General features: G+C 64.0%; 72 protein-coding genes, 1 pseudogene and 1 riboswitch (1 of these 74 only partly in view). Of the genes and pseudogenes, 34 read left to right on the plus strand and 39 right to left on the minus strand.

Annotation, left to right across the window (positions count from 1 at the left end):
• Window positions 1–649, minus strand: a 649-nt coding sequence (locus tag KVT37_RS25460; RefSeq protein WP_217577775.1) for a cation transporter, incomplete at its 3' end; no start/stop codon positions are given.
• A gap of 168 nt (window positions 650–817) precedes the next feature.
• Here KVT37_RS25460 and KVT37_RS25465 point away from each other — a divergent pair.
• The 3 genes from KVT37_RS25465 (at window position 818) to KVT37_RS25475 (ending at window position 3258) form a co-directional block, all read left to right on the plus strand.
• On the plus strand, window positions 818–1252 hold the full coding sequence (locus KVT37_RS25465; RefSeq protein WP_217577776.1) for a helix-turn-helix domain-containing protein: 435 nt from the start codon (window positions 818–820) through the stop codon (window positions 1250–1252).
• Between the two features lie 282 nt (window positions 1253–1534).
• Entirely contained in the window at window positions 1535–1828 is a 294-nt protein-coding gene (locus KVT37_RS25470; RefSeq protein WP_217577777.1) for a GYD domain-containing protein, read from the plus strand.
• Window positions 1829–2259: 431 nt separating this feature from the next.
• The gene (locus tag KVT37_RS25475) at window positions 2260–3258 is read left to right on the plus strand and encodes a L,D-transpeptidase (protein ID WP_217577778.1); all 999 of its coding nucleotides are present in this window, start codon (window positions 2260–2262) and stop codon (window positions 3256–3258) included.
• Between the two features lie 36 nt (window positions 3259–3294).
• Here KVT37_RS25475 and KVT37_RS25480 read toward each other — a convergent pair whose 3' ends face one another.
• Together KVT37_RS25480 and KVT37_RS25485 are read right to left on the minus strand one after the other, a co-directional pair.
• Complete coding sequence (locus KVT37_RS25480) at window positions 3295–4296, minus strand: NADP-dependent oxidoreductase (protein ID WP_217577884.1); 1002 nt, start codon at window positions 4294–4296, stop codon at window positions 3295–3297.
• Between the two features lie 86 nt (window positions 4297–4382).
• A complete protein-coding gene (locus KVT37_RS25485) occupies window positions 4383–5198 on the minus strand; it encodes an oxidoreductase (protein WP_217577779.1) in 816 nt (271 codons plus the stop codon).
• 98 nt (window positions 5199–5296) lie between these two features.
• Here KVT37_RS25485 and KVT37_RS25490 point away from each other — a divergent pair, with 98 nt between their 5' ends.
• From KVT37_RS25490 to KVT37_RS25505, 4 genes are all read left to right on the plus strand, one after another.
• The gene (locus KVT37_RS25490; protein WP_217577780.1) at window positions 5297–5863 is read left to right on the plus strand and encodes a TetR/AcrR family transcriptional regulator; all 567 of its coding nucleotides are present in this window, start codon (window positions 5297–5299) and stop codon (window positions 5861–5863) included.
• A gap of 258 nt (window positions 5864–6121) precedes the next feature.
• The gene (locus KVT37_RS25495) at window positions 6122–8560 is read left to right on the plus strand and encodes an FAD-dependent oxidoreductase (RefSeq protein ID WP_217577781.1); all 2439 of its coding nucleotides are present in this window, start codon (window positions 6122–6124) and stop codon (window positions 8558–8560) included.
• A 55-nt stretch (window positions 8561–8615) separates the two neighbouring features.
• The gene (locus KVT37_RS25500; RefSeq protein WP_217577782.1) at window positions 8616–9725 is read left to right on the plus strand and encodes a mandelate racemase/muconate lactonizing enzyme family protein; all 1110 of its coding nucleotides are present in this window, start codon (window positions 8616–8618) and stop codon (window positions 9723–9725) included.
• Between the two features lie 91 nt (window positions 9726–9816).
• Window positions 9817–10137, plus strand: coding sequence for a DUF2934 domain-containing protein (locus KVT37_RS25505; RefSeq protein WP_217577783.1), 321 nt, complete (start codon window positions 9817–9819; stop codon window positions 10135–10137).
• Between the two features lie 101 nt (window positions 10138–10238).
• Here KVT37_RS25505 and KVT37_RS33520 read toward each other — a convergent pair.
• Window positions 10239–10961, minus strand: a pseudogene (locus KVT37_RS33520) (phosphodiester glycosidase family protein); the annotation flags it as partial.
• 340 nt (window positions 10962–11301) lie between these two features.
• Here KVT37_RS33520 and KVT37_RS25515 point away from each other — a divergent pair.
• From KVT37_RS25515 to KVT37_RS25535, 5 genes are all read left to right on the plus strand, one after another.
• Window positions 11302–11616: a helix-turn-helix transcriptional regulator gene (locus KVT37_RS25515; protein WP_217577784.1), complete on the plus strand. Its 315-nt coding sequence runs from the start codon at window positions 11302–11304 to the stop codon at window positions 11614–11616.
• The gene (locus KVT37_RS25520; protein WP_217577785.1) at window positions 11613–12098 is read left to right on the plus strand and encodes an SRPBCC family protein; all 486 of its coding nucleotides are present in this window, start codon (window positions 11613–11615) and stop codon (window positions 12096–12098) included. Before KVT37_RS25515 ends, KVT37_RS25520 begins: the two co-directional genes overlap by 4 nt.
• Before the next feature lie 59 nt (window positions 12099–12157).
• A complete protein-coding gene (locus KVT37_RS25525; RefSeq protein ID WP_217577786.1) occupies window positions 12158–12508 on the plus strand; it encodes an MAPEG family protein in 351 nt (116 codons plus the stop codon).
• Window positions 12509–12652: 144 nt separating this feature from the next.
• A complete protein-coding gene (locus tag KVT37_RS25530) occupies window positions 12653–12937 on the plus strand; it encodes a PRC-barrel domain containing protein (protein WP_217577787.1) in 285 nt (94 codons plus the stop codon).
• Between the two features lie 199 nt (window positions 12938–13136).
• Complete coding sequence (locus KVT37_RS25535) at window positions 13137–14087, plus strand: S1/P1 nuclease (RefSeq protein ID WP_217577788.1); 951 nt, start codon at window positions 13137–13139, stop codon at window positions 14085–14087.
• 104 nt (window positions 14088–14191) lie between these two features.
• Here the strand turns inward: KVT37_RS25535 and KVT37_RS25540 are convergent, their stop codons facing one another.
• A complete protein-coding gene (locus KVT37_RS25540) occupies window positions 14192–14416 on the minus strand; it encodes a hypothetical protein (protein ID WP_217577789.1) in 225 nt (74 codons plus the stop codon).
• A gap of 171 nt (window positions 14417–14587) precedes the next feature.
• Entirely contained in the window at window positions 14588–15781 is a 1194-nt protein-coding gene (locus KVT37_RS25545) for an MFS transporter (RefSeq protein WP_308642761.1), read from the minus strand.
• A 46-nt stretch (window positions 15782–15827) separates the two neighbouring features.
• On the opposite strand from KVT37_RS25545, the gene KVT37_RS25550 reads away from it, so the two are divergent.
• Window positions 15828–16346 carry a GNAT family N-acetyltransferase gene (locus KVT37_RS25550; protein WP_217577791.1) on the plus strand — a complete coding sequence of 173 codons (519 nt, stop codon included), beginning with the start codon at window positions 15828–15830 and terminating at the stop codon, window positions 16344–16346.
• Here KVT37_RS25550 and arsC read toward each other — a convergent pair.
• From arsC to KVT37_RS25565, 3 genes are read right to left on the minus strand one after another with little or no spacing between them, the layout of a single operon-like run.
• A complete protein-coding gene (arsC, locus tag KVT37_RS25555) occupies window positions 16343–16747 on the minus strand; it encodes an arsenate reductase (glutaredoxin) (RefSeq protein WP_217577792.1) in 405 nt (134 codons plus the stop codon). The two genes, KVT37_RS25550 and arsC, sit on opposite strands and share 4 nt — an antisense overlap.
• Window positions 16744–17436 carry an MIP/aquaporin family protein gene (locus KVT37_RS25560; protein WP_217577793.1) on the minus strand — a complete coding sequence of 231 codons (693 nt, stop codon included), beginning with the start codon at window positions 17434–17436 and terminating at the stop codon, window positions 16744–16746. The genes arsC and KVT37_RS25560 overlap by 4 nt, the downstream gene beginning before the upstream one ends.
• Entirely contained in the window at window positions 17433–17783 is a 351-nt protein-coding gene (locus KVT37_RS25565) for a helix-turn-helix transcriptional regulator (RefSeq protein WP_217577794.1), read from the minus strand. Before KVT37_RS25565 ends, KVT37_RS25560 begins: the two co-directional genes overlap by 4 nt.
• A gap of 42 nt (window positions 17784–17825) precedes the next feature.
• Between KVT37_RS25565 and KVT37_RS25570 the strand changes: the two genes are divergently transcribed.
• Window positions 17826–18347, plus strand: coding sequence for a DUF6428 family protein (locus tag KVT37_RS25570; protein WP_217577795.1), 522 nt, complete (start codon window positions 17826–17828; stop codon window positions 18345–18347).
• Window positions 18348–18594: 247 nt separating this feature from the next.
• Here KVT37_RS25570 and KVT37_RS25575 read toward each other — a convergent pair whose 3' ends face one another.
• Both KVT37_RS25575 and KVT37_RS25580 read right to left on the minus strand, forming a co-directional pair.
• Window positions 18595–18867, minus strand: a complete 273-nt coding sequence (locus KVT37_RS25575) for a PilZ domain-containing protein (RefSeq protein WP_217577796.1) — start codon at window positions 18865–18867, stop codon at window positions 18595–18597.
• A 130-nt stretch (window positions 18868–18997) separates the two neighbouring features.
• Window positions 18998–19570, minus strand: coding sequence for a histidine phosphatase family protein (locus tag KVT37_RS25580; RefSeq protein WP_217577797.1), 573 nt, complete (start codon window positions 19568–19570; stop codon window positions 18998–19000).
• 85 nt (window positions 19571–19655) lie between these two features.
• Window positions 19656–19799: riboswitch (adenosylcobalamin (AdoCbl) riboswitch) on the plus strand.
• Between KVT37_RS25580 and KVT37_RS25585 the strand changes: the two genes are divergently transcribed.
• The 3 genes from KVT37_RS25585 (at window position 19800) to KVT37_RS25595 (ending at window position 21490) form a co-directional block, all read left to right on the plus strand.
• A complete protein-coding gene (locus tag KVT37_RS25585) occupies window positions 19800–20009 on the plus strand; it encodes a CbtB domain-containing protein (protein WP_217577798.1) in 210 nt (69 codons plus the stop codon).
• A 101-nt stretch (window positions 20010–20110) separates the two neighbouring features.
• Entirely contained in the window at window positions 20111–20851 is a 741-nt protein-coding gene (locus KVT37_RS25590) for a CbtA family protein (RefSeq protein WP_217577799.1), read from the plus strand.
• A 6-nt stretch (window positions 20852–20857) separates the two neighbouring features.
• On the plus strand, window positions 20858–21490 hold the full coding sequence (locus tag KVT37_RS25595; RefSeq protein ID WP_217577800.1) for a hypothetical protein: 633 nt from the start codon (window positions 20858–20860) through the stop codon (window positions 21488–21490).
• 116 nt (window positions 21491–21606) lie between these two features.
• Here the strand turns inward: KVT37_RS25595 and KVT37_RS25600 are convergent, their stop codons facing one another.
• The 3 genes from KVT37_RS25600 to KVT37_RS25610 form a co-directional block, all read right to left on the minus strand.
• Window positions 21607–21918 (minus strand): hypothetical protein, encoded by a 312-nt coding sequence (locus KVT37_RS25600; protein WP_217577801.1) that lies wholly within the window; start codon window positions 21916–21918, stop codon window positions 21607–21609.
• 31 nt (window positions 21919–21949) lie between these two features.
• Window positions 21950–22969 (minus strand): hypothetical protein, encoded by a 1020-nt coding sequence (locus tag KVT37_RS25605; protein ID WP_217577802.1) that lies wholly within the window; start codon window positions 22967–22969, stop codon window positions 21950–21952.
• A 467-nt stretch (window positions 22970–23436) separates the two neighbouring features.
• A complete protein-coding gene (locus KVT37_RS25610) occupies window positions 23437–24069 on the minus strand; it encodes a TetR/AcrR family transcriptional regulator (RefSeq protein WP_217577803.1) in 633 nt (210 codons plus the stop codon).
• Window positions 24070–24171: 102 nt separating this feature from the next.
• Between KVT37_RS25610 and KVT37_RS25615 the strand changes: the two genes are divergently transcribed.
• The gene (locus KVT37_RS25615; protein ID WP_217577804.1) at window positions 24172–24576 is read left to right on the plus strand and encodes a VOC family protein; all 405 of its coding nucleotides are present in this window, start codon (window positions 24172–24174) and stop codon (window positions 24574–24576) included.
• Between the two features lie 334 nt (window positions 24577–24910).
• Window positions 24911–25858, plus strand: a complete 948-nt coding sequence (locus KVT37_RS25620; RefSeq protein WP_217577805.1) for a DMT family transporter — start codon at window positions 24911–24913, stop codon at window positions 25856–25858.
• 11 nt (window positions 25859–25869) lie between these two features.
• Here the strand turns inward: KVT37_RS25620 and KVT37_RS25625 are convergent, their stop codons facing one another.
• The 4 genes from KVT37_RS25625 to KVT37_RS25640 are packed head-to-tail and all read right to left on the minus strand — an operon-like array spanning window position 25870 to window position 29143.
• A complete protein-coding gene (locus KVT37_RS25625; protein WP_217577806.1) occupies window positions 25870–26583 on the minus strand; it encodes an ABC transporter permease in 714 nt (237 codons plus the stop codon).
• Window positions 26580–27920, minus strand: coding sequence for a cation diffusion facilitator family transporter (locus KVT37_RS25630; protein ID WP_217577807.1), 1341 nt, complete (start codon window positions 27918–27920; stop codon window positions 26580–26582). Before KVT37_RS25630 ends, KVT37_RS25625 begins: the two co-directional genes overlap by 4 nt.
• A gap of 8 nt (window positions 27921–27928) precedes the next feature.
• Window positions 27929–28186, minus strand: a complete 258-nt coding sequence (locus KVT37_RS25635; protein ID WP_128260789.1) for a metal-sensing transcriptional repressor — start codon at window positions 28184–28186, stop codon at window positions 27929–27931.
• 54 nt (window positions 28187–28240) lie between these two features.
• Entirely contained in the window at window positions 28241–29143 is a 903-nt protein-coding gene (locus KVT37_RS25640; protein WP_217577808.1) for an AraC family transcriptional regulator, read from the minus strand.
• Window positions 29144–29246: 103 nt separating this feature from the next.
• On the opposite strand from KVT37_RS25640, the gene KVT37_RS25645 reads away from it, so the two are divergent.
• From KVT37_RS25645 to KVT37_RS25655, 4 genes are all read left to right on the plus strand, one after another.
• Entirely contained in the window at window positions 29247–30002 is a 756-nt protein-coding gene (locus KVT37_RS25645) for an SDR family oxidoreductase (protein ID WP_217577809.1), read from the plus strand.
• A gap of 28 nt (window positions 30003–30030) precedes the next feature.
• On the plus strand, window positions 30031–30588 hold the full coding sequence (locus KVT37_RS33525) for a GNAT family N-acetyltransferase (protein WP_254634252.1): 558 nt from the start codon (window positions 30031–30033) through the stop codon (window positions 30586–30588).
• Window positions 30588–31040 (plus strand): hypothetical protein, encoded by a 453-nt coding sequence (locus KVT37_RS33530; RefSeq protein WP_254634253.1) that lies wholly within the window; start codon window positions 30588–30590, stop codon window positions 31038–31040. Before KVT37_RS33525 ends, KVT37_RS33530 begins: the two co-directional genes overlap by 1 nt.
• A gap of 152 nt (window positions 31041–31192) precedes the next feature.
• Window positions 31193–31528: a hypothetical protein gene (locus tag KVT37_RS25655; RefSeq protein ID WP_217577810.1), complete on the plus strand. Its 336-nt coding sequence runs from the start codon at window positions 31193–31195 to the stop codon at window positions 31526–31528.
• Between the two features lie 113 nt (window positions 31529–31641).
• Here KVT37_RS25655 and KVT37_RS25660 read toward each other — a convergent pair whose 3' ends face one another.
• Window positions 31642–31908: a hypothetical protein gene (locus KVT37_RS25660; protein WP_217577888.1), complete on the minus strand. Its 267-nt coding sequence runs from the start codon at window positions 31906–31908 to the stop codon at window positions 31642–31644.
• Between the two features lie 127 nt (window positions 31909–32035).
• Between KVT37_RS25660 and KVT37_RS25665 the strand changes: the two genes are divergently transcribed.
• Both KVT37_RS25665 and KVT37_RS25670 read left to right on the plus strand, forming a co-directional pair.
• The gene (locus tag KVT37_RS25665; protein WP_036258067.1) at window positions 32036–32218 is read left to right on the plus strand and encodes a hypothetical protein; all 183 of its coding nucleotides are present in this window, start codon (window positions 32036–32038) and stop codon (window positions 32216–32218) included.
• Window positions 32219–32355: 137 nt separating this feature from the next.
• Window positions 32356–32499, plus strand: coding sequence for a hypothetical protein (locus KVT37_RS25670; protein WP_217577811.1), 144 nt, complete (start codon window positions 32356–32358; stop codon window positions 32497–32499).
• Window positions 32500–32507: 8 nt separating this feature from the next.
• Here KVT37_RS25670 and KVT37_RS25675 read toward each other — a convergent pair whose 3' ends face one another.
• Window positions 32508–32669 (minus strand): hypothetical protein, encoded by a 162-nt coding sequence (locus KVT37_RS25675; protein WP_217577889.1) that lies wholly within the window; start codon window positions 32667–32669, stop codon window positions 32508–32510.
• Window positions 32670–32789: 120 nt separating this feature from the next.
• Here KVT37_RS25675 and KVT37_RS25680 point away from each other — a divergent pair, with 120 nt between their 5' ends.
• Window positions 32790–33116, plus strand: coding sequence for an excalibur calcium-binding domain-containing protein (locus KVT37_RS25680; protein WP_217577812.1), 327 nt, complete (start codon window positions 32790–32792; stop codon window positions 33114–33116).
• A gap of 9 nt (window positions 33117–33125) precedes the next feature.
• Here the strand turns inward: KVT37_RS25680 and KVT37_RS25685 are convergent, their stop codons facing one another.
• Window positions 33126–33506: a YkvA family protein gene (locus KVT37_RS25685; protein WP_217577813.1), complete on the minus strand. Its 381-nt coding sequence runs from the start codon at window positions 33504–33506 to the stop codon at window positions 33126–33128.
• 401 nt (window positions 33507–33907) lie between these two features.
• On the minus strand, window positions 33908–34093 hold the full coding sequence (locus KVT37_RS25690) for a hypothetical protein (RefSeq protein WP_217577814.1): 186 nt from the start codon (window positions 34091–34093) through the stop codon (window positions 33908–33910).
• A 568-nt stretch (window positions 34094–34661) separates the two neighbouring features.
• Here KVT37_RS25690 and KVT37_RS25695 point away from each other — a divergent pair.
• Window positions 34662–36059, plus strand: coding sequence for a sensor histidine kinase (locus tag KVT37_RS25695; protein ID WP_217577815.1), 1398 nt, complete (start codon window positions 34662–34664; stop codon window positions 36057–36059).
• Window positions 36056–36700: a response regulator transcription factor gene (locus KVT37_RS25700; RefSeq protein WP_217577816.1), complete on the plus strand. Its 645-nt coding sequence runs from the start codon at window positions 36056–36058 to the stop codon at window positions 36698–36700. The genes KVT37_RS25695 and KVT37_RS25700 overlap by 4 nt, the downstream gene beginning before the upstream one ends.
• A gap of 160 nt (window positions 36701–36860) precedes the next feature.
• On the opposite strand, the gene KVT37_RS25705 is transcribed toward KVT37_RS25700, so the two are convergent.
• From KVT37_RS25705 to minC, 6 genes are all read right to left on the minus strand, one after another.
• The gene (locus KVT37_RS25705; RefSeq protein ID WP_217577817.1) at window positions 36861–37376 is read right to left on the minus strand and encodes a hypothetical protein; all 516 of its coding nucleotides are present in this window, start codon (window positions 37374–37376) and stop codon (window positions 36861–36863) included.
• Between the two features lie 372 nt (window positions 37377–37748).
• Complete coding sequence (locus KVT37_RS25710) at window positions 37749–38348, minus strand: hypothetical protein (protein WP_217577818.1); 600 nt, start codon at window positions 38346–38348, stop codon at window positions 37749–37751.
• 261 nt (window positions 38349–38609) lie between these two features.
• On the minus strand, window positions 38610–39497 hold the full coding sequence (locus KVT37_RS25715; protein WP_254634254.1) for a DMT family transporter: 888 nt from the start codon (window positions 39495–39497) through the stop codon (window positions 38610–38612).
• Window positions 39498–39928: 431 nt separating this feature from the next.
• Window positions 39929–40201 carry a cell division topological specificity factor MinE gene (gene minE / locus KVT37_RS25720; RefSeq protein WP_042638296.1) on the minus strand — a complete coding sequence of 91 codons (273 nt, stop codon included), beginning with the start codon at window positions 40199–40201 and terminating at the stop codon, window positions 39929–39931.
• Entirely contained in the window at window positions 40198–41013 is an 816-nt protein-coding gene (gene minD, locus KVT37_RS25725; RefSeq protein WP_217577819.1) for a septum site-determining protein MinD, read from the minus strand. Before minD ends, minE begins: the two co-directional genes overlap by 4 nt.
• Window positions 41014–41121: 108 nt before the next feature.
• Complete coding sequence (gene minC, locus KVT37_RS25730; protein WP_217577820.1) at window positions 41122–41997, minus strand: septum site-determining protein MinC; 876 nt, start codon at window positions 41995–41997, stop codon at window positions 41122–41124.
• Window positions 41998–42183: 186 nt separating this feature from the next.
• On the opposite strand from minC, the gene KVT37_RS25735 reads away from it, so the two are divergent.
• Window positions 42184–42615 carry an SgcJ/EcaC family oxidoreductase gene (locus tag KVT37_RS25735; protein ID WP_217577821.1) on the plus strand — a complete coding sequence of 144 codons (432 nt, stop codon included), beginning with the start codon at window positions 42184–42186 and terminating at the stop codon, window positions 42613–42615.
• A 113-nt stretch (window positions 42616–42728) separates the two neighbouring features.
• Window positions 42729–43163: a hypothetical protein gene (locus KVT37_RS25740; protein WP_217577822.1), complete on the plus strand. Its 435-nt coding sequence runs from the start codon at window positions 42729–42731 to the stop codon at window positions 43161–43163.
• Between the two features lie 160 nt (window positions 43164–43323).
• Here the strand turns inward: KVT37_RS25740 and KVT37_RS25745 are convergent, their stop codons facing one another.
• Window positions 43324–43488 (minus strand): hypothetical protein, encoded by a 165-nt coding sequence (locus tag KVT37_RS25745; protein ID WP_217577823.1) that lies wholly within the window; start codon window positions 43486–43488, stop codon window positions 43324–43326.
• 66 nt (window positions 43489–43554) lie between these two features.
• Between KVT37_RS25745 and KVT37_RS25750 the strand changes: the two genes are divergently transcribed.
• Window positions 43555–44040 (plus strand): DUF982 domain-containing protein, encoded by a 486-nt coding sequence (locus KVT37_RS25750; protein ID WP_217577824.1) that lies wholly within the window; start codon window positions 43555–43557, stop codon window positions 44038–44040.
• Between the two features lie 294 nt (window positions 44041–44334).
• On the opposite strand, the gene KVT37_RS25755 is transcribed toward KVT37_RS25750, so the two are convergent.
• The 7 genes from KVT37_RS25755 to KVT37_RS25785 all read right to left on the minus strand — a co-directional run bounded on the left by KVT37_RS25755 (window position 44335) and on the right by KVT37_RS25785 (window position 46405).
• Complete coding sequence (locus KVT37_RS25755) at window positions 44335–44505, minus strand: hypothetical protein (RefSeq protein WP_217577825.1); 171 nt, start codon at window positions 44503–44505, stop codon at window positions 44335–44337.
• Between the two features lie 86 nt (window positions 44506–44591).
• On the minus strand, window positions 44592–44771 hold the full coding sequence (locus KVT37_RS25760) for a hypothetical protein (RefSeq protein ID WP_217577826.1): 180 nt from the start codon (window positions 44769–44771) through the stop codon (window positions 44592–44594).
• Between the two features lie 89 nt (window positions 44772–44860).
• The gene (locus tag KVT37_RS25765; RefSeq protein WP_217577827.1) at window positions 44861–45136 is read right to left on the minus strand and encodes a DUF1488 domain-containing protein; all 276 of its coding nucleotides are present in this window, start codon (window positions 45134–45136) and stop codon (window positions 44861–44863) included.
• Window positions 45133–45459 carry a hypothetical protein gene (locus KVT37_RS25770; protein ID WP_217577828.1) on the minus strand — a complete coding sequence of 109 codons (327 nt, stop codon included), beginning with the start codon at window positions 45457–45459 and terminating at the stop codon, window positions 45133–45135. Before KVT37_RS25770 ends, KVT37_RS25765 begins: the two co-directional genes overlap by 4 nt.
• The gene (locus KVT37_RS25775) at window positions 45452–45691 is read right to left on the minus strand and encodes a hypothetical protein (RefSeq protein ID WP_217577886.1); all 240 of its coding nucleotides are present in this window, start codon (window positions 45689–45691) and stop codon (window positions 45452–45454) included. The genes KVT37_RS25770 and KVT37_RS25775 overlap by 8 nt, the downstream gene beginning before the upstream one ends.
• Before the next feature lie 91 nt (window positions 45692–45782).
• Window positions 45783–46145: a hypothetical protein gene (locus KVT37_RS25780; RefSeq protein ID WP_308642764.1), complete on the minus strand. Its 363-nt coding sequence runs from the start codon at window positions 46143–46145 to the stop codon at window positions 45783–45785.
• Window positions 46142–46405: a hypothetical protein gene (locus KVT37_RS25785; RefSeq protein WP_217577829.1), complete on the minus strand. Its 264-nt coding sequence runs from the start codon at window positions 46403–46405 to the stop codon at window positions 46142–46144. The genes KVT37_RS25780 and KVT37_RS25785 overlap by 4 nt, the downstream gene beginning before the upstream one ends.
• Before the next feature lie 571 nt (window positions 46406–46976).
• Between KVT37_RS25785 and KVT37_RS25790 the strand changes: the two genes are divergently transcribed.
• From KVT37_RS25790 to KVT37_RS25800, 3 genes are all read left to right on the plus strand, one after another.
• Window positions 46977–47192, plus strand: coding sequence for a hypothetical protein (locus KVT37_RS25790; protein WP_217577830.1), 216 nt, complete (start codon window positions 46977–46979; stop codon window positions 47190–47192).
• Window positions 47193–47239: 47 nt separating this feature from the next.
• Window positions 47240–47431: a hypothetical protein gene (locus KVT37_RS25795; RefSeq protein WP_217577831.1), complete on the plus strand. Its 192-nt coding sequence runs from the start codon at window positions 47240–47242 to the stop codon at window positions 47429–47431.
• Window positions 47432–47503: 72 nt separating this feature from the next.
• Window positions 47504–48895 carry an FAD-binding oxidoreductase gene (locus KVT37_RS25800; RefSeq protein WP_217577832.1) on the plus strand — a complete coding sequence of 464 codons (1392 nt, stop codon included), beginning with the start codon at window positions 47504–47506 and terminating at the stop codon, window positions 48893–48895.
• Window positions 48896–49130: 235 nt separating this feature from the next.
• On the opposite strand, the gene KVT37_RS25805 is transcribed toward KVT37_RS25800, so the two are convergent.
• The 3 genes from KVT37_RS25805 to KVT37_RS25815 all read right to left on the minus strand — a co-directional run.
• Entirely contained in the window at window positions 49131–49556 is a 426-nt protein-coding gene (locus KVT37_RS25805) for a globin family protein (protein WP_217577833.1), read from the minus strand.
• 384 nt (window positions 49557–49940) lie between these two features.
• On the minus strand, window positions 49941–50801 hold the full coding sequence (locus KVT37_RS25810) for a BA14K family protein (RefSeq protein ID WP_306797019.1): 861 nt from the start codon (window positions 50799–50801) through the stop codon (window positions 49941–49943).
• Between the two features lie 447 nt (window positions 50802–51248).
• On the minus strand, window positions 51249–51306 hold the 3' end of the coding sequence (locus KVT37_RS25815) for a KamA family radical SAM protein (protein WP_217577835.1). It continues 1067 nt past the right edge of the window; 58 of the gene's 1125 nt are visible here — the last part of the coding sequence; the start codon falls outside the window, past its right edge — the gene reads right to left on this strand; the stop codon is at window positions 51249–51251.

Genomic DNA, 51306 nt, shown 5'->3' on the forward strand with positions numbered 1-51306 from the left:
GCGGGCCCCCGCCCCCCCCCTCGGGGAGCCCCCCCACCCGGAAGAGGAAGACCGCCCCCCCGGCCCCCCCGGCCCCCCCCATGATGACGGCGCCGCCGGCCGCGATCGTCATCAGCGTCTCGAACGAGAACGGCGTGCCGGCGCGGGCAGCAGCGAGCGCGCGGTTGGCGATCGGCAAAAGGCCGACGGCAAGTGCTGCGACAAACGCCCACCATTCGATCGGCGGATAAAGCCGCCCGATGCCGTAGGCGAGGCCGAGCGCCAGCCCGCAGCCGATGGTGAGCATGCCCTTTTTCGTCCGCCACCAGGCCCCCTGCCCCTCGCTGCCATCATCCGCGTGCGCGTGGGTTCCGGCCTGTCCATGATCTTGGTCATGGTCGTGATCATGGTGGTCGTGATCGTGGACTGGATACGCGCCGGCCTCGTCGGCGTCCGCGGGAAGGACGCCGTAGCCAAGCTTGCCGAGCTGCGCCTTCATGGCCGGCAACAGCGCGGCTTCGTCCGCATGGCCGACCCGCATCATGCCGGCTGCCGCGGAGGCCGACACGCGCCCGACCCCCGGCAGTCGGCTCACCGCCGTCCCGATCTTGGCGGCGCAAGCGGCGCAATCCATGCCCGTGACGCGATAGCGGGTTTCCCTGACGTCCATAACATCTGCTCCTTGCGCGAAGCGGCTCAGACACAGAATAGCCTACCCGCTTCAAATGCTTGTTCTCACGCAATTCCGGATGGAAAACCGTTGGGCACTTTCCCTTGAATTGCTGCAACCTGAAACCGGTGCTACATCCTCTAGTGACTAGAGGAGCAAGCGAAAAAAATGCCGAAGGACGAATTCACCATCGGCGAGGCCGCGCGGCAGAGCGGCGTGAAGGTGCCGACGATCCGCTATTACGAGCAGATCGGCCTCTTGCCCGTCGCCTCGCGCAGCGAAGGAAACAGGCGGCTCTACGACCGCCCCGACCTCGGCCGCCTCGCCTTCATCCGCCCCGCGCGCGGACTCGGCTTCGCGGGCGGCGCCATCCGCACGCTGCTGTCGCTGCAGGATGATCCGGATCAGTCCTGCGCCGCCGCGGACGCAATCGCCAAGGCCCGCCTGGTCGAGGTCGACAAGCGCATCGCCAGCCTCAATGCGCTGCGCGACGAGCTCAAGCGCATGGTCAAGCAATGCGAGAGCGGCCGGATCGGCGACTGCCGCGTCATCGAGACGCTTGCCGACACGACCCATGTCCACGGGCGGCTGGCAGAAGCATAGGCATTCGAGGACAATCGCTGGCGTGAACTGAGTGCCATGTCTCGAAGGCCGCACCAGCCGGCCTGTGGCGAGGCCGGTGGAAACCAGCATGGTGCGACCGAGCACCACGCCTTCGCCCTGGACGGCGGCCGCTGCTCGGGTCGACGCCTTCGACGCCTCTTGCAGCAATCCAGCGCGCGTCGATATATTAGCAATTGCTTCTTTACAGAGTTGGCACGTGCTATTGTGGTCTTGGGATCGGCGGACGCGCCGGGGCGCCCGTCTCCCCAAGGGAGGAAACCAATGGCTCATTACGTATTACTGTCGAACTTCACCGATCAGGGTGTCAGGACCATAAAGGACACTCAGAAGCGTGCCGAGGCCTTCAAGGCGATGGCCAGCAAAAGCGGGGTCAAGGTTCACACCCTGCTGTGGACGCTGGGCAAGCATGATGTCGTCGTGGTCGCCGAAGCAGAAGACGACATTGCGGCGACCGCGCTAAGCCTATCGATCGCATCAATGGGCAACATCAGAACCGAGACCCTGAGGGCGTTCGACTCGGCGGACATGGCCAAGATATTGGCAAAGATGGCCTGACCGTTACTTTATCGACGCACGCGGGTGATCGAGCTGGCGCCATGCCGTGTGCTCGGCGCCTGCCGCTTCTGACCATGTAACGCCGAGGATGCGCGGCTTATTGCTCGTCGCGGCGCATCCGCGATCCGCTTTGGCCTGCTCGGCTTGGGTTTTTCGATCCTCGAATAGGGCAACCGACGGCGTGGGCGGGGGCGTTGGGGAGCCGCCGGTTACCAGGACGGGGGGCCATGTAATCAGAAAATACGCAGGCCCTGACGCAATAATGCCACTTGTCCGCATTCATGGGAACCGATTTCTAGATTACGATTCAAACACATATGGAAGGAAACGCACATACACGATGATCTCCACACCGCTACCCGCGCCAGGAACCAGATCGGCTGTGCCGCGTCATAGAGACAGGTTCTTGTCTCGGTTCGGGAGTGACGTCGATGGTCAGACTCCTTCTTGTCGTCGCGATAGCGCTAGCATTCGCGTGCGATGGGGCGCGGGCGGCAAAGATCAACCTCGATACGGTCAACCAGGCGCAATTCAGCGAGGGCGAGCCCAAAGGGGTCGATCCGATGCTGCTCAAGGCTCAGATCCTTCTGGATCGCGCACGTTTCTCGCCCGGCCTGATCGACGGCCGCCTTTCCGACAATTTCACCAAGGCCATCGCGGCTTTCCAGGCGGCGAACGGACTACTCTCCGACGGCAAGCTCACGCGCGAAACCTGGGACAAGCTCGCGGCAACCTTCGCCGGCCCGGTGCTGACGACCTACGAGATTACAAAGAAGGATGTGCATGAGCCTTTCACCAAGCGCATTCCTGCCCGCCTGGAGAGAATGGCGAAGCTGAAGCGCCTCGGTTATCGCAATGTACAGGAGAAGCTCGCCGAGCGTTTCCATGTCAGCGAACAATTGCTGAGGATGCTCAATCCCAAAAGCGGTTTCAGGAAGGCCGATACGTCTCTGGTGGTGCCCGATGTCGGCCGAGGCGATCTGCCTTCACAGCTAACCAGCGTCGAGGTCGACAAGGCGTCTCGCCAGGTGCGCGTGCTCGATCCGTCAGGCAAACCGATTGCCGTCTACCCCGCCTCGATCGGCAGCGAGGAGAAGCCGGCGCCGAGCGGCGCGGCCGAGGTCAGGCGCGTGGTGCGCAATCCTACCTATCACTACAATCCGAAATTCGCCTTCAAGGGTGTCAAGACCAAGCGGCCCTTCACCATCGCCAAGGGTCCGAACAATCCGGTCGGATCGGTATGGATCGATCTCTCCATCGAGAGCTACGGCATCCATGGCACGCCCGACCCTGGCAAGATCGGCACCACTTTCTCGCATGGCTGCATCCGGCTGACCAACTGGGACGCCGAAGACCTCGCGGTCATGGTCAAGCCGGGAACGAAAGTCGACTTCAAGGACGAGACGGCGCAGGACGGGCAAGCCCAGTGAATGCCGGCAGCCGATCCTGCAAATCAGACGCGATCGCTATTTCACCTTGATAACGACCTTGCCTTTGGCGCGTCCCTTCTCGACGAAAGCCAGTGCCTCGTTCGTTTCCTCGAACGGGAATATCCGATCGATCACAGGGCGGATGGTTCCGGATTCAAGCAGAGGTGTTATCTTGTTCAGCTGATCGCCCTGCGCCCACATGAAAAGAAACGAATACTCGACGCCCGCGCGTTCGGCCTTCTTCCTGATGCCGCGGCTCAAGGCTCGCATGACCAGTTTAAGCATCATGTTCAGGCCCAGCTTCCTTGCAAATTCAGCGTCCGGCGGACCTGAGATCGATATGAGCTTGCCGCCGGGTTTCAGCACACCCAGCGATTTTTCAAGCGTTTTGGCGTCCTGACTGTTGATGACGACATCATAGTCCTTAAGAAGCTTTTCGAAGTCGTCTTTCCGGTAGTCGACTACAATATCGGCGCCAAGGCTTTTCACCAGCGCCGTACTCGCGGCGCCCGCAGTTGTCGCTACCGTCGCGCCGAGATCCTTCGCCAGTTGGATGGCGAACGTGCCTACACCGCCCGACCCGGCCTGGATGAAAACCTTCTGGCCCCGCCTCAGACCGGCCTTGTCGACGAGCACCTGCCAGGCGGTCAGGGCAACGAGCGGAATCGAGGCAGCTTCCTCCATGCTGAGATTCTTGGGTTTCAGGGCAACGTCAGCTTCATTGATCGCGATGAATTCGGCGAATGTTCCCACGCGGCCATCCCGCGGCCGTGCATAGATTTCGTCGCCGGGTTTGAACTTGCGGACTTTGGATCCGACACGAACGACGATCCCGGCAACGTCGTGCCCCAGGATGAAAGGCGGGCGGTAGCGCAGGATGGGTTTGAACTCCCCGTCCCTGATCTTGGCGTCGAGAAGGTTCACGCCCGCCGCGTGAATTTCGACCAGGACATCCTCGTCTTGCAGGGCCGGCGCTGGCACCTCGACAAGCCGCAGGGCCGCCTTCTTCCCATATTTGTCGACAACAAAGGCTTTCATCATATTCGCTTTCTGAAACGGGTTCTTGATGTCCGGCAGACCGAGCCCGCGGACGGGCGCTGGAGCCGGCGCAACGCCTGGTCTGTTCAGACCGGCAGGCGGAATTGTTTGCGCAAGGCCTTGTCGAACAGTTCGGCGGGCGCGTAGCGGCGCAGCATGCTGACTTGCCTCGCCGCCTTGCCCGCCGTGTACCGCCGTCGTGGGCGCCTTTCGGCGGCCACCTTGACGACGACCTCGGCCACGACCTCGGGCGGGTCCGCCTTGGGCATCACCTCTCGCAGGAGCGCGTCCACGCCGGCCCTGGCCTGATCGTATTCCCTCATCACCGAATCCGGCTCGATCCCGTTCTGGTCGAAGACAGTGCGGACGAATGCCGGTTCGATGACCGAGACGCGAATGTTGAAGGCACGAATCTCGTGGTCGAGCGATTCCGAATACCCCTCAACGGCGTGCTTGACGGCTGAATAATGCGCGGAGTACGGCGCGGGGATCACCCCCAGGATCGAGCCTATGTTGATGATGCGCCCGCCGCCTTGCCGCCGCATCGCCGGCAACACGGCATTGGTCATCCGAACGACCCCAAATAGGTTTACGTCAAACAGCGCTTGAACCTGCACGATGGACGACTCCTCCGCGCCCGCCTGCAGTCCGATGCCGGCATTGTTGACCAGCAGGTCGATCCGGCCGGTCTTTGCGAGCACGGTCGAAACGAGGGCGTTGATGGACTCAGCGTCGGTCACATCGCAACTCAGCATGGTCACCCGGTCTGGACCTTTGCTTATCGCCCGCCGGCTTGTTCCGAAGACGGTGAATCCCGCGCGCGCCAACGCCTCGGCGCTTGCGCGACCAATGCCCGACGAAGCGCCTGTCACAATAGCGGTCTTTCCAGAGTGTTCGTTCACGTGGTGCTCCAACTCGTCTAGCCTTTTTCCATTGAATGGATTATGATCATAATATCAAATTACGATCATAATGCAATACTCGACTTGAAGGAGAGATCATGCGTTACGAAAAGGGTCGCAAGGACGCATCGCGCAGCCGCATTCTGGAGGTTGCGGCCGATCGTTTTCGGGGCGACGGCATCGCAGCGACCGGCCTTGCAAGCATCATGAGCGACGCCGGGATGACGAACGGGGCCTTCTATCCGCATTTTCAATCCAAGGCGGCGCTTGTCCGGGAATGCGTGGCAACTGCTCTGGAGGGGCAGTCGGGCCAAATCGCGGAGGCATTGGCTTCCGGTGGCCTGACGACGGCCATAGATGCGTATCTATCGGCGGCTCATCGAGACAATCCCGACAAAGGCTGCGCTTCGGCGGCGCTTCTGCCGGAAATAGCGCGCGAGCCAGCTGAAACACGCCAAGTCTATACCGAACGCTTCATGACGTTGGTCCGCCAAGTATCGGCGGCTCTTCCGCCGCAGACCGGGAATCCGGAGGATATAGCACTGGGCATTTTTGCAACCCTCATCGGCGCCCTTCAACTGGCCCGCGCCGTGGACGGGATGGAATTGTCGGACCGCATACTTGCGGCGGGAGCTGACGCGGCGCGGGCCCTGATCCAGCCGTGATGGAGCGGCGATGGCAGAGGGCGAAGAAGTTCGAACCGGAATATCGAAGACTCCGCTGCGACGGCCAAGCCGAGAACGAGAGGCGAGACCTCGCAGGGACGCGCGCAATGATGCGGACGGGTCACACCGGGCGAGCTTAAACCGGCTGCATAAATCCAGCTTATCATGACCCCTAATTTTTGAAGGCGTTACAGCGCCAATCACCGCCTGTAGCTTCGACCGCGGTCTTTCTCAGCTCGGTCGAAAAATGGTGGTTTGATGCAGACACATGCGCGGGTGGTGATCGTCGGCGGCGGGTGCGTCGGCGCGGGAATTCTCTACGGGCTGGCCAAGCGCGGCTGGACCGATGTGGCGCTGCTGGAGCGCACGCAGTTGACCGCCGGCTCGACCTGGCACGCGGCGGGGCTGATTCCGTCCTATGCCCGTAACATCAATGTCGGGCGGATGATCAACAAGACGATCGAGATCTATGAGGGGCTCGAGGCAGAGACCGGGCAGCCGGTGGGCTGGCACAAATGCGGGCAGTTGCGCATCGCCAATTCGAGGGATCGGCTCGACGAATACAAGAGCTATATGAGCGTTGCCGAGGTGCAGGGCATGCGGGCGCAGTTGCTCACGCCCGACGAGGCGCGAAAACTCTGGCCGCTGCTCGACAACAAAGAGATGCTCGGCGCGCTCTATCATCCCGATGACGGGCATATCGCGCCAGCCGACGTCACGCATGCCATGGCCAAGGGCGCGCGGGATCTGGGTGCAAAAGTCTATCTCAACACCGAGGTCACTGGCTTCAAGCGGACCGCCAGCGGCGAGTGGCTGGTTGAGACCAATCAGGGCGGCATCACCTGCGAGCATGCGATTTGCGCCACCGGCAATTACGCGCGCCAGACCGGCGCGCTGCTCGGTCTCGACATTCCGGCGATCCCGATCCTGCATCAGTACTGGATCACCGAGGCAGTGCCGGAAGTGGTGGAGCGCAAGCGCGCGGGGCGACCCGAAATGCCGATCCTGCGCGACGAAGGGTTTGAAGGGTATCTCCGCGAGGAAGGCGACGGCTTCATGTTCGGGCCCTATGAGCGCACCGAGCATCTGAAGCTGTTCGCCGAGGATGGCGTGCCCTCCTGGTTCGGCGCCGATCTTCTCGAAGAGGATTTCGATGCGGTGGCCTGGAACTGGGAGCAGGCCTTGCGGCTGGTGCCGGCGCTCGGGCGCGTCGGCATCAAGGCCAATGTGCGCGGGCCGTTCCAGATGACGGCGGACGAGCTGCCTTTGATGGGGCCGGCCTGGGGCCTGCCCAATGTCTGGCTCGCCGAAGGCGTGCCCGGCGGCATCCTGTGGGGCGGCACGATCGGTTATTATCTGTCGGAGCGGATCGTCGAGGGCTCCAACAGCCTCGATGTTTCCGACCTCGACCCGCGCCGCTTCGGCGACTACGCCAACAAGGAATGGACGCGCGAGAAGGTGCGCGAGGCATGGGGCACGCATGCGGAGCAGAAATATCCGGGACAGGACATGCCCGCCGCGCGGCCGCAGAAGACCGCGCCGTCATACGACAGGCTGACCGAGCTGGGTGCGGTCTGGGGTGTGCTCAACGGCTGGGAGATGCCGAACTGGTTCGCGCGCGACGGGGTCGAGGCCAAGGACCAGTATAGCTGGCGATGGACGCCCAAGGGGAACCTCGTCGGCGAGGAGGTGCTGGCGGTGCGCAACGCCGTCGGCCTGGTCGAGATGACACCGATGACCAAGTTCGAGGTGTCGGGACAAGGCGCGGCCCAATGGCTGGACAGGATCATCGCCAACCGCCTGCCGGCGGTCGGCAAGGTCACGCTGGCGCACCATCTGACGGCCAACGGCGGCGTGCAGGCGGAATATATGGTGGCGCGTCTCGGCGAGGACCTGTTCTACCTGATCTCGACGCCACGCGCCGAGCGCTGGAATTTCGACGACCTGTCCAGGCTGCTTCCCGCCGACGGCGGCGTGAGCCTGAAGAACGTCACCAACGATCGCGGCTGCTTCACCGTCGTCGGCCCCAAGGCCCGCGAGGTGCTGCAGCCCCTGACCGAAATCGATCTTTCCAACGAAGGTTTTCCATGGTTCGGCGTCAAGACCGGCAGCGTGGCTCTCGCCAGCGACGTGCGGCTGCTGCGCGTCAACTATGAGGGTGAGCTCGGCTGGGAGCTCTACCATCCCCTGCCCTACCAGCGGCAGTTGCTCGACGCGATCCTGAAGGAGGGCGAGAAGCACGGCATGCGGCTGGTCGGGCTGCATGCGCTGGAGTCGCTCAGGCTCGAGAAATCCTACCGCGCCATGTATCGCGATATGAACCCGGAGCTCAACGCGCTGGAGAGCGGGCTGGAGCGCTTCATCCGGCTCGACAAGGGCGACTTCGTCGGGCGCGAGGCCGTGCTGAAATACAAGGAGCGCAACGACCAGCGCCGCTCAGTGACGCTCAGGATCGACACCGATGGCGCAAGCACACTGGCCAATGAGGGGCTGTACCACGACGGCGCGCTGGTCGGGCGCATCACGTCGGGCGGCTATGGCTATGCGCTCGGGCATGACATTGCGCTGGCGCTGCTGCCGGAGCGTTTTGCCAAACCGGGCACGAAGCTCGATGTCGCGATCCTGGGTGACTGGAAGGTCGCCGAGGTGGTCGCGGATTCGCCTTACGATCCGACCTCGGCCAGGGCGCGGATGTAACAGGCGGGGCCTGCAAAGGCCCCGTTGCCGACGCGTCCTTCGGAGGGAAGCCCGTATGCGCATCGACCGGATCAACGTCTATTCGGCACAGCTGCCGGTCAAGAACGGCGTCTACCGCATGGCCAGCGCCGATGTGGAGGCGCTGGACTCCACACTGGTCGAGATCGTCACCGACGACGGTTTTGCCGGCTGGGGCGAGACCTGCCCGATCGGCCCGGTCTATCAGCCGCATCATGCGCTGGGCGCCCGCGCGGCGATCGCCGAAATCGCGCCCGGCCTCATCGGCTCGGAGATAGCCTCGATCAGGCTTCTGTCGAAGCAGATGGACGAGCGGCTGAACGGGCACGGCTATGCCAAGGCCGCTTTCGACATGGCCTTTCTCGACCTGCTCGGCCAAAAACTCGTCGTGCCGGTCTCGACTCTCCTGGGCGGCGCGCTGACCGATCGCGTGCCGGCTTATTATTCGCTGATCGTCGGCCCGCCGGAGGAGACGGCCCGGATCGCCGGCGACAAGGTGAAGGCCGGCTATCCGCGCCTGCAGGTCAAGATCGGCGGGCGCGATCTGGAAGAGGACGTGGCCGTCGTCCACAAGGTGTGGGAAGCGGTCGGCTACAAGGCTCGGCTGGCGGTCGACGGCAACCGTGGCCTGACGGTCGCCGCCGCGATCCATCTCGACCGGCTCTGCCAGGCGATCCCCTTCGTCTTCGAGCAGCCCTGCAACACGATGGACGAGATCGCAACGCTGAAAGGCCGCGTCACGCATCCGGTCTATCTCGACGAGAGCACCGAGGACCAGAACGCGGTGCTCAGGGCAATCTCGATGGGCATCGCCGACGGTTTCGGCTTCAAGGTGACCCGCCTTGGCGGTCTGACGAAGATGACGACGGTACGAGACCTTTGCGCCATCCGCTCGCTGCCGCACAGTTGCGACGACGCCTGGGGCGGCGACATCATCGCGGCGGCCTGCGTGCATCTGGCAGCCACCGTCGAGCCGCGCCGCATGGAAGGCGCCTGGATCGCGCAGGAATACATCAAGGGCCATTTCGACCCGAAGCACCCGGTCGTCATCAAGCAAGGCCACATCGCCGTGCCGCAACGGCCGGGGCTGGGCGTGAAGCCGGAACCCGGCATGTTCGGCAAGCCGGTGGCGATATACGGACCATAACGCGCGCCAGCCAATGTCGATCACTTCGTGAACGACGCGGGATCGTTCCGCCTTGTCCCGCGTTCTTGTGGCACGCAACGGAGGAACGGCGATGGACGACGATCGGACCGAGAAGATCAGGCAGCGTGCCTATGAGATCTTTCAACGCGAGGGCGGCATCCTTGGTCATCATGAACGGCACTGGCAACAGGCCGAGATGGAGATCGACCGCGAAGCGGCCTTGCCGCTGACGGCAGGCGACGCGCTGCCTGAAACGCGCGAGATCGATAGCGCGGACGTGCTGACGGTGGAAGCGCTCGCCATGCGCACCGGCATTTCCGGCGATGAGGCGCAGGAGCTGCTCGACCGGCTGGGCAACGACCGCGCGGCAATCGAGCAAGCGGCGCGAGGCCTGAAGGCGAAGCGGGGCTGACCTGCCAAGTTCCACCTGCGCTCCACCGTCAGCACGACCGGCATGCCCCAAGGCACGTCCCTTGGCGCCTGCAGCAGCGAGACCTTGCCGTCCGCCACTTGCGCCTCCCACCACGCATAGTGCTTCAGATTGTAGCTTCCGGAGCGCACGCTGAGGCCGGCGACGGGACCGCCGTCGAGATTGAGCGCGGTCTTGAGGTCCAGTCCCGCATTCAGCAGGAAGGTCGCCAGCCGGTCCAGCGAGAAGAAGGCGTCCTTGGTCGAGCCGACGATGATACGGCCCTGGCGGTCCTCCGCGATGAAGGTGCGGTTCGCCAGCCAATTGCTCTTGGCGCGCACAGCATTGCCGCCATCCTGGCCGATCAGCAGGGGATATGAGACCATGGCGTTCTCGGCGCCATCAAGAACCGCGCGCCAGTCGCGGCCGCTGAGATCGACGACATGCGTGCCTGATGCGTTGGCGACCCAGACGCCTGCCTTGGCGTCATAGTCGCGGGGGCCTAGCCTTTCGCCCATGCTGACCAAGGGCGTGTCGGCCTCGCCTTTCAGCCCGAAATAGCTGCCGTTGACGATCAGCACCGTGCCGCCCGGGCCTTCGGGATGGAGGGCCGCTTCCCACTGATCGATGTCCTTCGTGCCGCCCGGCTCATTGCGGGCAACGAAGCGAAACCTGGCCGGGTCGAAGCGGTTGAGATAGAGACGGTCGATCGCCTGCCCTCCTGCGACAACCGGGATTTCCCTGACCTCGAAGCCCGGCTCCACGTCCTTCCAGGCGCTCTCCCCGGCGACCACCTCGGGGATTGCCGGCTGCAAGGCAAGGCGCATCGCTGGCGATAACCGCGCATCGTCGGCCGCGACGTTGATCCAATAGCTGCCGCCCCGGCGCAGCAGGACATTCAGCCCATAAGCGCCATTCCTCTGCCAGACGAACCAGGCGCCCGAAATCAGGACGAGCAGCGACAGGATGACGACGATCGAGATTGTCTTGCGCAATGAATTTCCCCCAGGCCAATAGCCGCGGAACTTGTCCGATGTTCCCGCCTGAACGATGTCCGATATGTGCAGGAACTGCGCAGTCAAGCTGGCGACAAACGGGCCGGAGTCCAAGCGACGTGCTCATTCGGGTTGACAGGGCAATTACCTCGCCCTAACTTTCGCGTTAGTGATGACTAACGCGAAATACTGGACAGCGCTCGGCGATCCGACACGGCGCACGATCTTCGAACTGCTGGTCGACCGACCCAGCTCGGTGACCGGTCTGGCCAATGTGTTGCCTGTCACAAGGCCTGCCGTCTCGCAGCATTTGAAAGTGCTCAAGGATGCCGGGCTGGTGGCCGACACGCGCTCCGGCAAGGAGCGCATCTACCGGATCGATCCGGATGGCCTCGCGGCGTTTCGGGCCGAGATCGACCAGTTCTGGAGCAAGACGCTCGCGGCCTACGCGCAGGTTGTCGAGCAATCGACGGAGGACGAAACATGATCAAGCAACCTGCACCCGCTCCCGTGAGACATTCCGTCGTCGTCGCGGCGCCGATCGCGCGCGCTTTCAAGGTGTTCACCGAGGATTTCGGCAGCTTCAAGCCGCGCGAGCACAATCTGCTCGCCGTCCCGATCGCCGACACGGTCTTCGAGCCGCGGGTCGGCGGCCATGTCTACGACCGCGGCGTCGATGGTTCAGAATGCCGCTTCGCCCGGGTGCTCGCCTACGAGCCGCCCTACAGGCTGCTTCTGAGCTGGGACATCAGCCCGCGCTGGCAGATCGAAACCGACCTCGCTCGCACAAGTGAGTGGGAAGTCCGCTTCACGGCCGAAACGGAAAATCGCACGCGCGTCGAAATCGAGCACCGCCATATCGAACGGCATGGCCAGGGCTGGGAAAGCGTGCGCGGCGGGGTCGACAGCGATCAGGGCTGGCCGCTCTACCTGCAGCGATATCAGGAGCTCTTTTCCCGGGCGGCCTGACCGTACCCCAGCACCGAAAGGCATGGCCCGCATGACAGCGATTGGAAGGAGCGCGCGAAATGGAAGCCCATTGGTTAAGCACTCTGGGCGTGCTTGCGCTCTGTCTCCTGTCGGTGGCGCTGGCGGTCTATTCCGGCTCGTCCAAGGGATTTGCCGGCAAGCTTTCAGGCCCGGTCATTCCGGCGGATGACGACGACCCGCTCTACAGGATAGACCGCGTCCACCTGAACTCGGTCGAGGCGCTCGCGCCCTTCGTCGTACCCGTCGTGCTGGCGATGATGGTGGGCGTCGGGCCGGTGACGCTCGCCGTGCTCGTGTGGGTTCACCTGGCGATACGCCTAGTCCACATGGTCATCTACCTGCGCGGTGGAAACGCCGCCAAGGGCGGCAGCGTCAGGACGATCCTCTAGATGTCGGGCGCGCTGGTCACGCTTGTCCTCATCCTCGTGACGGGATGGGCAGCGCTTCGCTGAGCAGCGCCCGCTTTTCGCTCCGTCAGCGGAACCCTCGGCCGGATCGGAGGTTCATCCCCTGTACACCACAGGAGATGCGTCATGGATCACACCAGCCACGTTAGACTGACCAATGCCGAGCTCACGCCCGCCATCCTCGAAGGCGCCACCATCTACGGCCCCGACGACGAGAAGATCGGCTCGGTCGACCATCTGCATGGCAGCCAGGTCGTCATCGATGTCGGTGGCTTCCTCGGCATCGGCGCCAAGCCGGTGGCCGTCACCGCCAGCCAGCTCGATTTCATGCGCGACGACGACGGCGACGTGCATGCCGTCACCAGCTGGACGAAGGATCAGTTGAAGGCGATGCCGGAGCATCAGGACTGAAGCGTCTCGCGATTGTAAGTGAATAGGGAAACCGGGCCGGCAATTGCCGGCCCGGTTCTTTGCCCGGCGCGGCAAATATGATCGCCAGCCCGGCGCGCTTCAACGCACAAATCTCGCGTCCGTGAGATCGTTCATGTCTGCGTCACAAGCTTCCATTGTACTTGCATATCGAAACTTCTGGTCTGGAGGAGGCAAGGCGATGAGGTGGAAAGCTGCGGCGGCATTTTCCCTGGCGGTAATGGCAATGGGTGGGGCGATGTGCGGCCAGGCGCTGGCCTGGGGCCAGGAGGGCCATGCGGTGATCGCCGAGATCGCGCAGCACCGGTTGAACCAGAACGCCTATGACACGATCGAGAAGCTATTGCGCTCGCATCTGAAGCTGCAACCGCCGGCCACCGTCTCGCTGGCCTCGGTGGCGAGTTGGGCAGACGACTATCGCGCCGACAACCACAAGGAGACGTCGAACTGGCATTTCATCGACATTCCGCTGGCCTCCAAACCCGGCGATACGAGCGCCAGCACCACCGCCTATGACCCGGCGCGCGACTGCAAGGACAATGCGAGCTTCGGCGTCTGCCTGATGCGGGCGCTGCCGGCGCAGGAGAAGATCCTGGCCGATCCGGCCAAGAGCGACGAGGAGCGCTGGCAGGCGCTGGCCTTCGTCATCCATCTGGTCGGCGACCTGTCGCAGCCGCTGCATTGCGTCGAGCGCCTGGACGGCAGCCAGGGCGACCAGGGCGGCAACACGCTGACGGTGAGCTTCAACGTCTACCGGCCGAAACCCGACGGCTCGACCTATCGCGACCTCACCACCTTCCACGCGGTGTGGGATTCAAGCCTGATCCTGTTCAAATACTATGACTGGGGCAAGGTCGCGCTCGACCTCGAAACCGACGTCATCCCGCATCTGCCCGCCATGCCGGCCGCCGACCAGACGCCGGAAAAATGGCTGGCCGAATGCCACGGGAAAGCCGAGGACGCCTATCGCGCGCTGCCCAAGGGCACGCAGATCAAGTCCGACAATCCGCATGCGGTGATCCTCGACCAGGCCTATTTCGACCAGTTCTCGCCGGTGGCGGTCGAACAGCTGGCGCTGGGCGGCCTGCATCTGGCGGCCGTGCTCAACGAGACGCTGGCCGCCGATAAATAATCGGCCGGGCGCTGGCGCGCTGGCTGGCCCTGCGCCGATAGTTGCACACGAAAAAGCCCGCTCCGGCATGCCGGAGCGGGCGAGAGTTCTCAAGGCAGCAAAGCTTACTTGCAGTCTTTCAGCAGCTTGAGCGCCTTTTCGGCATTGGCCTGCGACGTATAGGCCTTCGTCCCGGCGTCGGTCAGTTTCTTGCCGTCCGGCTTGGTGGAAACCACCGAGCATTTCTTCGTCGTGGCGTCCTTGGCCACCCAGAACTGCGTGGCGGCGGCGAATGCCGGCATGCTGAAAAGCGCTGCAACCGAAGCTGCAACCAGAACCTTGCGAATCATGGCTTTCTCCCGAATTGAGGACGGCTCGACCCGTTCATCCGGGAGTGCTGTTGCCCAACAAGTGGATGAGCGAACCGAGCCGCCGGCCAGCCGTATCGCGAATTGACGACCAGGGGCAATTTACAAAAATGTAAAGTTTGGCCGGAGCCCCTCGAGCGGCGTGAGACGCGATCATCGGCGCACCGCCGCGATGAGACAGGCGCAGAGCCCGACATTGATGGTGGCGGCAATCGCGAGCGTGATGAGGACGAGATTACCGCCGCCCATGCCAAGAAGCAGTGCGCCGATGGAAGGAGCCGCGGCCTGGACGACGAGGCTGGGTGTGGCGAGCTTGCCCATCAGCGCTGCGTATTGCTGCGGGTCGAACAGCACCAGCGGCAGCGCGCCGCGCGCTATCGTGTGGATGCCATTGCCCGCGCCGTAAAGGATCAAGGCGAGCGCGACGAAAGTCTGGCTCGCCAGGAGCAGCCAGATTCCGACCGCCAGCAGCGACACGGACGTCAGCATCGTCCAGATCGGATGATGCCGGTTGCGGCCGATCAGCAGCTCGGCCACACGCGCGCCGACCTGTGACGGGCCGACCAAGGCGCCAAGGCCAACGGCGGCTGCAAGGCCCACGCCGCGCAATTGCAACAGCGTGAGCAGATGGACCGAGAGCATCGAGGCGATCATCGCCGCCAGGGTCTGGATGGAGGCAAGCAGCATGAAGCGTGTCCGCGCTCTAGCCGTGGTCGCCGCCTCTCTCGACCCCGATCTCGTTGGCGCGGGCGCTGCAGCCGGAGGCGGCGGAATCACCCATAGGTGGAGCGGCAGGCAGATCGCCAGGTGGATGGCGGCGTAGGAAAGGCAGGCAATGCGCCAACCGCCATGCTCGACGAGGAAGGCGCTGAGCGGCCAGCAGACGGTGCTGGCGAAACCACCGAACAAAGTCAGGTTGGTGATGGCGCCGCGCGCGCCCTGACCGTAGAGCCGCCCGAGCGTGGCAAAGCCGGCGTCGTAAAGGCCGCTCGACATGCCCAGGCCCATGAGCAGCCAGGCCAGCAGATAAAGCGGATAGGCCGTCGTCATCGCCAGCAGCGTGTGCGCGGCGGCCAGCAGCAGCGAGCTCGCGGCAAGCACCGGCCGGCCGCCGTGACGCTGGATCAGCCGCCCGGTGATCGGAGACACCAACCCGGCAAGCAGCAGCCCGCAGGACAGCCCGCCCACGACCGAAGTCAGTGACCAGCCCGTATCCCTGGCAATCGGCGCGGCAAGCACCGCGGGCAGGTAGTAGGACGATCCCCAGGCAAGGATTTGCGTGACGCCGAGGGCCGAAACGAGGACATGGCGCCTGCGCGCGACCGGCGCAGGCGCTTCGGCCTTCACGGATTGCTCAAAGCCCATTATCAATCGAGCCTCGAAGGGAGAGCACATGCGCATCGCGGTAATCGCCGAGGCGGAGGCAACGGCGCAACTCGACGCCCTCGCCGGACTCTTGCTGCAAAGCATCGAGGATGGGGCGCTCGTCGGTTTCGTCCTGCCGTTCGACGCCGAACAGGCCCGGTCCTATTGGCAAGGCATCTTCCCCTCGCTGGCGGACGAGGAACGCCTCCTCATCTGCGCCTATCTCGAGGACCGTCTCGTCGGAACCGTGCAGCTCTATCTGTCGCCGGAACCGAATGCGCTGCACCGGGCGGAGGTTTACATGCTGCTCGTTCATCGAGATTTCCAGCGGCAAGGCATCGGTTCCGCGCTGATGGCATCGGTGGAAGACGAAGCAAGGAAGAGAAAGCGCACCCTGCTCCTTCTCGACACCGCCGAGGGCGGAGCGAGCGAGCGGCTCTATCGGCGCATGAACTGGCGGGAAGTCGGCGTCGTGCCGCATAATTTCGTCGACCCGTTCGGCAAACCAAGGGCGTCCATCTACTTCATGAAGCACCTGACACCCTAAGACGTATACGTGACCTTCTCGCCATCCTCCTTGACGAACTCGCGCACCGGATGTTCGAGCAGCGAAAGCACCGCTTCCGATGGCCGGCAAAGTCTCGTGCCCTTGGGCGTTTCGACGATCGGGCGGTTGATGAGGATCGGATAAGCGAGCATGAAATCGATCAGCTCGCCATCGCTCCATTTCGGGTCGGCGAGGCCAAGCTCGGCGTAAGGCGTTCCCTTCTCGCGCAATAGTTCGCGCGGGGCGATGCCCATCGCGCCGATCAGTTCGAGCAGCCGCTCGCGGCTCGGGGGCGTCTTCAGGTATTCGATCACGGTCGGGTCTTCGCCGCTGGCGCGGATCATGGCGAGTGTGTTGCGCGAGGTGCCGCAATCGGGGTTGTGATAGATCGTGACCGTCATGACTCTGCTTTCAAAGGTTGCGGAACGGTCCCGGGCCGCAGCAGCCAGCCCATCAGCGCAAGCGCGATCAAGGCGCCGAGCATTTCGGCAATAATGAAGCCGGGCAGATCGAGCGGGCGGATGCCGGAAAAAGTGTTGGTCAGCGAGCGCGCCAGCGCGACGGCTGGATTGGCGAAGGACGTTGAGGCGGTGAACCAGTAGGCGGCGGTAATGTAGAGGCCGACCAGCCACGGCACGGCTCGCTGCTCGAAGCGCAGGCCGGAGAGGATGACCGCGACCAGCCCAAACGTCGCGACGCCTTCGGAGAACCACTGTGCCGGGCCACTGCGCAGCTTGGTCGCGACCTCCAGCATCGGCAAAGCGAACATGAGATGCGCGGCGAACGTGCCGGCAATGCCGCCCACGACCTGCGCCGCCAGATAGGCAGTAAGATCGCGGGCAGACAGCGACCGGTTGAGGCAGAACACCAGCGAAACGGCCGGATTGAAATGCGCGCCGGAGATCGGTCCGAGGATGGTGATCAACACCACCAGCATGGCGCCGGTTGCGAGCGTGTTGCCAAGCAGCGCCAGCGCGGTGTCATGCGTCAGCGTCTCGGCCATAATGCCGGAGCCGACGACCGTCGCCACCAGCAGACCGGTGCCCAGGGCTTCGGCCGCGAACCGACGTGGGAGATCGAACATACTCACGGCCGGGCCCCCTCGCCCGGCTGGCAGCAAGGCGCGGCGAGCGCCGGCGCGCAGATTTCCGGGCGACCCGAGCAGCAATCCTCCATCAGGAACCGGATCAGGCCGGACAGCGCGTCGTACTCGGCGCTGTAGACGATCGAGCGCGCGTCACGCCTCGCGCTTATGAGGCCGGAGCGCTCCAGTTCCTTGAGATGGAAGCTGACATTGGACGGCGAGACCTCGACCTGTTCGGCGAGCGACCCGGCGGCAATGCCTTCCGGCCCGGCAACGACCAGCAGGCGAAGCAGGCGTAACCGTGTTTCCTGCGAGAGCGCGCCAAAGGCGATCAGGGCTTGACGCTCATCCACGTTTCAATAATCCTTGAAATGTTGAAATGAGGAATAGCCGACATGCTCTCTTCTGACAATCACAAAAACGCCGCTCCGCTGGATCCGTCCGATTTGACCATCGGCGACCTGCTGGTCGCGCTGGCCGATCACAAGGACAGGCCGCTGGTGTTCCGCTATGACGGCCAGCCCGTGAAGCCGGGCTATCATGTCACCGAGGTGAAGGCCGGACAGTTCTCGGCGCTGGATTGCGAAGCAAATCCGGAATCCTGGTCGGAAATCTTCGTGCAGTTATGGGACGTGGATGAAGGCGGGCCGGTCCACATGCCGGCCGGGAGGTTTTCCGCGATCATCCGCAAGGTCTCGGACCACGTCGCTCTCGATCAGGCGGCGAAGCTGACCTTCGAGGTCAGCGATGGCGTCCGTCCGATGGAACTGCACCGGGCGGCCCAGCCAAGCCTCGTTGGCGATGTCGTTGAGGTCGAGCTTTCACCACGGCCGGCAAGCTGCAAGCCACGCGACCGCTGGCTGAAGGAACAGGCGGCCGCAAGCCAGCCGTGCTGCGGATCGAGCCGCTGCTGCTGACCCCAGTGAATGGCGCCGCGCCACCGCTGCTTCAGAACCGGATCACGCCATTGGCCTGCAGCAGGTACAGAGCCACGAGGACGATGGCGACTATCGCTACCCAGACGGCTGTCCTGCTCATGCGTGAATTCCCCTGTTGATCGGCAGCTATGAACGCGCGCGCGGCGGTTGCGTTCCATGAGGTAGGCGGTTGCAGAACGCCGCGAGCAATTTCAAGTCACGAATTGCTGAACGGCGGGGCCGCGCGTCAATCCTTCAGCGTGTTGCTGTAGAGTGCCACGCCGACGCGGTCGTTGCGGCGCCACCGTACCAAGGCGCGATAGGCCATGTCGTCGGCCGGGACCTCGAGCAGGAAGCGTTCCGGGATCTTCACGTCGGCGGCGATGCGCAATTCGGCCCCCTGCTCGTGCTGATTCCTGATCGAGCAGCCGATCCTGACGCCATTGGCGATGATCGTCGCTTCCTTGAGCACGAATTCGCGCACATGGCGACGGCGCTCGGTCTCGGGATAATCGGCCATATATGGCGGGCTCCTCGGGCAAGGCTCTCCTCGCCATGGGCGGCACCATAGCAGCGAGGCCTTTCCGTTCCGTTAGCAATCGCTGAAACGACAATGAGCTCTTTGCCGGCGCTATTTCGCCCGGATCGTTTCAGTCGCCAGCGACCACGCCGCTCGCATGCAACACCCAGCGGCGGCCGTCGCTTCGGAACTCGGTGAGCGACAGCGGCTCGATGTCGATCTTCCAGACCGAGGCGAGCGGCGCGCCCAGCACATGCACAATAGCGGCGCGGACCGGCACGGCATGCGTGAGCGCGATCGTGTGGCCGCTCTCGCCAACCAGGCGCTCCATCAGCGCGGCAACGCGCCGGGCGACGGCGGCAAGCGTTTCGCCACCATGGGGTGCGGCGTCCGGACCGGATAACCAGGCGGCCATGCCTTCCGGGTCCTCGGCCTGCATCTCCTCGAAGCTTCTACCCGCCCAGCGGCCAAAATCCTGCTCGGCAAGCAGCGGCTCGACCGTTGCCGCGAGGCCAAGCGCCTCCGCCGTCTGGCGCGCGGCAAGCGCCGGGCTCGTCCAGACGCGGTCGGCGCGGCGCAGCGATGAGGCCAGCGCGGCGGTGCGCTCGAGGGCCCGCGGCTCCAGCGACTCATCGTTCGGAAAACGCGCCTTTCGCATGCCAGGCGTTGCCCCGCTTGCGATCATCGTCAGCCGGGCGAACATCCCAAAGCTCCGTGGCCCAGTGAAATTTTAGCCGCACGAAGCCGTGCCCGCCATTACATGTCGTTGACAGGCGAACGAAGTGCTGACAAGTGTTTTAGTGCGATACGGGATTGGAAGCCGGTGCGAGTCCGGCACGGTCGCGCCACTGTAATCGGCACCTGCCGTAAGTCAGGCCTTATCCCGCAGCATTGTTCGATCAACGGGACGCAGTATCCCAAGGGAGGTCAATATGTCCGACACCACCTTCGCCCCAAGCTACGGCCCGGTTGCGATTCCGGTTCGCGAGCTTCTGCCCTGGGCTATCTTCGCCGGCCTGATGCTGATGCTGATGATCTATTTCGTCGGCGCGGAAGAAGGCGCGACGTCGCTGATCCGCGGCACGATGGTGCACGAATTCGTGCATGACGGCCGCCACCTGCTCGGCTTCCCCTGCCACTAAAGCGGTTCGGCATCGCCGAACTCGCGGCATCTGGGATAACGCAATTCCGGACGAAAAACCGCCAGGCGCTTTTCCCGGAATTGCTTGAAGGGAAGATTGACATGGTTGGAAAGCTTTTGCTGCGCGGCATGCTTGTCGGGCTGGTTGCCGGGATTCTGGCGTTCGCCTTCGCCCGCGTCTATGGCGAGCCGCAGGTCGACAAGGCGATCGCCTTCGAGGAGCAGCAGGCCCAGGCCGCCGGCGAGGCGCCGGAGCCCGAGATGGTCAGCCGCGCCACGCAGGCAGGCATCGGCCTTGCAACCGGCGTGCTGGTCTATGGCGCGGCGCTTGGTGGGCTGTTCTCGCTGGTCTTTGCCTATGCCTATGGCCGCCTGGGCTCGCTCGGCCCGCGCGGCACCTCGGCGCTGCTGGCGCTGCTCGGCTTCCTTGCCGTGATCGTCGTGCCCAGCCTCAAATACCCGGCGAACCCGCCCGCGGTCGGCAATCCCGAAACCATCGCCTACCGCACCGAGCTGTTCTTTATCATGATCGCGGTCTCGATCGCGGCGATGGTGGCGGCGGTGGGGCTGGCGCAGCGACTGTGGACCCGGCTCGGCGCCTGGAACGCCTCGATCGTGGCCGGGCTCGCCTTCCTGGTCGTCTTCGCCCTGGTGAAGGCGGCGCTGCCCGATATCAACGAGGTGCCGGAAAACTTCTCGGCGACGGTGCTCTGGCAGTTCCGCGTCGCTTCGCTCGGCATCCAGCTGGTGCTGTGGGCCGTCGTCGGGCTCGGTTTCGGCGCGGTTGCCGAGCGCGTGGTCGCAGCGCGCGACCAGCGCGGCCCGGCACGCCGCTACGCCTGAAATCCCATGCGTTGGCCGTCACGGTTCTTCGCCCTGGCGGCCAGTTTCTTTTTGGCGACCGCCCTGCTGGTCATTGTGGCCGCATCGGCGCAAGCGCATAGCGGGTCCTCCGCGCCCCCTGCTCCCGGCATCCAGATCCCAAGCCTGACGCATGGCCAGATGGCGGTGATCGCCCGCTATCGCGGCGATATTCTTGCTCTCGCGCAAGCACAGACGGTGACCGACCCGACCTTCCGGCGGCTCTACAATCACGGCAATCTGCAATTCACCTATTGCCTGTGGGGGCTGATGCCGAGCAGCCTCGGCGACGAGGAAAGCCCGTTCAACGAATGCAGCCACGCCTATCTCGCCACCGCCAAGGCGCTGCTGGCCTACATGGCGACGATGCCGTCGGCCGCGCGTGACGCGAAGGCGCTGATCTCCGACATTGACGCCGACATGGTGCGCAGCGGGGCCTCCTGGATTCTCTGCCAGTACAGCGGCGAGGCTTTCAGCACCGGCGCGGTGATCGAGCCCAGATGGCGGGATATGGTCTTCCACTTGCCGAGCCTAGCGGCGCTGCTTGCCACCATGGCGGCGCTGATGACGGCTGCGTCGTCGATCTTCGGCGGCCGGCGCCCGCGCACGGGCGCGGCATAAGCCGCTACCGGCACAAGAGTCCCTGTCTCGCCCAATCCCGAACGATCCTGCGCGGTCGCCGTGATGGAGCATCTGATACGATCTCCCTCATGGAAGACGACGGACTGCCCTGGCGCCTACCGGTAACCATGCAACAGCTGAAGCCGCGCCCGCCGAATTTGAGCGGTCAGCTGCCTCTCGGCCATACGCTGGCCGAACACCTTCGCAACGGCTGAGGCGGCCACCAGGATCGACGCCCAAAGCACGACCGCCATGATGCTCGGGCCGCGAGCCCAGAGAATGACCGTGCCGCAAAGCAATACCAGCGCCGCTGCCACCAGGCTGATCTTGCAGCCACACAGGTCATGCCTGCTAAGCGAGCGCTCCCAGCCCTGTATCCGAGGCTCATCCACGCCGGCGGCGCGCGCCTCGTTGAGAAGGTTGCTCACCGATTGCGCAAGCCGCGCGTTTCTCGAAACATCAGATATATGTGACATGCGGGCTACTGCGGACGATAGCGCGCTGGAACGGACTCAGGTTGTCGCCTCTATTTTCCCACGCAGGATACATAAGATTGGTCCGATCCGCGTCGCCCACGAAGACACCGTCGTGGGCAAGTCCGCAAGCGTGACCAAGTTCGTGAGCCAGTGTGTTGCTGGCGAGTTGGACGGTCGCGTTCTTGTACTGCTTGAAATCTGCGGTGACCGGATCGAGCTGTGGGAAAACAACCATCATACCACCCTGCACACAGACATAGCTGGCCAGCGGTCCGGCCGAGCAGCCGGTTTCGGTGTCGCCGACACCATCCACGATGAAGGCCACGATCGGAGCCCCTATGCCTATGAGCAGGGGTAGATTGTGCTCGTAGAGCAGATCCGCAATGGTGGTCTGGAAATAGATGCCGGCGTCCCCCATGTCCTCAGCGAACAAGCCGACGCCGGTATCCACAACCAGAGCATTCTTCACGGAAGGTCCGTGCACCAGATGCACCGTGGTTGTGACCTTGATGTCCGCCTTGTCACGAAAAATCTGTTCCGTGCGCTGAAGCGCCAGCTGGATGTCGTCGGGCTGAACGGTGAGAGACCGGTCGGGCCGCATGAGGATAATTACGTGGAGCCGTAGATTCTTAAGCGGGCGGATGCCGATCAGGCTCAACCCGGCGTCAAGCAAACCGACAAACTGCGACCAAGCCCATATCGTGGCTCCGATGATGGTCTTGACCCAAGTGCCGATAACAGGAATTGCCAGAAGGGTGTTGACAATCTGTGAGCCGAGCGCCGCGAACAGCGATACGGTATAGCAGACCACCACAACCCATACTCTCACGACCTGATGGACGATGGTTGTGACCACCCTCACCACCGTGACGACTGCGTGACAGAACCAGTCCAATGGCCACGGCAAATCCTCGCAAACCTCATCCACCTGATCCACGAAGCTCTCGACGGTCTCCGTCCAGGTCTCGTCGAGCCTTTTGGTGATGGTGTCACAAATCTCCATTGGCGTTGGCTCCCTCAGCGTCAAACCAACAAGCAACTCGCAGGTGTGAAGAAATGCGCGGCTGCCAATTTATTCCGTTATCTTTTTCACATTGAACGTTATCGCCCGCAAAGAATGGCCCCTGAGCACCTGCCGGCCGATCTGGAGCCCGTTCGATATCCGCGGCGCCTAGCCGCCCGCCGCGGCTGGCGTAAGGATCGCCTGCCATCCAACGTCGGTATCGATAACGCCGCCACCCAGCCATGTTCGCCCCCGAAGCCTTCGCCGTCACCGCCGCCTGCTGCAGCGCGCTGAGCTCGATGTTCCTCCGTGAGCTCAAGGCCCGCGTTCGGCGCTGATGGCGGCTGCGTGGTCGATCTTCGGCGCGAGACGCGCACGCGCTGCTTAACTGACCCGGGGCCAGCTGACCTCTACCAAGCAACGTGACGCGGCTCGTCGTGCTCCGCAGACCGCGCCAGGCAGCGCGACTACTTCGAGCGCACCCCATAGGCGGCAAGGAACGCTTCGACCGAGGCATCGGCGTGGCGCTCAAGGTCGGCTTTCGAGCGCGGATTGCTCCCGGTGAACATGGCTTCGTTCATCGGAATCCAAAGCAGCATTCCAAAGAAATGGCTGGCCGCCAAACGGTGATCGACGGTCTGCAACAGGCCTCGGCTGGTGAGCTTTTGAAAGCACGCCGCCACCGAGGCAAGCATGCGCTCAAAGCCTTTGTCGTACCAGCTGCGGCCAAGCTGCGGCATCCGATCGGCATTGGCGATAATCAGGCGCCGGAGCCTCAACAACTCGTCGTTCATCAGCGTCGCGGTCAATCGCCGGGCAAGCTGCTGCAGACCACCCTCCAGGAAATTCGCCTCGGAAAGCAGCATCGTCACGGACTCGACGACGTCGTTGGTCTGGGAAGCGGTGGACTCCACGACTTCGGCGAAAAGCGTCTCCTTGTCCGTGAAATGCTTGTAGACGGTCTGCTTGGAAGCGCTTGCCCTGGTGGCGATCTCTTCCATGCTGGTCCCATCATAGCCCTTGGCGATGAACGCGGCGGTCGCCGCCTCGATGATCTCACGATCCTTGCGGGCCGATCTGGTCTCAACAGCATTTTTCATGGCGCCCCTCGATCAGTACTAGACGGTACCGTTCCGTCATGATAGTCGTTTCTACAGTACTAGACTGACTAGTACCCGTCAATGAAATGGAGGTTCAAACCGATGACCCGGATGCTTTTCCTCAATCTGCCGGTGCGCGATCTGCAGGCAGCGACCAAGTTTTATCTCGCGATCGGCGGCACGCTCAACCCGCAGTTCTCGAATGACCAGGCCAGCTCGATCATGTTCTCCGAATCGATCGGGGTCATGTTGCTGACGCACCAACACTACAGCCAGTTCACGGCCCGGCCGATCGGCGACGCCAAGCGCGAGAGCCAGATGCTGATCGCGCTGACCGTCGACAGCAAGGATGCGGTCAATGCGGTCATCGAGAACGGCGTTGCGGCAGGCGGCCGCGCCGATCCCAACCCGGCGCAGGATCTCGGCTTCATGTTCAACCGCCACATCGAAGACCCGGACGGCAATGTCTGGGAGTTCCTGTGGCTGAACCCCGCCGCCATGCAATAGACCGTCTGTATCGCGCCCGAATGCTGGGCCCGAATGCTGGAATGACGCCTGGGAAGCGACGGGCACCCGCCCGTCGCTCTCATGCGCGGACAATGCCTGCCGTCGTCCCGACCCACCTTGGATATCCTGGTGTCCGCTCCCGCAGCGCGCCGGTCCGGCTAGAGCGTTTCACCGTTTCACGGAAACGGCGAACCGCTCTATCTCTTTGTTTTGACGCAATTCCTGACGGAAAACCGCTCACACTTTTCCTGGAATTGCTCTGGAGCATCGCGGCGAGCTGGCGTAAGCATCGGCGCCGGCTCAATCCCGGATGGAATCGCCACAGCCACCAGCCATGTTCGCCCCCGAAGCCTTCGCCGTCATCGCCGCCTGCTGCAGCGCGCTGAGCTCCATGTTCCTCAGCGAGCTCAAGGGCCGCGTTCCCCTGCTCCAGCTTGCGCGCTGGCAGATGCTGGCGACCTTCGTGATGACCGGCTCGGTGTCGCTGGCGATCGGCGGCTGGCACACGATCGGACCGAGGGAGTTCTGGCTGCTTGCAGGCTCCAGCTTCGCCGGCATCAGCATCGCCAGCACGACCTATTTCGCCACCATCTATTCGGTCGGCCCGCGCATCACGGCGCTGCTCTTCTCGCTCACCTCGCCTTTCGCGCTGGCGCTTGGCTATCTCGTGCTCGGCGAAACCATCAGCCGCTGGCAGGCGTTGGGCGTGGCGCTGGTGCTTGCAGGCATCGTGCTTGCCATCGGCATGCCGCGGCGCTTCCTCAAGCGCGGCGACCTGGCACCGGCCATGCCGGTCGTCACCCCCTCCACCGTGCCGGTCAGCACCGCGCCCGGCCCGCCGCTCACCGGCCGCCTCGGACCAGGCATCGTGCTCGGCGTCACGACGGCGTTCGGCCAGGCGATCGGCACCCTTCTGGCACGGCCGGCGATGGCTGCCGGCGTCGAGCCGTTCTCGGCCATGGCGCTGCGCTCCGGCCTCGCCGTGATCTTGTTCATCGCGCTGACGGCGACGCCGTTCGGCAAGGGCAAGCGCGAGGCCGTCCAGTTCAGTACGGTCGGGCTCGCCGTGCTCTCCGCCTTCGTCGGCACCTCGCTCGGCATGTCCTGCCTGATGGCCGCGCTGCGCACCGGCAATGTCGGCATCATCTCGACACTATCCTCGATGACGCCGGTCATCATCCTGCCGATGGTGTGGCTGCGCAGCGGGCAAAGGCCGACCGCGGCCGCCTGGGCCGGCGCGCTTCTTGCCATTGCCGGCACAGCGCTGATCAGCTTGAGGTGAGCCGCTGCCAACTAACCGAAGATCTGATGCAGTGCCGCGCCAACCAGAATCAATCCCGTCCCGATCTCCAGAAAGCTCGCCACACCGGCCGTGCTCGACCCAAACCGCTCCAGCATTGCGACGGATCCGCTGCGGAACAGCACCGCCAGCAGAACGACGACCCCGAGCGTGATCGCCACGCCAGCCATCATCGCGACAGCGAAGACAAGCCCGGCCCAAGGTATGCCGCGCGTAATGGCATAAGTCATGACGAACAACGTCAGCGGGCAAGGGATCAATCCGGCCATGACGCCGACCGCTTCGCCCTCATGGACACGATGGTCGTGACGACCGCGTAGCGCGCGCCAGATCATCCACACGCCGACCAGACCCAGCAGCCCGCGGCTCAACATTTCCAGCGCCGGGGCGCGACCGACGCTACCCAAGGCGATCGATACGAGCGGCAGCGCCAACACCGCGATCAACACCGCCAGCGTGATGTGGGTGAAGGAAAGCGCGACAGAAGCGAGCAGCCCGCGAGACAACTTCACTTGCGAGCCGGTGATATAGGCGGCGAGCAGCGTCTTCGAATGGCCTGGCGTCAGCGCATGAGCGGCCCCGAACACGACACGCATCGGCAGCACCGCAAGGAGCGCGAACCAGCTGCCGTCGCTGGCGAACGCCTTGAGATGTTGCGCCACCGCCAGGTAAATTTCGCGCTGGTATTCAAAGAGCGCCTGTATCATCCATGCGCGCGCTCGTGGTCATGCCCTTCCGGCTCGGCCATGGCGAAAGGCAAATCCTCGCTGTCGGCGCCGGCCGCCAGTTGCAGCCTGGCGCTGAACTCATGCGGTTCGGCCGGAGCGATCAGGCTTTGCAGATAATGGTGATCGCCGCCGACCGGAGACAGCGGCAGGCTTTCGACGGCACCGCCGTCCCTTTCGATGGCGACGTTCGCCCGCAGGCCCTCGGCATGACGTGATAGGCGCAGCCGCATGCGTTCACCTTGCGGCGTGTCGACGATTTCGAGCAGACCGCTGGCCAGCCTGCCCGAGACCAGGAACGGATCGGGGGCATGATGGTGACCGCCCTCCACAGGCGGCTCGGCAAAGCGCACCGTGGCGACGTCGAGCGCGGGAACGTGCGCGAGAAGCTCGGCCTTCAATGACGCGGCGATGTTGTTGGCCGCGGCAAGCAGCAGCCCGTCATTGACCGCGATCTCCACGTCGACATGCAGCTTGTGACCGAGCCAGCGGGCCTTCGCGCCAACCACTTTCTCGATCCCGGCGACATGGTCGGCGGCGTGATGAATTTCGTCGACGAGGCCGGGCTCGACGCCGTCTAGCATGCGCGTCAACACCGAGCGCGCCGATTGCCAGACGATGCCGAAGATGGCGACGGTGATGATGAGGCCGATGATCGGGTCCGCCAGCGGATAACCGAGCCAGACGCCGATCGCGCCGGCGACGACGGCAAGGCTGGTGAGCCCGTCGGTGCGGGCGTGATAGCCATCGGCGATCAAGGCGGCGCTGTTGATCTGGCGGCCGACGCGGATGCGGAACACCGCCACCGCCTCGTTGCCGAGGAAGCCGATGACGCCGGCAGCGGCAAGCCAGCCCAGGAACCGCACCGGCTGCGGGTTGAACAGGCGGCTGACCGCTTCATATCCGGCGACGAGCGCGCTCGCCAGGATAATGAGCACGATGATTATGCCGGCAAGGTCCTCGACCCGGCCGAGGCCATAGGTGAACGTGCGGGTCGGCTTGCGCCTGGCCAGCGCGAAAGCGATCCAGAGCGGAATGGCCGTGGTCGCGTCGGCAACGTTGTGGATGGTGTCGGCAAGCAGCGCCACGCTGCCCGAAACCATGACGACGACGATTTGCAGCGCGGCGGTGACCGCCAGGATCGCGAACGACCATTTGATCGCCCATATGCCGCGATCGGTGGTGGCGATGGTCGCGTCGATCACGCCATGTGTGTGGCCGTGCGGTCCGTGATGATCTTGGTGGCCGCCATGATCATGCCCGCCATGGTCATGTCCATGCGCGCCGAAGCCGAACCAGTCGAGAACTCTTTTCCACATCGGACGCCTCACAGATATTTGGTGAGCTGCTTCAGCTCCTTGAGCGTATCCCTGGTCGGCTCGCCGCCTTCGACCAGACAATGCTCCATATGGTCGTGGATCAGTTCGCGCTTGGCGTTGCCGACGGCGCTTTCGACGGCGTGGAGCTGTTGCGCGAGGTCGAGGCAGGAACGGCCCTGCTCGAACATTGTGAGCACGGCGGCGAGATGGCCATGCGCGCGTTTGAGCCGGGCGATGATGTCGGGATGGGAGCCGTGTATCGTCATACCGATATCCTATCCCCCAGGGTAGGATAATGCAATCTGGCAGTGCCCCCCAAGTCAGTGCGCAGCCGCCCTGGCATAGCGCCCGGGCGGCTGGCCGACATGGCGGCTGAAGGCGGTACTGAAGGTGCTGGCGGAGCCATAGCCGACGCGCTCGGCGACCTCGGCGATGTCCGCCTCCTGACGGCGCAGCAAGTCCTTGGCCAACGCCATGCGCCAGGCAAGCAGATATTCCATCGGCGGCACTCCGACGTTGCGCAGGAAGCGGTCGAAGAAGGCGGAGCGCGAAAGCGCCGCCTCCTTCGCCAGTTCGACCATCGTCCAAGGCCGCGCCGGGTCGGCATGCATCCGGCGGATCGCCTCGGCGAGCCGCGCGTCTCCCAGGCCGCGCAACAGGCCGGCCGGTGCGTCGGGCGCCTGCGTCTGCCGCAGGGACTCGACCAGCAGGATTTCCACCAGACGGGTGAGCACAAGGTCGCGCCCCGCATGCTGCCCGGTGGCCTCATCGATCAGCAGCTTGACCAAGGTCGACAGCCGCTCGACGCCGCGGACATGGACCTGGCTGGGCAGCAGCGAAACAAGCAGGCCGGAATCTTCGCCGTCGAACAGGAAATAGCCGCCGAGCATCCGCAGATCGGGCGGACCGTCCTGCCTGCCATGCCGCACCTCTTCCGCGGCGGCCGCGGCGAGCTTGGGGTCGATGAGGGTCGGAATGACCGGCTCGAAGCCGGTCATGGTGAAGCCAGGTGTGGTCGGCAGCAGGACGAAATCGCCGGCTTCCAGCGTCAAGGGCGGCTGGCCGTCCACGGCAAGGCGGCATGCTCCCTCGATGACGATGGCGAAACTTGGGTGGCCGAAATCCGCGTAGCGCACGCCCCAGCGCCCGGCGCCGCTGATGCCCTTGGTGAATACGGCGCGCGGCCTGAGCAGGCCTATGACTTCGGAGAGCGGATCGACCATATCCGGACTCTTACAAACAAAGTATGGACTGTCAATTATAGATGGTCCGGTATCCTGCCCGTAAACCTTGTCATCGTGAAACCGAGCAACAAGGAACCATCCCATGAAAACCATCCTGATCACCGGCGCTTCATCGGGCTACGGCCTGGAAACGGCGCGCCATTTCCTCGCGAATGGCTGGAACGTCGTCGCCACCATGCGAAGCCCGCGCGAGGACGTGCTGCCGGCTTCGCCGGCGCTGCGCATCCTGCCGCTCGACGTGACGGACGACAAAAGCATCGCTGCGGCGGTCGAAGCGGCGGGTCCGATCGACGCGCTGGTCAACAATGCCGGCATCGGCGTCGCCGGCGCTTTCGAGGCGACGCCGATGGCGCATATCCGCAAGGTCTTCGAGACCAACACGTTCGGCGTCATGGCGATGTGCCAGGCGGTGATCCCGCGGATGCGCGAGCGGCGCTCCGGCGTCATCGTCAACGTGACCTCGAGCGCCACGCTTGCCCCCTTCCCGCTGGCGGCGGCCTACACCGCGAGCAAGCAGGCCATCGAGGGTTTCACTGGCTCGCTGGCGCTGGAACTCGCGCCCTTCAACGTGCTGGCCAAACTGGTCGAACCCGGTTACGGGCCGACGACAAGGTTCACCGCCAATACCAGCGTCAATGTCCAGGATCTCATCCCGGAGGCCTACGCCGATTTCGCCAGGGCAATCTTCGGCGATCTTGCCAATCCGACGACGACCAGCGCGCTGACCACCAGGGAAATCGATGTCGCCGAAGGCGCGTGGCGGGCCGTCAACGACACGACCGGCACGCTGCGCTTCCCCGCCGGCGCCGATGCGGTCGCTTTGTCGCGGGCGGCTTGAGGGGCAGCGTGCAATGCCGGGGGCACCGTTGCCCTCGGCACTCCTGGCGATGCGGTCTGACGGTGGGCGAGACGGCACGCATGAACAACTGCTATGGTCGGCGTTGCGGCTCGCTCTGTCGCCAGGGGTGGTTTCCATGTCGCTCGTTTACAGGCCTGCTCGCGCGGATGATCTTGCCGCTACCGATGCGCTGGTGGTCGCCAGCATCAACGAACTCACCGTTCGGCACGGCTTTGGCCCGATGGCGACGGCAAGCCCGCCCAATTTCCAGCTGTTTTCGCTCAAGGACGACCCCGATGGCCTGTGGGTCGCGGAAGACGGCGGCGCTATTCTGGGCTTCGCCTGGAGCTGGGTCTGCGGCGATGTCTGGTTCCTTGCCCAGCTGTTCGTCGACCCTGCCCGGCAGGGTCACGGCATCGGCAATGCGCTGCTGGAAAGGACGATGGAGCACGCCCGCAAATCAGGCGCGGCCCACAAGGCGCTCATCACTTTACCTTCAACCGTGTCTCGCAGGGCCTTTACATGCGGCACGGCCTGTTTCCCAAAACGCCGGTCTATCTTCTCAGCGCCGCGCGCGAACGGGTGATGAAGGCATTGCCGGAGCCGGCATTGCGCGCCGTCGAAATCGACTACAGCGCCGCGACGATGGAAAAACTCATCGAGATCGATACTCGCGCGCTGGGCGCCTCGCGGGAGAAGCATCACCGCTACCTGCGCACCGATCCAGCGACGACGGGAGTTTTGCTCTACGCCGGCGGCGATGCCGTCGGCTACAGCTACCTCAGTGCCAGCGGGCATGTCGGCCCCCTGGCGGTGATGCGGCCCGATGGCCTTCGCGATGCCTTCGCAGCGGCGTTGCGGCTGGCGGCGGATCGTTCGGCCGGGAACGTATCGGCCTTCCTGCCGGGCACTTGCGACAGCGCGCTCGGCCTTGCGGTCGATCAGGGCATGCGCATCACCTTTCCGATGCTGTTGATGGCATCGCCCGGTTATGGCGACTGGAAGCAGTATCTGCCACGAAATCCCGGCTTCATGTGATCGGCCGGATGTGATCGGCCAGGCCGGGCAGCAGGCAACCCAGCGGCAACCAAACACTTGTTTTCCCGTTTATTTCAGCGGCTGCCGATGCTCATTTGGTCGACAGCCCGCTCCGGCGGCGAGAAAACCGCGTGGAGCGAAAGGAGGCTGCAATGACACGGCCGGCAGTGGAGGTAGGCGACCGCGTGGCCATTATCGCCGCGGTGATCGAGCGCGTCGACGACCGCGTGACGCTGAAGATCGAGAGCGATGCCCATCGCTATTCAATGATCGAGCCCAATGCCATGGCAGGCGACAAGCTCAGACTGGAGGGCGATGTCGTCCATGTCGACGAGGATCTCGGGCGCACGACGGTTCAGGTGCTGGGGCGTGTGACCGTCGACACCAAATCGGTCGAGATGATCACCAAACGTTGCGACCTCGACCATATCGGCTCGAACGTGCCCGGCCACCCTCGCCCCCGCACCCCGCCGACACCGCACGGGTAAAGTTGTCGGCCTAAGGCGCGTCGCATCTGAACGGCCTCATGCGACGCGCTTCAGGTTGTTGGTTTATGCATGTCGTTGTCCCAAAACGGCTGCGCACTTTTGGGCGACATGCACTAATGCCGCTTGAAATACTGCACCTCGCGCTCGTGCTTTTCTGCCGCTTCGCGCGACTTGAACGTGCCGAGATTGCGGCGTTTGCCGGTTCTCGGATCGACTTTGCGCGAATAGAGCCGGTATTCGCCGGATTTCAGTTTGCGGATCATGGCGAGCTCCTGTGCGTCCTGGATTTTCAACCCGCCGGAAGCGCTGCGGTTCCGGCCGACCACCTGCCCGCTCGCCGACGGCCGGCAAAAAGTGCCGCTGTCGGTGAACCATTTCACGGACGCAAACGACCCAATGTCGGAATCGACATCGTAACGACACGATTGGGTCGGATTATTTGCACTCAAACGACTTTCGCGACGTTATGCGGGATGTTGCTGGCGTGCCGGATCTGAGGAGGGTGAGATGGTGACGGCGAAGCTTCACGGCGTTGAACTCGTGAGAGGCCAGAAGTGGACGGTGCGCGTCACCGCCTATGGCACAACACTCATCTTCCCCTTCGAAGCCGAGCAGTATGCGCGCTCTTATGCCGACGGCCAGGCCTTCCGCCTCGGCGTCGAGGTGGTCGAGCTGAAGGACTGCGCCTGAGAGGCCGATCGGCCAGTTCGATGGAACGGAAGGCGGGGCAAGCGCGTTTTTCCGCAACGATGCCGAGGATCCCTCACCATCACAAGGCCGAACGGCCTTTTCAGGCCTCGATCGACGAGGCGGAACGCCTGGCTCGCATGCAAAAGAATGCCAGGCTGAGGAGCTTGCGCACCCACGCTTCGTGGCTGGTGCTCGATCCTCAGGCGAATTTCCAGGAAGAGATCGACTGTTCGGTGTTGCTCGGCGACCTGTCGGCCCGAAAGGTCGTCCGCGACGACTAAGATTCGCCCTATGCGAGCTGCAATTCGCCCGCGGCATCCTCTCGCGATATCTCGATCAGCCGCGCCATCGCCAACGGCGCCACCAGCGCAAAGAACGCCGTGATGTCGACGAAGATCGAGCGCGCCAGATCCAACCCGGTGTGGCCGTAGCAGACTGCAAATTCCATCACGCCTGACCCCTTTTACCCAACCCATGCGCATGCCATTTCACGCGCTCGACAAGCATGAGCCTGATTTGCAACAAATACAAGATGTTGCTAATGCTTCGATTATCAGGGAGGGGTGGCGGGATGTTCCTGCCGTTTTTCGATTGGCCGTCGGCTTATCAGCGTCGCCGGCTGGGTGGACGAAAATGGGTGGCGCTCGGTGCGCCGTTCATCTTCCTCTGCGCCTATATCGTCTACGGCTCGATTGGCATCCACTTCGCGTCGCCCTGGTTGTTGCTGCGCCATCTGGCGGCCTCTCCCAACTGCGCGACTGCCCGCCTGGTCGGCCTCGCGCCGGCGCGCGCCGGACAGCCCGGCTACTGGCCGACACATGACGCCGACCGTGACGGCATCGCCTGCGAGCGCTGGTATGGCACGGCCGGCAGCGGCGTGAGAGTGCACCGCTACTGATGTATTGACCTAGGCGGGCCTCCGCCAGAACAGCCAAGCGAGAGCCAGCGCCGCCAGCGCCCAAATCGCGATTATGAAGGCGAGACCCCCCTTGCTGCCCGGCTTCTCACGTCGCGCGGCCACTTGGCGGAATTCCTGCATCAGATCGGCCGGGACCAGTCTGACCGCGAGCATGATGCCGAGAGGCACGATCAGCAGGTCGTCGAGATAGCCGATGACCGGGATGAAGTCCGGGATGAGGTCGATCGGGCTCAGCGCATAGGCCGCGACGGCGCCCGCGGTTGCCTTTGCATACCAGGGCACGCGGGGATCACGGGCGGCAAGCCAGAGCGCCACCACATCGCGCTTGATCTCCCGCGCCCATTGCTTTGCCGAGTCGAGAGCCGACATGCGTCCTATATACGGTTGTGCGGGTCGTCAGGCCAAATCGACGGCACGGTCGCGGCTGTTCGACGCCGCGACTCAAGACGACGGCGACACGCGACGATGTCGACCGTGGAAGAGTTCGGGATCGGCGGTTGGGGTAGCCCGGCTTGCCTTGGCGGTAAAAGAGTACGGCTCTTTGACTGACAAGCCGGGCTAAGGCGCCGGCTTTGGGTTTCCTTGGGGGGAGCCGGCGCAGGGACACAGTGTCCGTTTCGCGTTGCGCCCGCAATTGTGGCTGAGGTCTTATGCGACAACGCAAAGGTCCGAGCGGCGGGGGATTTGCAAGAAAGCGCGCTGCGGCTTTCCAACCGGGATTGCGCGAAATAAAGGCCTGGAGCGGTTCGGCGATCCACCGAAAGCTACGCTCAAGCCCGCTTAAGCTGGCTACCCTTTTGCAGCGCTGCCTTGACGAAAAGCTCAGCGTGCCGCGCCCATTCGGTTTCCGTGACGTCGTTCTCGCGAACGGACTGCCGGAAAGCTTCCCGCAGTGCTTCGAGCTCGAAAATCGACAATCGCTGGTTTCTTTTTTGTTTTTTTGTGCCGTTGTCCATACTGCGTTGCCACGAACAGCAAGGTCATAACATCGTATAAGCGGCGGTCGTTCGACCCATCAAGACCCCGGGTCTGACTTCTTTTGGGGGCAAATTTTGCTGTGACTTTCCGCGTCCTGCCGTCGCGACGGAGCGGCCCCGCCTCTGCCGGTCGCGACGGTTTGCAGGCCCGACCAGACGACGGGTTCCGCCACTGTAAATTCACATCGGTGACGGGCGATCAGAAAGGCATCGCAAAGCCTGAGCATTCGCCGCGTAGCGCTGTGTACGGCTGAGCATACGACTTTTGGGATGGACGCGGCGCTCGATTGGTGGTTGTGTCGGCATCGCAAAATGATCCACAGTTTCAGGTGGCAACCCGGCCCGCGTCTTCCCCGTCAACAGGAGTGGCGCGGGCTTTTGTTGTTCTGAAGCGTGAGGAACCTTTGCTCTTGCGGATCGGCGCCCGCCGCCGGCGCGAGCGGCCAACCGCCTGCCATTAACCTTCCCCTTGGGCACGGACCAAGGTCGGTGTCGCAATTGCCCTGCCTCGCCTATACTCTCACCGACGGGTGGGTGAGCGGTGCCGATGTTTGGGAGGTATTTCAAGCGACTTGCGCGAATCTGGAGCGAGCTCTCGCTTGCCTGGCAATTCGTGATCGCGGGCGGCATCGTCCTTCTGGCCGTGATGCTCGTGGTCGGACTATGGGTGACATCGCAGATCCGTGACGGCGTCCTGCACAATTCCGCCGCCACCACCGCGCTCTATGTCGACAGCGTGATCGCGCCGCTGCTGCCCGACATGCGCAAGAGCCAGGAGCTCGACGACACGGTCAAGCGGGCGCTGGACGAAACGCTGGGTCAGGGCGCGCTTGGCAAAAGACTGGTATCGTTCAAGTTGTGGCGGCGCGACGGCACGATCCTCTATTCGAAGAACGCCGACCTCATCGGCAAACAGATCAAGCCCAACGCCAACCTCACTGCCGCTTTCGCCGGCAATGTCATGGTCAAGTACAACAGGCTCGAAGACGAGGAAGACGACGAGGAGCGGTCGATGAACGCTCCGCTGCTCGAAATCTACAACCCGGTTCGCGAACCCTGGTCCGGCGAAGTCGTGGCCGTCAGCGAGTTCTACGAATTGTCCGGCGATTTCGAGGAATCGCTGCACTCCGCCCTGTGGTGGAGCTGGCTGGTGGTGGCGGCCGCCACGGCGGCGGCGCTTGCCCTGCTTTCGGGCATCGTTTTCCGCGGCAGCCGCACCATCGTCACGCAGCGGGAAGCACTCGAGGCCAAGGTTGCCGAATTGCAGACGGCGCTGGCGCAAAACTCGTCGTTGCGCCTGCGTGTCCAGCGCGCCTCGCGCCGCGCCACCGCCATCAACGAGCGGTATCTGCGGCGCATCGGGGCCGACCTGCATGACGGGCCCGCGCAACTGGTGGCGCTCGCGGCGCTGAGAATGGACAGCCCGGTGCTGGTCGACCCGGCCACATCGGGCACGCTGCGCGAAGCCGAGATCGCCGGCATTCACAAGACACTCGGCGAAGCGATGCGCGAGATACGCGGCATCTGCAACGGGCTGGTGCTGCCGCAGATCGAAACCCAGGCCGTAACCGACATTTTGCGGCTGGCGGTGACCGAGCACGAGCGCCGCACCGACACCAAAGTGTTGTTAACTCTGCCTGAGCGCTTGCCGGAACTCGGCACCTCGGAAAAGATCAGCATCTATAGATTCGTGCAGGAAGGCCTGAACAACGCCTACCGTCACGGCATGGGCAAGGGCCAGCAGGTCAGCGCCACGACGAAGGGCGGCAAGCTCCTGGTCGAGGTGCTGGACACCGGCCCCGGTTTCGACCCAGCCCGAAGCGAGGGCCTCGGGCTTGCGGGCCTGAGAGAACGGATCGAAAGCATAGGCGGGCAGTTCGAGACGCTGTCCGGCCCCGGAGGGACCAGACTGGTCATCACCTTGTCTGTCGAGGAGCAACCGTGAGCACATCCATCCGCATCGCAATAGTCGACGACCATCCATTGTTCCGCGAGGGCGTGGCGCGCAGCCTCAGCGAGATCGGCGGCTTCGAGCTCGTCGGCGAAGGCGCCAGCGCCGAGGACGCCGAAAGGCTGGCGCGCGCCAGCACGCCCGATATTCTTCTGCTCGACATCAGCATGCCCGGCGGCGGCCTCAACGCGCTCGCCAGCATCCTGGCAGCGATGCCCGACCAGAAGATCGTCATGCTTACGGTTTCGGAGACCAATTCCGACGTCGCCCAGGCGCTGAAGGCCGGTGCGCGCGGCTATGTGCTGAAAGGCGTCGGCTCCAAGGCGCTGGCCGAGATCCTGCGCGATGTCGCCAGCGGCCAAAGCTATGTATCGCCGAGCCTCTCGGCCAGGCTGCTCTCCGACCTTCTGCAGCCCACCGGCAGCAAACCCGATCCGCTCAGCCAGCTCACCGGCCGCGAGGCCGAGATCCTCAAGCTGGTCGCCGAGGGGCTGAGCAACAAGGAGGTGGCCGCCCGGCTGTCGCTGCAGGAAAAGACGGTCAAGCATCACATGACCAGGGTGCTCGCCAAGCTCAACGTGCGCAACCGCACCGAAGCGGCGCTGCTGATGCATGAAGCGAGGGAAAGGCAGTAGATTAGGGATTAGGCAATAGGGAGTAGGCAGTAGAGAAGACGACATCCTACTGCCTACTGCCTACTGCCTACTGCCTACTGCCTAACGCAATCACCCCCGTCTCAAGGGACGGGGGTGACATGCAAGGGCGCGGGAAAAAGGGGGTAGCCTCTCTCGGCCCTTACAGGCTCAGCAGACGGTTCAAGTCCTCGTCCGTCGCCTGCCGTTCAATGATGGTGCGGCCTTGCGCATCGGTCATCTCGAAACGCCCATTCTGGACTTGCTCTTTCATGCCGTTGCGATGGACGACGGTGACCTTGTCGCCGACGATCGAGAGCGTGTCGCCAGTTGCCGCGTTGGTATAGCTGTTCTTGCCGGCCGGATTGGCATTGCCCTTACCGCTGTTGCTGCCCGGCGCGGCATTGGGATTGCCGCCGCCGGCATTGCTGTTCTCGGAATTGCCGCCTGCGTTGTTGTTACCGCTGTTGCCGCCATTGCCGGAATTCGAGCCGCCGGCGGAGCCAGAGTTGCCGCCGTTCCCGTTACCGCCATTGCCATTGCTGTTTCCGGCATAAGCGGTGAACCCCGGCTTGGAACCATTGCCAGGAACCGACAGACAGGGCGCGACAACAATCGCCAGCGCGGCGCCAGCGCGCAAAGTCAGGGGGGCAAGCCTTGTGCAGGCGGGTTGGCGCATTCTATCCTTTTTCCTGCCGGTTCCACCTCGCCATGGCCATAGTTTCACTCTCGCACCGGGCGGGGGAACCGGTGTCTTTGACAGGTAAGGATTGCCATTCCGGCGGAGCGATGAAAGCGGCTTACGACCCATGCCCCGGTCTGTCAGACCATTTCCGCCTTCCTGCCTGACCAATGTCGCAACCGGAGCGCCGTCGCCGGTTCAAAAAATTACCCCCGCACGAAGGCGGGGGTAAGGTGAGTAGCTAATTTCTACCGCAAGACGATCAGGACCGTAGAGACGAAGCAAAAGGTGGCAACCTGATTTTGCAGCGCTGACCTTCGGTCCCTTAAGATCTAATCCGGATAAAACCTCGCTCTCACAAACCTTGTTTCACAAACTTTTCATGCGATCGAAATCGGCCATGGTGGCTTTGCGGTCGACGATGGTGCGTCCGTATTTGTCCTCCATCCTGAACCGGCCGTTGTCGATCTTCTCCTTCATGCCGTTGCGGTGCGTGACCTGGATGCCAGTGCCGGTGACCTCGACTTTGTCGCCGGTCTTGGTGTTCACATGACTGTCGGTGGTGGTTCCCGCGCTGGCGGTGCTGCTCGTCCCGCCGCTGCTGCTGTCCCCATCGCCGTCGCCGCTGTCTCCGCTCCCGGTGTTCCCGTTGCCGTTGCCGCTATTGCCGTTGCCGCTGTTTCCGTTGCCGTTCCCGCTATCGCCGCCGCTGTTCCCGTTCCCGTTTCCGCCGCCGCTATTGCCGTTTCCGTTGCCGCCGCTGTTCCCGTTGCCGCCGCTATTGCCGTTTCCGCCGCCGTTCCCGTTTCCGCCGCCGCCGTTTCCGTTTCCGCCGCCACCGCCGCCTTTGCCGGCATAGGCTTTGGTTACGACCGGACCATCGATGGAGAGACCAAGAGGCGCGACAGCGAGCGCCAACGCAGCAAGTGCCGGCAAGACCAGCCTGCAGCCTCTGCGCATTAAGCGCATTCCGTTCTCCCCATGCCAGCCACTCAGCCCGTCGGCCGAATTACCCCACCGGCAATGTCGCAGCATAAGCATCCCCAATCAGCCCGTCTTAAGGAAGTGGCCCACGACCCTTGTCTTGTCTACTCGGACCTATTGTGGTTTATCGTAGGACCTAAGTCTTATTTCAACTGCCGGATGTGGTCGGACATTGCCGCCGCTGGATCGATTTTTTTCAAACCAACCAAATCCTTAACGATAGAAGGTCAGGCGGGGAACACGGGCTCAGGCCGGCGAAGCCATCGGCCGTCGCGCCGCGACCGCCGTGCCGAAGGCGGCGGCGATGACGGCGGCGATGCCCGCGCATTGCAGCAGGTTGAGCTTCTCTGCCAAGAACAGGAAGCCGGTCAAGGCGCCGCCCGCCGGCTCCAGGCACACCAGCATGCCGTAAACCTTGGCCGGCATGCGGGCGAGCACCATCATTTCCAGGTAGAAGGGCAGCGCGGTGGAGAACAGGCCGACCACGGCCGCGCCCGCCATGATGTGCGGATCGGCGAGATGGGGCTGCGCGGCGCTGAAGCCGAAGGGCAGCGCCAGCACCGCGGCGATCGCCATGCCGTAGGCGGAGGTGCGCACACCGAGCCCGGCGCCGGCCTTCTGCGCGAAGATGATATAGAGCCCCCAGCAGGCGCCGGCGGCCAACGCCAGCGCCACGCCCAGCGGATCGAGCCCGCGGCTGGCATCGGCAAAGGGCGACAGCAGCGCAATGCCTGCTATCGCCAGAGCGATCCAGACGAGATCGAGCAGGCGCCTGGAGCCGAGGGTGGCGACAAACAGCGGCCCGGTAAATTCGAGCGCCACGCAGATGCCGAGCGGAATGCGCTGGAGCGCGGCATAAAACAACATGTTCATGGCGCAGACGGTGATGCCATAGGCGGCAAGCCAGGGCAGGTTTTTGCGCGACGGCAGCACCTTCCACGGCCTGAGCACAACCGCCAGCATCAGCGCGCCGATGGCGAGCCTCAGCGTCGTCGTGCCTTCCGAACCCAGCACCGGGAAGAGACCCTTTGCAAAGGCCGCGCCGACCTGCACCGACAGCATGGAACCAAGCAGGCCGATCACCGGCATGGCGCCGACATGGGTCTCTTGGCTGGCTGCCTGCGTCGAGGACAATCCTGGCTCCCTCCCCTGGTTCGGGGATGGAGATAGGACGCGGCGCTCAGGATGTCGTGAGGCAGTGGGAGGGGGATGGGTGGGGCAAGGCGGGTGCCGGCTGGGCAGGCCGGCGGGCGCCGGCGGCGGAGCTGCCAATCTCCCCCCTCGTGGGGGAGATGTCCGGCAGGACAGAGGGGGGCGCGAAGGATCGCCAACCTCTGTTCTTGCAGGCCTCTGGAGCAATTCCAGGAAAAGTGTGAGCGGTTTTCCGTCCGGAATTGCGTCAAAACAAAGAGATAGAACTGTTCGCCGTTTCCGTGAAACGGTGAAACGCTCTAGAAAGACGACTAATCCCGGTATGTGTTGCGCCGAAGATTGGCAAGGCTGGCGGGACAGCGCCCCCCTCTGCCCTGCCGGGCATCTCCCCCACAAGGGGGGAGATTGGCTAATCACCCCGCCATGGCGAGCGGCGCGGCGCTCTTGTTGGGGATCTGGATGTCGATCTCCAGCGTCGACATGGTGGCGCCGCGGTCCATCGAGACCTGCAGATAATCCTGGTCGATCTGCACGTGCTTGGCGATGACCGCCATGATCTCCTCGCGCAGGATGGAGACGAGGTCGGGCTGGCCGCGGCTTTGGCGCTCATAGGCGAGCAGCAGCTGCAGCCGCTCGCGCGCCACCGGCGCGCTGGTGCGCCGCTTGAAGAGGTCGAGGATGCTCATGCGGCCCTCCTTCCGAGAAGCCGGTCGAGAAAGCCCTTGCGCTCGAAGGGGACGACCACCGGCAGGTCCTCGCCTTCCAGCCTCCGCGCCGCTTCGAGATAGGCTTTTGCGGCGCCGTTGAGCGGTTCCGACAGCGTGACGGGCGAGCCGAGGTTCGAGGCTCTCAGCACATCCTGGCTTTCCGGGATGATGCCGAGCAGCGGCGTCGACAGGATCTCCAGCACGTCGTCGATCGACAGCATCTCGCCGCGCGCGGCCCGCGCCGCGTCGTAGCGCGTCACCAGCACGTGCTTGGTGACCAGCTCGCCCTGCTCGGCCCGCATGGTGCGGGCGTCGAGCAGGCCGATGATGCGGTCGGAGTCGCGCACCGAGGACACTTCCGGGTTGGTGACGATGACCGCCTCGTCGGCGAAGCGCATGGCAAGCTGGGCGCCGCGCTCGATGCCGGCCGGGCTGTCGCAGAAGACATAGTCGAACACCGAGCGCAGCCGCGCGATGACTTCGGCGACGCCCTCCTCGGTCAGCGCATCCTTGTCGCGGGTCTGCGATGCAGGCAGCAGGTAAAGCGTCTCCAGCCGCTTGTCGCGGATCAGCGCCTGCGACAGCTTCGCCGTGCCCTGGATGACGTTGACGAGGTCGAACACCACGCGGCGCTCGGCGCCCATGATGAGGTCGAGGTTGCGCAGGCCGACGTCGAAATCGACCAGCGCCACCTTCTTGCCGGTCTTGGCCACGGCGGCGCCGAGCGCGGCCGTCGAGGTCGTCTTGCCGACGCCCCCCTTGCCCGAGGTGACCACGACTACCTTGCCCATATATCCAGCCTCCATTGGCGGTTTTTATTCTCTGGCCGTGTGGGAACACGGCGGGTTTCTTTGTCAGCCTCGCACGCGAAACCGGTCCGAAGCTTGCGGCCCAAAAACTCAGCCGAGCGGCACCACGCACAGCGCATCATTGTCGAGGAAGGCCTGCACCGCCTTGCCGCGCGACACGCCCTCCATTTCCTCGGCCGTGGTGTACCAGCCGTCGACGGCGAGCAGCTCGGCCTCGTTCTTGCGGCAGAAGATGCGCGCCGAAACATTGCCTTCCGAGCCGGCGATGGCGCGGCCGCGCAGCGTGCCATAGACATGGATCGAACCACCGGCGACGATCTCCGAGCCGGACGCGACCGAGCCCAGCACGATGACGTCGCCATGCGGATGGAAGACCGATTGTCCCGAGCGGATCGGCGCCTTGATCATCAGCGTGCCGGCCGAGGGCTGCACCGGCTCGGCGCCCTGCCCTGCCGGCTCGGTGGTCCTGGTCTGGAGCGCCTCGACCCTGACCGCCTCCAGCCTCGCCAGCGCGGGATCGGCCGGTTCATCTTCAGGCGCCTGGAGCGCTGCTTCGCATTCGGGCACCTCGACCGGCGCTTGCGGAGCGGTCACTTCGAGCTCTTCGGCCTTGGCCTTGCGCGCCGCCCTGCCCAGCAGGCCTTCGGCGGTCGCCTCCTTCGCGCCGGCGAGCAGCGGCGGCAGCTCGGGCCCGAGCTCGGCGCCCTCGAGTTCGATGGCGTAAACACGGATGCCGCGCGAGCCAAGCACGCCGACAAGGGCGCCAATCTCCTCCGGCCCCGGCTGCAGGATGTTCAGATCCAGCACCACGGGGCGGCCGGCAAAATAGCCCGGCGAGTTGGCGATCCAGTGATCCAGCCCCTCCAGCCAGTCGGCGATCGGCGCTTCCGGCGACAGCGTGAAAGCGACGAAGGAGCGGGCGCGAAAGCGGATGGATTTGTTCTGCAAAGGGGCGGCGAAGGTCACGACCAGGCGAATCCTTACTCAATGGTTAAAGGGTGCCGGGGCAATGGTTAACAAAAGGTTAATTTTGGGAGTTGAGGCCGTTAACAGCTGACGCGGCTAACTTCTGTGGCGGCGCGGTGACAGTGCCTGCCGATGCCGCTATCGTCCTCCGCCTCAAGCCAAGCGGAAAGCAAGGGAGATCATGTCATGGGGCTATTGATCAGCAAACCTGAGGATGCCGCGACTGCCTTTGCCGACGCCTGGAACAGACATGACATGGACGACTTCGCGGCGCTGTTCTGCGAGGATGCCAATTTCGTCAATGTCGTGGGCATGTGGTGGAAAAACCGCGCCGAGATCGATGCGGCGCACCGCGCAACGCATGGGACCATGTTCCGCGACAGCCGGCTGGAGGGTGTGGTCTCGTCCGTTATCGAGCTGTCTCCCGGCCTGGCATCGGTGCACTATGGATGGACCCTGACCGGCGCATCCGCTCCGGACGGCTCACCCGCCGGAACGCGGGAAGGGATTCTGCTTCTGGTGGTGAAGAAGGAACCGTCCGGCTGGCGGATAAAGGTGGCCCAAAACACCGACATCGTCCCAGGGGCGATTGCCCCTCCTTCCAACGCGAGGAGATAGGGCGGCCGAGCCCGCACGAGCCGGACATGTGAAACGGCTAATATACGACGCGGCGCGCGCGGACCAACCTCCCGCCCGGGACTTTCCACTCTTTCGGGACAAGGAGACGGGCAATGGGCATTTATCGGAACCACAGCAGGCGAGCAGGCAAGGCAGGCGCCGTAGTGGCCGCGCTGATGCTGCTTGGCGGATGCATGACGCATCAGCCGAGGGGCATAGACGCCTACCAGACGAGCGGCATCGACCAATGGCTGGCGACGGCCGACGCCGACGCGGTCGTCTACAAGATGGCGGCGAAAGGCCTGATCCCGGCGACCATCGACTGCCGCATCGCCGACACCACGCCGGGCCAGGTGGCCTATGTCTCGAAATTCACCTGGAAGCGGGCACCCGCAAACGCGCGCTACCACTGGGAAGTGGGCGATCCGACCTATCTCGCGAGCAAGGAAGTCAGGGCCAACCGGGTGGGGTTGCGGCGCGTGTTTGCGAAGGAGGTGCGGGATGCGGCGAGCGGGCAGCGGGTTGGGTGCTCGGTTTGGGTGGGATAGGTCCCCGGCAAGACAGATCGTGCCTACGACGGCTAAAAGCGGCACGGCCGAGTACGTCGCGCGCCGTTGATCGCGCCCCTCCAGCCAGTCGGCAATCGGCGAGCACGCGGGTGGACTTGGTGGGCAAGGGGCATCGGATACTGAGCGTACATGGACCCGGCTATGGTTTGCTGGCCTTGAGCTCCTTTGCCTCTCTCACGAGAGACGGCCAGTTCAAGCCGACAAGGTAGATGAGTTCGAGCGCCTGAGCTTCGGTGATGCCGGTTTGCTTCACCAGCCGCTTGACGATGTCGTCAAGTGTCGGCTGGCCGTTGTCGCTCGCCATTGCATTCCCCTTTGGTCTGCAAACGGCTGCCGCTCGTCAATGGTTCCGCTGGTCAGACGGGAAACAATGGCGCACAGTGAAATCTCGCTGGTGCGGCGAGGACAGTCCGACCTGATTTCTTGCTGCCGGGTCGGGCTGTCCGGAAGCTTCGCAGCCGTTGGCATGGATGCGAAAGCATCGCTGGGCGACCTTCAGGTCATTGGGCACTGGTTCGCGTTCCGAGCCCGGCCGAAGCTGCCCTCCGGCAGGTCCGCCAAGAACAATGCTTGCTATGTCGCTCGTGCCAGCCTAAGCCCGGTGATGGCACATGAAAAATTCGATCAGCCGGTGACGGTTGTCACCGAGCTGCCCGGCGGTGGGCAAGAGACGATCGGCGACGCGGCCGTCTGCCTGGACTTCCTGCTCAAGAGATGGCGCGGCAAGCGCAGCGAAAAGTATCGGGCAGCCATTCAGGCTTGCTCGGATACGAATAGCGGGCGCCGGCCGGCCTCGTTCGCGCGCAAGGCGTTCATCGTTGCCGCCCGCGAGGCGGCCATTCTGGTGACAGCCTAATGCGTGGTGATATTCAGTTGATGCGGCCTGCAAGCGGCGGTTTCCTTCGCGTCCGTCTTTGACTCCGACTCGGCCTGACCTGAATCTCGACACGCCTTAAAGGCGCGGCGAGGTCGCGGAGTCTAATTTAGGGCTCGTCACGCGATCTGAAATTCCGGCTTTCGATATCGATGATCTCGCCGCAACTTTCGCACTCCATCTGGGTGTGCGTGCGAATCCAGCCCACGCGCGTCTTGGCCTGGTGGTGACATCGGGGGCATTTCACGTCGATCTCGAAGTGGTCGGGCTTGTTCGTCATCGCGGTTCCAGGGCTGGCCGAACGCCGCCGTCGTCGGCATTGCCCTTGCCTTCCTGCTCCACGTCCTTGCCCTTCGCTGCTTTGGCCGCGAGCTTCGCGTCTTTCTTGGCAGCTTTCGCCTGATCGCGCTTGCTGCGCTCGTATCGATAGTTCGGCTTCATCGCCATGGCGCTATCCCCTGCTTGAAGCCATGCTACTTGGATCCAGGTATGCCCGAGGTCGGGATCACCGGCACCGCAGCAGCTGGCGGACGTCAAATCAGGCGGTTGCGTTCCGCCACCTGGCGTGCCCGCCTGAGGGTGCCGTCAGTGTCGGCAAGCTTACGCTTTGCCGCCTCGTCCTTCCTGATCGTCAGCCGCGCCGACATGATGTTTGGAGGCATCACGACCGGCTTGATCACGGCGGGCACCTCAGGGGTTTTCATCGAACGCATCGGCATTATCCTTTCACGTGAAATATCAGCCAGCTGTCGACCGCCGCATCGCTTGCCTGCATGCCTGTTCCTTCGATATCGGCGGCCGCCTAGCGGAAATTGGCAGCGGTCAATGTGTAGGCGTCCCGGCGCCCGGGCACATATGCCTTTCGAGCGGCGTCCTGGATGGAGGTGCGCGAGGCGTCGAATGCCGAAAGATACGCTCTCTCGGCGGCTTCCTTGCCGCCAGGGCGGTTGCCGGACATCCTCAACGCCTCCACCTCGACGAAGAAGCGGACCTGGAACATGCCGTCATGGCCGATGAAACAGATGGCATTGCGCGTTTCGTCGAAGCTGCGGCTGGGATTGAGAAAAGCAAGCGTCACGGCCGGCCCGCCTGCGTTCCGGCGCGTTCAGGCGCCAGCAGGGCTCCGGCCCACGCCTTGCGGGCCTCGGCGCTGCGACGGTTGAGATCCAGCATGTTCTTCGTCGCCTGCGCGCGGGTAAGACCGACCAACAGGGCGCCCTCAACATGGGCGGGAATTCCGGTGAAGACGTGGTAGACGGTCCAGGAGCGATCGGCCTCGACGCGGCGGCCATATTGGCGATCCCTGAAGTCGTGGCCGAACACCCCGCCATAGTGCAGCGAGCCATCGAATGCGCCAATGCGCGTGTGCCCGGTTTCGCCGTTGGCGATGGTTTCATTCATGCTGTTTTTCCCGATTTTCGCGCGCGGCAATGATCTCCGAATAAAGCGCTGCGCCGTCAGCCTCCGAGATCGTGACGGCGTCCGGCCATTGCGGCATGTTCAGCGTCCTGGCCAGGAGCCGCGCGATCTCGATTGCGTCGTCGAGATCGCCCGCCAGCGCGGTCTCGCGGCCGATGACCGCATGCGCATCGTCGGTGACGCGCGTGCGGTAGAATTCGATCACAAACTTCATCGCCATCCGAACCGGCCTCGCCCGCGCATCCGGCCGTCAACCCTTGCCCTTAACGGCGCCAAGGCCCTTGGCCTGGCCGCCGAACGGGCTCTCAGGCTTGACCGGAGCCTTTTCCAGCTTCGGCTTCCTGATCTCGCGATTGGAGCGTTTCTGTCCCTTGGCCATGTCCGAACGTCCTTTCGATGAGGGCAACCCCGTTGTCCGATGCCGACGTGCCGATGCGCTCCAATCTGTCCTCGGTCACCACGCGCTCGTGCGGTTCGCCGTCGCTGCGGATACAGTATTGCGGCGAATTTCCCTTGGGCGGCAGCGTGCGGGTGATGTGGTAGATTTCGTCGGTCCTCGAACCGGCGCCAAGACCGCCCTTCAGCCGGACCGTTTGTCCGATGTCGAAAAGACGTGCCGGGGCCCCGTGCTGGATGGGACGTGCGTTGCGTTGCAGGAGGGTTGTCATGACTGTCTCCGGTCCTCGACGAGCGCGGCCTCGAGAAAGGCCGGTTCGATCGGTACTATTTGCTGCGTGGACCCCTTCGCGGAGATCGCCGGCAGGTGAATGAAGGTGGCCACGCGCCGCCATGCGGTGCGGGAAGCCCCTTCGAGGGGTTCCTCGTCGAGATCGACGCGATAGTCGCCGGGTGGCTGCGGCGCATCGAAGCCCGGCAGCATGAACGCCGCATGGAAGCGAACGACGGACGGCGTGGTGCGAGTGGTCACTTTATGGCTTTCCAGCGGAAACGCGCATGCGCCTTCCGCTTCAATTCCAGTCGAACCGCCGAAACAATGTCCGACGCTGCCAGTACATCCGTGGTCAGCGCCGGCATCATTTCAGGGTTCAAACCGAGCGAATTGCCGCGCCGGGAGCGGCGCAAGGCAGTCGCTATCGAAAATTCGGAGGTGGATGGCGAGGCTTCACTCTGTCTAAAGCCAACCTCGACCAAATCAACGAATTTTATATATGCGCCTCAATTGCGCCACGGGCAAGGCAGTGTCAGCGCTTTATTTTTCTTGGTTAAATAAAAACGCAGCCAAAAACTGGAAAATCGGCAGGAATTCTAGCCATCCGCTCTAATATTTTTTGAGCTCCGCAATTATTCCATCCGATATTTTTGCCGATCCGGCTATTAATTTTGGCGCTCCTATCTATCGCCTGCCGGGCCGTCTATAAGGCGGGCGTGGTCGCCTTGGCCGACACAGAAAGAAGCTGCCCTTGAAATCCGCTCCCTCAAACAGCCGCGTCACCCGGCCCGCGGCTCGCGGCCCGGCCCCGACAGTCGAGACCGTCACCATGCGTGAACCGACGACGCCGCCTGCCTTCGGCAAGTTCGGCGCCAAGGTCCCGGTCGCAGCCGCGACGAAGCCGATCGGATCGAAGCGCCTGGAAAATGCAGCGGAGCGCATGCGAGCGGCGCTCTCTTCACACGGGTCGCTCGCCTTGACGCTGTATGTGGTGCTGTGGATCGTCGCCGTGGCAGCGTCGGCATTTGTCATGATGAAGGCCTGAAGCGGCCGGCATTCATCGCTGGGGCGCAAACGAGAAGGAATGCGAGCATGGCAAACCGTTACGCGCTTCGGATGGACCGGCCAAACAGCTGGACCGTCTTCGACATCTTCACCGGCCAGCCTGCCGAGGTCGAGCGGAAGGTCATGGTCGGTATCAAGACACGTCGCGCCGAAAAGCTGGTCGTCGAGATGAACACCCAGGATGCCAGAAGGCGCGAGCAGGCTTACAGGACACCCTGATCCCGCAAGGCGGTGGCTCGAAAGCTTCGCTGCATCTATAGGGGTGTGAATCCCCAGATGGAGCAAGCCAGCGTGAGCGACGACAAAGCCCTCATACCCTCCCTGCGTATCGCCTGCCCCACCGCCACCATCTGGGACGCCGCCGAGCTCGCCTCGCGCGATCCGGGCTTCGACGCCCGCAATTTCGGCGCCTCGGCGCTGGTGCGGCCGCACGATGTCGAAGGCGTCGCGGCGCTGGTGCGGTTCTGCGCGGAGCATGGCCTCAGCCTTGTCGCCCAGGGTGGGCGCACGGGGCTGGCGGGCGGGGCGGCGACGTCCGCCGGGCAGGTGATCTGCGATCTCGGCGGGCTCAACCAAATCGAGGAGATCGATCCGTTCGCTCGCGTGGCGATCGTGCAGGCGGGCGTGACGCTTGGGGCGCTGCAGGAAGCGGCGACCGTGCATGGGCTCGACCCGGGCATCGACCTTGCCGCGCGCGGCAGCGCGACGATCGGCGGCATGGTTTCCACCAATGCCGGCGGCATCATGGCGTTTCGCAACGGCACGATGCGCCACCGCGTGCTTGGCCTCGAAGCCGTGCTGCCGGACGGGCGGGTGTTTTCCGACCTCACAAGGGTGCTCAAGACCAGCGCCGGCTACGACCTGAAACATCTCTTCATCGGCGCCGAGGGCACGCTCGGCATCGTCACACGCGTGGCGGTGCGGCTCGACCCGGTGGCCGGGGCCAGCGCCACCGCGCTTGTCGGCGTGCCGGATGCGGCCAGCGCTCAGCGCATCGTGCGGCATTTCCTGGGCTCGACCAGCCCGCGGCTCACCGCCGCCGAGATCCTGTGGCGGAATTTTGCCCGGCTGATGCAGCGGGCGCTGAACTACGCGCCCGGGCAGTTGCCGCTCGACGCGCCCTGCCTTCTGGTGCTGGGGCTCGGCGCGGACAACCTGGAGGCGGCAAGAGGCGTGCTCGAGGACGGGCTGGCGGCGATCTGGGAAGAGGCCGGCATCCTCGACGGGCTGGTCGCGAGCTCCGACGCCCAAGCCGCCGCGCTATGGCGGCTGCGCGAGGAGACCGAGCAGATCGAGCGCGCGCACCCCATGGCGCCGTCCTTCGACGTGTCCGTGCCGGGCGGCGCGCTGGACGCCTATGTGGCGCGCATCGAGGCGGGGCTGAAGGCGCTCGACGCTTCTTACGCGCCCTATGTCTATGGCCATCTCGCCGACGGCAATCTGCACATCTCGATCAATTGCGATGGACCGGTTTCTCACGAGCGGCACCAGGCGATCGAGGACGTGCTTTACGACGGCTTGCGCGAGGCCGGCGGCTCGTTCTCGGCCGAGCATGGGGTGGGGCTGGAAAAGCGCGAGGCCTATGAGCGGCACGCGGATCCGGTGAAGCGGGATTTGGCGCGGGCGATCAAAGGATTGATCGATCCCGCGAATGTGATGAATGCGGGGAAGGTTGTGGGGTGAGGTTGGTGGGCTAGCCCTGAGAGGCTGGCGGGACAGCACCCCCCTCTGCCCTGCCGGGCATCTCCCCCGCAAGGGGGGAGATTGGCAGCTCCATTGACCGCGCCCCTTCTGCAACGCTGGTGATTGGCGAAAGACGGCGCGACATCTGATCTCCCCCCTTGCGGGGGAGATGTCCGGCAGGACAGAGGGGGGTGTGACGGAACGCGACGCAGCTCCAGCTTGCCTCCCTCAGCGCTCAAGCCGCCAGTTGCACTTCCCTTGCTGCCGCGATCATCACACTCGCCAGCAGCCCATACGCGGCGGTCCACGCCTCTCGCACCTCCTGCGTAAAAGCCTCGCCGAGGCCTGCATTGAGCGTCTCGATCAGCGCCTGGCCGACGGTCGCGTAGTGCTGCTCCTCGACGCCGTAGCCGACATGGCGCCGGGCGAGGTCCTGGACGGTGGGCAGGATGGTGTCCGCGCGCGACAGGCCGTGCACGACGAAGCCCAGCGCCGCCATCAGCTTGGCGCCCTGCTTTTTCATGTCGGTTTCGGCAAACAGTGCCTTGAGGCTGCCGTCGATCGAAAACAGCTTCTCGTAAAACAAGGCCGCGGCCGCTTCCTTGATCGGCACGACCTCGCGAAAACTATCCTGCACGAGCTTGATCTGGTCGGGTGTCATGGGTGCGCTCCTGAATTTCGGAATGCGCGACCATCAGCCTCGAGCGTTTCACGGGCATGCCGGTTGTAGGGATGATGTGTTTCAGGTTCGTCTCGGTTGCGTATCGGGTTGTGCGAGGCTGGGCATTCGTGCCCAGCATGACCAATCGCGCGATGCCGGCGGGACAGCGCCCCCCTCTGCCCTGCCGGGCATCTCCCCCACTTGGGGGGAGATTGGCCGTCGCGACGGCTTTCGCCAATCGCCAACGTTGAAGAGATGAGCGGGGCGCCGAAGCTGCCAATCTCCCCCCTTGTGGGGGAGATGTCCGGCAGGACAGAGGGGGGCGCGAAGGAACGCGACGCTGCCCTTTCCTCGCCCAGGCGGGGGCGAGGAAGCGTCGGCGCCCTACTCGCACTGGCGGCGTGGGCCGCCATCGAAGGGCTGGTAACTGTTGTCGCGCGGATCGTAGGAGCGGTAGCGGTTGAAGCAGTTGTCGGCGTGGTCGGCGGAGACCGGGCCGCCCCGTGCCGCGGCCTCGGCCTCGGGCGAAATCTCTTCCGGCGGGCCGCCATAGGTTGTGGCGTAGCCGCCGCGCGTGGTGGCGTAGCCTTGCATCTCGGCCTGGTCGTCGATCATCCGGTCATCGGTCGTGGCGTCCTGCTGGTCGCTCGCCCCCGGCTGTTCGTTCGCCTGCTCGTTCTGGCCTTGCTGATCGTTTTGGCCGCTCGAGGCGGTGCGGTCGCCAGCGGGATCGTAATAGGGCGAGATGCAGGGGCGTAGCTCGCCGCTATAGGAGCGGTAGCTGTTTTCCTGCGGGCGGTAGCTGCGATAGCGGGTGGCGCACCATTGCAGATGGGCGGAGGGCAGCTGCTGCTCAGCCTGCCGATTGGGCGTAGGCGGTTGCTGGGCCGCGCCGGCGTCCGGCGCCGGCTGGCCCGGCTGAGAGACCTCGGGCAATGGTTGCAGTCGTGGCGCTGCGGGCGGCGCCGGCGCCGCGAGCGCCGTGGCCTGCGCCGTGCCATCCGGCTTAGGCGGTGGGGCCGGTTCGCCCGGCTTGGCGGGCGCTGCCGCCGCCTGCTGGGCGGGAATGCGCTCGAGGTTCTGCTTTTGCGGATCGACCGGCTGGGCGTCCTTCGTCCAGAGCTCGGAAACGCCTGTCGTCGGCGTGGCCTGGCGCACCGGCTTGGCGGCCAGCAGCCAGGTGGCGAAGGCGAGCCCGCTGGCGAACACGGCCAAGGTCAGCACGAAGCCGCCGACAATTCCCAACAAGGCCTTCACGCTGCGCTCCTTCAGCCCCCGCTGATAGAATGCGGAGAGCGCGCTCCAGTTCCCACGAGAAGAGGGCAATGTTGAGACCCGGCCGGCAGGAACGGGAGAGCCCCGCATGCTCCGGGGAGAAGCAGGCGAGGCTCAAGGATCGCCAGGAGGGGACCTAGCTGGGGACTCTTTACAGTTACAGACTTTTTGATGATCCAAGAGGATCAACGATGATCCAGAAAGATCATCGTCAGTCTCGGGCTTTTTCCGAACCGCCGCATCGTACGAATGAAGGAATAGACAGGCGATCCTTCGTTCACATGGTGCGGTTCGGGCGGGCCGGACCCATGCTTGTCTGAGCCGGCGGTCTCCAACGCACGCCGGTTAGGTCCGGCAGCCCGGCATCCTTGCCCCCAACAGGGCTGTCGGACCGCCTTCGACTGGCGCCCGGCCTCATCAGCCAGCCACCACCTCGCTATATTCGCGCACCCTCCCGTCCTGGCCGCGGATCCGC

This window comes from Mesorhizobium sp. GbtcB19 (assembly GCF_019091085.1).
Taxonomy (GTDB): Bacteria; Pseudomonadota; Alphaproteobacteria; order Rhizobiales; family Rhizobiaceae; genus Mesorhizobium.

Excerpts from the sequence above, each read along its gene's own strand:
- KVT37_RS25550 (WP_217577791.1), top strand. The coding sequence starts at position 15,828 with ATGCGCATCGCGGTAATCGCCGAGGCGGAGGCAACGGCGCAACTCGAC.
- KVT37_RS25570 (WP_217577795.1), top strand. The coding sequence starts at position 17,826 with ATGCTCTCTTCTGACAATCACAAAAACGCCGCTCCGCTGGATCCGTCC.
- KVT37_RS25780 (WP_308642764.1), bottom strand. The coding sequence starts at position 46,145 with ATGACAACCCTCCTGCAACGCAACGCACGTCCCATCCAGCACGGGGCC.
- minD (WP_217577819.1), bottom strand. The coding sequence starts at position 41,013 with ATGGGCAAGGTAGTCGTGGTCACCTCGGGCAAGGGGGGCGTCGGCAAG.
- KVT37_RS25710 (WP_217577818.1), bottom strand. The coding sequence starts at position 38,348 with ATGCGCTTAATGCGCAGAGGCTGCAGGCTGGTCTTGCCGGCACTTGCT.
- KVT37_RS25640 (WP_217577808.1), bottom strand. The coding sequence starts at position 29,143 with ATGGTCGATCCGCTCTCCGAAGTCATAGGCCTGCTCAGGCCGCGCGCC.
- KVT37_RS25775 (WP_217577886.1), bottom strand. The coding sequence starts at position 45,691 with ATGAAGTTTGTGATCGAATTCTACCGCACGCGCGTCACCGACGATGCG.
- KVT37_RS25630 (WP_217577807.1), bottom strand. The coding sequence starts at position 27,920 with ATGTGGAAAAGAGTTCTCGACTGGTTCGGCTTCGGCGCGCATGGACAT.
- KVT37_RS25635 (WP_128260789.1), bottom strand. The coding sequence starts at position 28,186 with ATGACGATACACGGCTCCCATCCCGACATCATCGCCCGGCTCAAACGC.
- KVT37_RS25575 (WP_217577796.1), bottom strand. The coding sequence starts at position 18,867 with ATGGCCGATTATCCCGAGACCGAGCGCCGTCGCCATGTGCGCGAATTC.
- KVT37_RS25525 (WP_217577786.1), top strand. The coding sequence starts at position 12,158 with ATGGAAGCCCATTGGTTAAGCACTCTGGGCGTGCTTGCGCTCTGTCTC.
- minE (WP_042638296.1), bottom strand. The coding sequence starts at position 40,201 with ATGAGCATCCTCGACCTCTTCAAGCGGCGCACCAGCGCGCCGGTGGCG.
- KVT37_RS25760 (WP_217577826.1), bottom strand. The coding sequence starts at position 44,771 with ATGCGTTCGATGAAAACCCCTGAGGTGCCCGCCGTGATCAAGCCGGTC.
- KVT37_RS25665 (WP_036258067.1), top strand. The coding sequence starts at position 32,036 with ATGGTGACGGCGAAGCTTCACGGCGTTGAACTCGTGAGAGGCCAGAAG.
- KVT37_RS25595 (WP_217577800.1), top strand. The coding sequence starts at position 20,858 with ATGCGTTGGCCGTCACGGTTCTTCGCCCTGGCGGCCAGTTTCTTTTTG.
- KVT37_RS25465 (WP_217577776.1), top strand. The coding sequence starts at position 818 with ATGCCGAAGGACGAATTCACCATCGGCGAGGCCGCGCGGCAGAGCGGC.
- KVT37_RS25690 (WP_217577814.1), bottom strand. The coding sequence starts at position 34,093 with ATGGACAACGGCACAAAAAAACAAAAAAGAAACCAGCGATTGTCGATT.
- KVT37_RS33530 (WP_254634253.1), top strand. The coding sequence starts at position 30,588 with ATGAAGGCATTGCCGGAGCCGGCATTGCGCGCCGTCGAAATCGACTAC.
- KVT37_RS25695 (WP_217577815.1), top strand. The coding sequence starts at position 34,662 with ATGTTTGGGAGGTATTTCAAGCGACTTGCGCGAATCTGGAGCGAGCTC.
- KVT37_RS25505 (WP_217577783.1), top strand. The coding sequence starts at position 9,817 with ATGGACGACGATCGGACCGAGAAGATCAGGCAGCGTGCCTATGAGATC.
- KVT37_RS25625 (WP_217577806.1), bottom strand. The coding sequence starts at position 26,583 with ATGATACAGGCGCTCTTTGAATACCAGCGCGAAATTTACCTGGCGGTG.
- KVT37_RS25490 (WP_217577780.1), top strand. The coding sequence starts at position 5,297 with ATGCGTTACGAAAAGGGTCGCAAGGACGCATCGCGCAGCCGCATTCTG.
- KVT37_RS25620 (WP_217577805.1), top strand. The coding sequence starts at position 24,911 with ATGTTCGCCCCCGAAGCCTTCGCCGTCATCGCCGCCTGCTGCAGCGCG.
- KVT37_RS25705 (WP_217577817.1), bottom strand. The coding sequence starts at position 37,376 with ATGCGCCAACCCGCCTGCACAAGGCTTGCCCCCCTGACTTTGCGCGCT.
- KVT37_RS25735 (WP_217577821.1), top strand. The coding sequence starts at position 42,184 with ATGGGGCTATTGATCAGCAAACCTGAGGATGCCGCGACTGCCTTTGCC.
- KVT37_RS25740 (WP_217577822.1), top strand. The coding sequence starts at position 42,729 with ATGGGCATTTATCGGAACCACAGCAGGCGAGCAGGCAAGGCAGGCGCC.
- KVT37_RS25790 (WP_217577830.1), top strand. The coding sequence starts at position 46,977 with ATGCGTGAACCGACGACGCCGCCTGCCTTCGGCAAGTTCGGCGCCAAG.
- KVT37_RS25755 (WP_217577825.1), bottom strand. The coding sequence starts at position 44,505 with ATGGCGATGAAGCCGAACTATCGATACGAGCGCAGCAAGCGCGATCAG.
- KVT37_RS25670 (WP_217577811.1), top strand. The coding sequence starts at position 32,356 with ATGCAAAAGAATGCCAGGCTGAGGAGCTTGCGCACCCACGCTTCGTGG.
- KVT37_RS25605 (WP_217577802.1), bottom strand. The coding sequence starts at position 22,969 with ATGGAGATTTGTGACACCATCACCAAAAGGCTCGACGAGACCTGGACG.
- KVT37_RS25480 (WP_217577884.1), bottom strand. The coding sequence starts at position 4,296 with ATGAAAGCCTTTGTTGTCGACAAATATGGGAAGAAGGCGGCCCTGCGG.
- KVT37_RS25795 (WP_217577831.1), top strand. The coding sequence starts at position 47,240 with ATGGCAAACCGTTACGCGCTTCGGATGGACCGGCCAAACAGCTGGACC.
- KVT37_RS25475 (WP_217577778.1), top strand. The coding sequence starts at position 2,260 with ATGGTCAGACTCCTTCTTGTCGTCGCGATAGCGCTAGCATTCGCGTGC.
- KVT37_RS25645 (WP_217577809.1), top strand. The coding sequence starts at position 29,247 with ATGAAAACCATCCTGATCACCGGCGCTTCATCGGGCTACGGCCTGGAA.
- KVT37_RS25495 (WP_217577781.1), top strand. The coding sequence starts at position 6,122 with ATGCAGACACATGCGCGGGTGGTGATCGTCGGCGGCGGGTGCGTCGGC.
- KVT37_RS25610 (WP_217577803.1), bottom strand. The coding sequence starts at position 24,069 with ATGAAAAATGCTGTTGAGACCAGATCGGCCCGCAAGGATCGTGAGATC.
- KVT37_RS25805 (WP_217577833.1), bottom strand. The coding sequence starts at position 49,556 with ATGACACCCGACCAGATCAAGCTCGTGCAGGATAGTTTTCGCGAGGTC.
- KVT37_RS25535 (WP_217577788.1), top strand. The coding sequence starts at position 13,137 with ATGAGGTGGAAAGCTGCGGCGGCATTTTCCCTGGCGGTAATGGCAATG.
- KVT37_RS25685 (WP_217577813.1), bottom strand. The coding sequence starts at position 33,506 with ATGTCGGCTCTCGACTCGGCAAAGCAATGGGCGCGGGAGATCAAGCGC.
- KVT37_RS25520 (WP_217577785.1), top strand. The coding sequence starts at position 11,613 with ATGATCAAGCAACCTGCACCCGCTCCCGTGAGACATTCCGTCGTCGTC.
- KVT37_RS25770 (WP_217577828.1), bottom strand. The coding sequence starts at position 45,459 with ATGAATGAAACCATCGCCAACGGCGAAACCGGGCACACGCGCATTGGC.
- KVT37_RS25585 (WP_217577798.1), top strand. The coding sequence starts at position 19,800 with ATGTCCGACACCACCTTCGCCCCAAGCTACGGCCCGGTTGCGATTCCG.
- KVT37_RS25590 (WP_217577799.1), top strand. The coding sequence starts at position 20,111 with ATGGTTGGAAAGCTTTTGCTGCGCGGCATGCTTGTCGGGCTGGTTGCC.
- KVT37_RS25680 (WP_217577812.1), top strand. The coding sequence starts at position 32,790 with ATGTTCCTGCCGTTTTTCGATTGGCCGTCGGCTTATCAGCGTCGCCGG.
- KVT37_RS25615 (WP_217577804.1), top strand. The coding sequence starts at position 24,172 with ATGACCCGGATGCTTTTCCTCAATCTGCCGGTGCGCGATCTGCAGGCA.
- KVT37_RS25500 (WP_217577782.1), top strand. The coding sequence starts at position 8,616 with ATGCGCATCGACCGGATCAACGTCTATTCGGCACAGCTGCCGGTCAAG.
- KVT37_RS25540 (WP_217577789.1), bottom strand. The coding sequence starts at position 14,416 with ATGATTCGCAAGGTTCTGGTTGCAGCTTCGGTTGCAGCGCTTTTCAGC.
- KVT37_RS25530 (WP_217577787.1), top strand. The coding sequence starts at position 12,653 with ATGGATCACACCAGCCACGTTAGACTGACCAATGCCGAGCTCACGCCC.
- arsC (WP_217577792.1), bottom strand. The coding sequence starts at position 16,747 with ATGACGGTCACGATCTATCACAACCCCGATTGCGGCACCTCGCGCAAC.
- KVT37_RS25745 (WP_217577823.1), bottom strand. The coding sequence starts at position 43,488 with ATGGCGAGCGACAACGGCCAGCCGACACTTGACGACATCGTCAAGCGG.
- KVT37_RS25750 (WP_217577824.1), top strand. The coding sequence starts at position 43,555 with ATGGCGCACAGTGAAATCTCGCTGGTGCGGCGAGGACAGTCCGACCTG.
- KVT37_RS25580 (WP_217577797.1), bottom strand. The coding sequence starts at position 19,570 with ATGTTCGCCCGGCTGACGATGATCGCAAGCGGGGCAACGCCTGGCATG.
- KVT37_RS25470 (WP_217577777.1), top strand. The coding sequence starts at position 1,535 with ATGGCTCATTACGTATTACTGTCGAACTTCACCGATCAGGGTGTCAGG.
- KVT37_RS25655 (WP_217577810.1), top strand. The coding sequence starts at position 31,193 with ATGACACGGCCGGCAGTGGAGGTAGGCGACCGCGTGGCCATTATCGCC.
- KVT37_RS25515 (WP_217577784.1), top strand. The coding sequence starts at position 11,302 with ATGACTAACGCGAAATACTGGACAGCGCTCGGCGATCCGACACGGCGC.